This is a genomic window from Streptomyces sp. NPDC046900, assembly GCF_040644975.1.
Lineage (GTDB): Bacteria > Actinomycetota > Actinomycetes > Streptomycetales > Streptomycetaceae > Streptomyces.
Map to the genome: position 1 here is coordinate 1 of NZ_JBEYXD010000062.1, position 53,213 is coordinate 53,213.

A 53,213-nucleotide genomic window follows, 5' to 3' on the forward strand; every position below is an offset into this window, starting at 1 on the left:
GACGGCGTTCAGGCAGGCCCGTCGGTAGGCCAGCGTCGCGTCCATGTAGTAGTTGGTGTCCGTGTCGTGGCGACGGCACCGCTTGACGTTCCCCGCCACCGGCTGCCGCGGCTTTCCGACGTGATCGCGGCGCTCCGCCGGGTCCGGGAGCCGCCGCCCCGGCGGTGGACCAGCGCCTCGGCGCGGCCCCCCGGCCCGGCCCCTCCTCGGCAGCATCTGGAGCCGCCGCCCGGGTGGCTGTCCTCGTCATGAGCAAAGGGCGCCGTTCCGATGCTCGAATCTGTCCGTCTTCGAACACATCTGTAGCACTGTTCTCACTCATGACGACCCACTTCGGTAACTCGACGCTTATGGGTGTGCCCGGTCTGTCACTCTGTCCGCATTGTCAGACGCGTAATCGTCCGAACCGCTCGGGGAGCCGTCCATGCGGGGCATTCCCACGCAACGGGAGACCGTCTCCCGTGGCCCTGATGCGCCTGCGCAAGAAGGCGCGGGGCTGCACTCGGTGGTGCGTGCGACGCTGCCAGGGGGACCGCTCGCGGCCGGCTCGGCCCGCCGGCTGGTGCACGCCGCCCTGTCCGACTGGGCACGGGCCGCCGAGCCCGACACCTTCACGGAACGGCTGACCGACGACGCGCTGGTGGTCGTCAGCGAGCTCGTCACCAACGCCGTCGTGCACGCGGGCACGGACGTCGACGTGGCCTGCCGTCTCGAGAACACGGACGACGAGCCGACCGGACTCGTCGTCGAGGTCTCCGACCACCACCCCTCCCGCGCGGTACGGGACGACGGCGCCGAACGCACCTACGGCATACCGGAGTACGGGCGCGGGCTGCGGCTCGTGTCCACGCTGTCCACGGCCTGGGGGATCACCTACCGCACCGGAAGCAAGACGGTCTGGGCACTGCTGCCCCTCGACCACGTCCTCGAGGCCGACGACGAGCTCGAGGCCTACGCCGGTGACGGCGCCCTGGAACGCGGGCTGAGCGCGGCCGAGATACTCGGACCCGAACTCCACGCCTTCACCGAGCCGGCCCGCGCCGTGTACGACCGGGACTGGCGGGGCCGCGGCGCGCTCTCCTTCCTCGCCGAGGCCTCCGACCTGCTCGCCGGACAGCTCGACGAGGACCTGGTCGCCGCGCTCGCCGGACAGCTCCTGGTGCCGCGGCTCGCCGACTGGTGCGCGGTCTGGCTGGAGGACGAGGCGACCGGCTGGCACGGGCCCGAGGCAGCGATCGCCGCCGGGCCCCGGCTCGCGCGCGTCTGGCACGGCAGCGAGAACCGCATCGAGGAACTGCGCCTCGCCCTGGAGAAGGATCCGCCCCGGCTGCCCGAGGCGGTGCGCTCCAGGGCGGTGCCCGTGCCCTGGCCGGGCGAGGCGCTCGGCCGGCGGGGTGCGACCGGGGCGGCGCTCGCGTACCGGCTGATCGCGGGCGGCCGGCCGCTGGGCACGCTCGTCATCGGGCGGGCCGGGCTGCTGCGTTTCCCCGACGAGATCACCGGGCTCGTGGAGGACCTGAGCCGCCGGGTGGCGCTGGCCATCGGTGCGGCCCGGCAGTACGCACGCCAGGCCACCATCAGCCGGGTGCTGCAGCGCGGGCTGCTGCCGGGCGCGGTCGCCGAGATCCCCCGGGTGCGCAGCGCGCTCGTGTACGAGCCCTGCGACAAGGGCGGCGGACCGAGCGGCGACTTCTACGACATCTTCCCGGCCGGCGCCGGACGCTGGTGCTTCGCGCTCGGCGACGTCCAGGGCAAGGGTCCCGAGGCGGCCGTCGTGATCGGGCTGGCCCGGCCCTGGCTGCGGCTGCTGGCCCGCGAGGGCTACGCGGTCCCCGACGTGCTGGACCGCCTCAACCAGCTTCTGCTGGACGATGCGACGGAGGCCTCCGACGCGGCGGCGCGGGCTCTGGTGGCCGCGGGCGCGCCCGTGCCGGTCATCGACGACGGCCCGCACGCCCGCTTCCTCTCGCTCCTGTACGGCGAGCTGGTCCCCTTCGAGGGCGGAGTGCGCTGCACGCTGGCCGCCGCCGGGCACCCGCTGCCGCTGCTGCTGGGCCCGAGCGGCGGCGTACGGGCCATGGGGCGGTCGCAGACGCTGCTCGGGGTCGTCGAGGACGTGGCGTACACCTGCGAGACCTTCGAGCTGCATCCCGGCGACAGCCTGCTGTGCGTCACGGACGGGGTGACCGAGCGGCGCAGCGGCCCCCGCCAGTTCGACGACGGGGACGGGCTGGCCGCCGCGCTCGCGGGCTGCGCCGGGCTGAGCGCGGAGCTGATCGCGGAGCGGATCAGGAGGCTGGTGCACGAGTTCGGCGAGCAGCCGCCCGAGGACGACCTGGCGCTGCTGGTGCTGCAGGCGCAATGAGCGCCTCATCGGCACAGCCGGGTTGTCCCGGCGGTACGGGACAATGGAGGACATGCCTTCCGCACTCCCCGACGGCGAGCCCGTCCCCGACGACGGGGCGCTGCCCGCGCACGCCCTGGCCGGAGCCGCCGAGCGCCCCCTCGGGTTCTACCTCCACGTGCCGTACTGCGCCACGCGCTGCGGCTACTGCGACTTCAACACCTACACCGCGACGGAGCTGCGCGGCACGGGCGGAGTGCTGGCGTCCCGCGACAACTACGCCGAGACGCTGATCGACGAGATCCGCCTGTCCCGCAAGGTGCTGGGCGACGACCCGCGCGAGGTCCGCACGGTATTCGTCGGGGGCGGCACCCCGACGCTGCTCGCCGCGGAGGATCTCGTACGGATGCTGGGGTCGATCCGCGACGAGTTCGGGCTCGCGGACGACGCGGAGGTGACGACGGAGGCGAACCCGGAGTCGGTCGACGAGCGCTATCTGGCCACGCTCCGGGAGGGCGGCTTCAACCGGATCTCCTTCGGCATGCAGAGCGCGCGCCCGCACATCCTGAAGATCCTGGACCGCACGCACACCCCGGGCCGGCCCGAGGCCTGCGTGGCCGAGGCGCGAGCGGCGGGCTTCGAGCATGTGAACCTGGACCTGATCTACGGCACGCCGGGGGAGTCGGACGACGACTGGCGGGCATCGCTGGACGCGGCGCTGGGCGCGGGTCCCGACCACATATCGGCGTACGCGCTGATCGTCGAGGAGGGCACCCAGCTCGCGCGCCGCATCCGCCGGGGCGAGATCCCGATGACGGACGACGACGTCCACGCGGACCGCTATCTGATCGCGGACGAGGCGCTGGGGGCCGCGGGCTACGACTGGTACGAGGTCTCGAACTGGGCCACGTCCGAGGCGGGTCGCTGCCTCCACAACGAGCTGTACTGGCGCGGCGCCGACTGGTGGGGCGCCGGCCCCGGCGCGCACAGCCATGTGGGCGGCGTGCGCTGGTGGAACGTGAAGCATCCGGGGGCGTACGCGGCAGCACTGGCGGCGGGGCGGTCGCCGGGCGCCGGACGGGAGGTCCTGTCGGAGGAGGACCGCCGGGTGGAGCGCATCCTGCTGGAGCTGCGGCTGCGGGAGGGAGTGCCGCTGTCCCTGCTGCGGGAGGAGGGGCTGGCGGCGTCGCGCCGTGCCCTGGCGGACGGGCTCCTGGAGGAGGAGCCGTACGGGGAGGGACGAGCGGTGCTGACGCTGCGCGGACGGCTGCTGGCGGACGCGGTGGTACGGGACCTGGTGGACTGATCACCCAGCCGGGGGAACCAACGCGGAGCAGCGGTTCGAGCCCTCACCTGGTTCGTACGCTGCCGCCGCTCACGGTTTCGCCGTGACGAAGTCGATCAGCTCCTCCACGCGGCCCAGCAGCTCCGGCTCCAGGTCCTTGTAGGACCGCACCCGCGACAGGATCCGCTGCCACGCCTCGCCCGTGTTCTCCGGCCAGCCCAGGGCCCGGCACACGCCCTTCTTCCAGTCCTGTCCGTGCGGGATGCGCGGCCACTCCGGGATGCCCAGGGCGGCGGGCTTCACCGCCTGCCAGATGTCGATGTAGGGGTGGCCCACCACCAGTGCGTGCTCGCTCGTCACCGACTCGGCGATGCGCCACTCCTTGGTGCCGGGGACCAGATGGTCCACCAGCACGCCGAGGCGGGCGTCGGGGCCGGGCGCGAAGGACGACACGATGGACGGCAGGTCGTCGACGCCCTCCAGGTACTCGACCACCACGCCCTCGATGCGCAGGTCGTCGCCCCACACCTTCTCGACCAGTTCCGCGTCGTGGCGGCCCTCCACGTAGATACGGCCGGCGCGGGCCACTCGCGCGCGGGCCCCGGGGACGGCCACCGAGCCCGAGGCCGTATGCGTGGGACGCGCCGGAATCTTCGACGGGCGCACCAGCGTCACCACCCGGCCCTCCAGCAGGAAGCCCCCGGGTTCCAGCGGGAACACCCGGTGCTTGCCGAAGCGGTCCTCCAGGGTCACCGTGCCCGCCTCGCAGCGGATCACCGCACCGCAGAAGCCGGTACGCGGCTCCTCGACCACCAGACCGGGATCCGCCGGGACCTCTGGGACGGGCTTGGGCTTCTTCCACGGCGGAGTCAGGTCCGGCGAGTACTGGCGCATTCGGATGACGATAGGAGAAGCCGTACGCCAGGTTCTACGACACGCCGAAACGTGCCGCCAACTCGTCGCGCTGCGCCCGTACGAACCCCGCGTCCACCACCGCGCCGTGTCCGGGCACGTACACCGCGTCCTCCCCGCCCAGCTCCAGCAGCCGGTCCAGAGCCGCAGGCCAGTGGGAGGGCGCCGCGTCCGGGCCCGCCTGGGGTTCGCCCGACTCCTCCACGAGGTCGCCGCAGAAGACGACGTCCCGCTCCCCGGGGACGAGGACGACGAGGTCGTGGGCCGTGTGGGCGGGTCCCACGTTCGCCAGCAGCACCCGCAGCCCGCCGAGGTCCAGGGTCCACTCGCCCGAGACCTGATGGCGCGGAGGCACCAGGAGGTCCGCCGCCTCGGCCGCCACGTCCGCGTCCAGGCCGTTGCGCACCGCGTCCGCGACCAGTTCGCTGCGCTCGTGGACGAGCACCGTGTCGATGCCCGCCGCGCCGAACACCTCGGCGTCCGCGAAGGCCGCCGCACCGAAGACATGGTCGAAGTGGGGGTGGGTGAGCGCGAGATGGGTCACACGCCGGTCCCCGCCGAGGGTCGAGAGCAGCCGCAGCGCCTCGGTACGCAACCGCGCGCCCTCGCCCGGGCCGGAGCCCGCGTCGACCATCAGCGCCCCGTGCTCGCCGACCACCAGTCCCGCCGTGCAGTCCCAGCCCGGAAGCCGCGTGCGCCCCGCTCCCGGACCGAGCGCCTCCCACCCGGACCCTTCCCACAGCACCGTCATGCGCCGACGCTATCGGCAGGCGCCCGATCCGGGAGGACAGCCCAGGACAGGTCGGTACACGTCGGTACGACGGCGCCGCCCGGCCTTGCCGGGTGCGTACCCGACCGCCGTACACTTGCTCCGGGATGCTGGCACTCGTACACGCAGAGTGCCAGGGGAGCGTCAAGGGGACGAATCGCTGGAGGTGTGCGCGATGCTCAGTGAACGCAGGCTCGAAGTGCTGCGCGCCATCGTCCAGGACTACGTCGGTACCGAGGAGCCGGTGGGTTCCAAGGCGCTCACCGAGCGGCACCAGCTCGGTGTCTCCCCGGCCACCGTCCGCAACGACATGGCCGCGCTGGAGGAGGAGGGGTACATCGCCCAGCCGTACACCAGCGCCGGACGCATCCCCACGGACAAGGGCTACCGCCTCTTCGTGGACAAGCTCGCGGCCGTCAAGCCGATGAGCCCGCCCGAGCGGCGCGCGATCCAGAACTTCCTGGAGGGCGCGGTCGACCTCGACGACGTGGTGACGCGCACCGTGCGGCTGCTCGCACAGCTCACCCGGCAGGTCGCCGTCGTGCAGTACCCGTCCCTGACGCGCTCGACGGTGCGCCATGTGGAGCTGCTGTCGATGGCACCCGCGCGGCTGATGCTCGTGCTGATCACGGACACCGGCCGGGTCGAGCAGCGCATGATCGACTGCCCGGCGCCGTTCGGAGAGACGTCTCTCGCCGATCTGCGCGCGCGTCTCAACAGCAGGGTCGTGGGCCGCCGCTTCGCGGACGTTCCGCAGCTGGTCCAGGACCTGCCGGAGGCCTTCGACGAACCGGAGGACCGCGGCACGGTCTCGACGGTGCTCTCCACCCTTCTGGAGACGCTCGTGGAGGAGACCGAGGAGCGGCTGATCATCGGCGGCACCGCCAATCTCACCCGCTTCGCGCATGACTTCCCTCTCACCATCCGTCCCGTCCTCGAGGCACTCGAGGAACAGGTCGTGCTGCTCAAGTTGCTGGGAGAGGCGAAGGATTCGGCCATGCGCGTGCGTATCGGCCACGAGAACGCCCACGAGGGACTCAACTCCACGTCCATCGTCTCGGTGGGCTACGGTTCGGGCGGCGAAGCAGTAGCGAAACTCGGCGTGGTCGGACCGACCCGCATGGATTACCCGGGAACGATGGGAGCGGTACGAGCGGTGGCACGGTACGTCGGACAGATCCTGGCGGAGTCGTAAGTGGCCACGGACTACTACGCCGTACTCGGCGTGCGCCGCGACGCGTCGCAGGATGAGATCAAGAAGGCATTCCGTCGGCTCGCCCGCGAGCTGCACCCGGACGTCAATCCCGATCCCAAGACGCAGGAGCGGTTCAAGGAGATCAACGCCGCCTACGAGGTCCTCTCGGACCCGCAGAAGAAGCAGGTCTACGACCTCGGCGGCGACCCCCTGTCCCAGTCGGGCGCGGCCGGTGCGGGCGGCTTCGGTGCGGGCGGCTTCGGAAACTTCTCCGACATCATGGACGCGTTCTTCGGCACGGCGTCGCAGCGCGGACCGCGCTCGCGCACCCGCCGGGGGCAGGACGCCATGATCCGGCTCGACATCGAGCTCGACGAGGCCGCCTTCGGCACGACGAAGGACATCCAGGTCGACACGGCCGTCGTCTGCAACACCTGCAACGGTGAGGGCGCGGCGCCCGGCACATCCGCGCAGACCTGTGACATGTGCCGCGGCCGCGGTGAGGTCTCCCAGGTCACGCGGTCCTTCCTGGGCCAGGTCATGACCTCCCGGCCGTGCCCCCAGTGCCAGGGCTTCGGCACCATCGTCCCGAACCCGTGCCCGGAGTGCGCGGGCGACGGACGGGTGCGCTCGCGCCGGACGCTCACGGTCAAGATCCCCGCGGGTGTCGACAACGGCACGCGGATCCAGCTCGCGGGCGAGGGCGAGGTCGGCCCCGGTGGCGGTCCCGCCGGCGACCTGTACGTCGAGATCCACGAACTGCCGCATTCGGTCTTCCAGCGTCGCGGTGACGACCTGCACTGCACGGTCACCATCCCGATGACGGCGGCCGCCCTCGGCACCAAGGTCCCGCTGGAGACGCTGGACGGCCTGGAAGAGGTCGACATCCGTCCCGGCACCCAGTCCGGGCAGTCGATCCCGCTGCACAGCCGCGGTGTCACGCATCTGCGCGGCGGCGGCCGGGGCGACCTGGTCGTGCACGTCGAGGTGCAGACCCCGTCGAAGCTGGACCCCGAACAGGAGCGGCTCCTCAGGGAGTTGGCGCAGCTGCGCGGCGAGGAGCGCCCTCAGGGCCATTTCCAGCCGGGACAGCAGGGACTGTTCTCGCGGCTGAAGGACGCGTTCAACGGGCGCTGACCCGTGGAGTGGCCACCCGGCGTCGGTGACACACCCGGCGCCGGGGTGGCCGTACCGGAGGCTGCCGCCCCCAGGCTGTCGCGCCGAAGCTCGCGCTTCGGTCTGAACGGCCTCGTCCTCGATCCCCCACTCTCGACCCCGCTCGAGCGGGGGGACTCCATGACGGGCCGGTTGCGCCTGGACTGGGCTGAATCGTGCCGCTCGCGGACCGGATCGAGCCGCCCGCGGACGCCCGGCCACCACCTCTGACCCGCTGCCTCTTCCCCTGGCATATGCCAGAGGACGGCCGGATTCGGACTTGTTCCAAGGACGTGGCAACATGCCGTCATGTCCTCCGCGCTGACCGATCTTCTCCGCCATCCGATCGTGCAGGCCCCCATGGCGGGCGGCGTCTCCGTCCCCGCTCTCGCCGCGGCCGTGTCCGACGCCGGCGGCCTGGGGTTCCTCGCCGCCGGCTACAAGACCGCCGACGGGATGTACCAGGAGATCAAGCAGCTCAGGGGGCTGACGGGCAGCGCCTTCGGGGTGAACCTGTTCATGCCGCAGCCCGACCACTGCGACCGCGCCGCCGTCGAGGTCTACGCCGAGCAGCTAGCCGGCGAGGCCGCCTGGTACGAGACCGAACTGGGCGATCCCGACAGCAGCCGCGACGACGGCTACGACGCCAAGCTGGCCGTCCTCCTCGACAACCCGGTTCCCGCGGTCTCCTTCCACTTCGGGGTGCCCGAGCCTGCGGCCCTGGACTCCCTTCGGCGTGTGGGCACGTTCACGCTGGTCACCGCGACGACCGCGGACGAGGCCCTCGCGGTGCAGGAGGCGGGCGCCGACGCGGTGATCGTGCAGGGTGTCGAGGCCGGCGGCCACCAGGGCACCCACCGGGACATCCAGGAGAACGACGGGTCCGGCATCGGACTGCTCTCGCTCGTCGGGCAGGTGCGCGAGGCCGTACGGATCCCGATCGTGGCGGCCGGCGGCATCATGCGCGGCAGCCAGATCGCCGCGGTGCTCGCGGCGGGCGCGAGCGCGGCGCAGCTCGGCACCGCGTTCCTGGCCACGCCCGAATCCGGCGCGCACCCCCTGCACAAGCAGGCGCTGACCGACCCCCTCTTCGTCCGCACGGAGCTGACGCGGGCGTTCTCCGGACGCCCGGCACGCGGTCTGCTCAACCGGTTCATGCGCGAGCACGGGCCTTACGCGCCCGCCGCGTACCCCGAGATCAACCACCTCACCTCGACGCTGCGCAAGGCGGCCGCCAAGGCGGGTGACGCGCAGGGCATGGGGCTGTGGGCCGGGCAGGGGCACCGTCTGGCCCGCGAACTGCCCGCCGCGCAGCTGGTGGAGGTGCTCGCGGCGGAACTAGCGGCCGCGACAGCGTTGTCGAGGGGAGGTGCCGGGCGATGACGGCTCCCGTCTTCGTCGTGGACCAACTCGACGGAATCGGGCCGGAGTTCGTACTCGACGGGCCGGAGGGGCGGCATGCCGTCTCGGTGAAGCGGCTGCGGCCCGGTGAGGACGTGGTCCTCACCGACGGGCGCGGACGGTGGACCGAAGGGGTGGTGAAGGCGGCCGAGGGCAAGGACCGGCTGGTGGTCATGGACCTGGAGTCCCTGCACGAGGAGCCCCCGGCGCCCGTTCGTATCACCGTCGTTCAGGCCCTGCCCAAGGGCGACCGGGGCGAGTTGGCCGTGGAGACCATGACCGAGGTCGGGGTGGACGCGATCGTCCCGTGGGCGGCGTCCCGGTGCATCACGCAGTGGAAGGGCGACCGCGGGCTCAAGGCGCTCGGCAAATGGCGGGCGACCGCCCGGGAGGCGGGCAAGCAGTCCCGCCGCGTGCGCTTCCCCGAGGTCGCGGACGCGGCGACCACCAAGCAGGTCGCGGCACTCCTCGCCGAAGCCGATTTCGCCGCGGTCCTGCACGAGAGCGGCGACGAGCCCCTGGCGACCGTGGAGCTCCCCACCCGTGGTGAGATCGTGCTGGTCGTCGGACCCGAGGGAGGCGTCGCCCCGGAGGAGCTGGCGCAGTTCGGGGAGTCGGGGGCGCGGGCGTTCCGGCTGGGGCATACCGTCCTGCGGACATCGACCGCGGGGACCGTGGCGGCGGCGCTGCTGCTCGGCCGAACGGGCCGCTGGTCCTGACATCCGGGGAACACCGTGGAACTCGCCCAAGTACGGCTGCTGGTCACCGACTTCTCCCGCTGCTACCGGTTCTACGCCGAGGTCCTCGGCCTCGAACCCCAGTCGGGGGCGGTGAACGGGCCCTACGAGAAGTTCAGCCCCGCCACCGGCTCGGTGGGCATCGCGCTGCAGGACCGGGCGATGATGGCCGGGATCCTCGGCGAACTGGGTGAGGAGCCGGTGGGCCACCGCTCACTGGTGGTGCTGCGCGTGGACGGCCTGGACGCGTACTGCGAGCAGGCGACGTCCCGCGGCGCCGAACTGGTGCACGGTCCGGCCCCGATGACCGACCGCATGCGTGTCGCCCATCTCGGGGATCCCGAGGGGAACCTGATCGAGCTTCAGGAGTGGCTGCTGCTCCGCCCCTGACGGCGCGTCGGCAGAGGGCACGCAGCGATTCCGCCCCATCGGAACCGCTGCTCGCACCGGGGAACACGGGCCCCCGGGTGGCCGTATGCGCCCTACCGTCGACCGCGCGAGGGTGGCAATCTGCCGTCCATGGTGGCATTGAGACGTATTGGGCGGCGGCCGGCGAGGCGGCGGGCCGTGGTGGTCACCGGCGTCGTGGCGGCCGTCATGGGCGGAGTCGTGGCCTGCCAGCCCGGCGATCTCGGTTCCGTCTCGGTGGCGTACACGACCGACCGGACCGCCACCCAGGAGTTGGAGCGGCAGCATGTGAAGGTGCGCTGGCTCAGCTGTACGGGCACCTACGGCAACGGCGGCAGGAGCGCCGTGTCCGGGAGGACGCCCGCGCCCTCCGAGACCACCGTCGTCACCGTCGACTGTCAGGGGCGCACGGACGACGACAGGGACATCACCGTCAAGGGCCGCGTCACCCGTGCCGTCGACGGCGCGTGCGTGCGCGGGGACTTGAGGGCCACGGTGGGCGGCAGGCAGGTGTTCCACGTCCGGGGCCTCGGCGACTGCCACGCGGCCACACCGACGCCGCCCGTCTCCTTCCAGCCGACCGCGCCCGGGCAGCCCGGCCCCACTGTCACCGTGACGAGGACGATCTGGTGCCAGGGCGATCCCACCTGCTGGCCGGTGCGGGGCAAGTGACGGATGCACGGGACCGGATCATGTGAGGTAAACCCCTGTTCGAGAGCGGGATCGCTGCTTAGGGTGACCTGGTGACTCAGTCCGCATCGCGCGCGTATCTACGGTTCCCGCATCTGCACGGCGAGTTGGTCGCCTTCACCGCCGAGGACGACGTCTGGGTCGCTCCCCTCGACGGCGGCCGCGCCTGGCGGGTCAGCGCCGACAACGTCCCGGTCAACCATCCCCGGATATCCCCGGACGGTACGACCGTCGCGTGGACCTCGACCCGCGACGGCGCGCCCGAGGTCCATATCGCCCCGATCGACGGCGGCCCCGCCAAGCGCCTGACGCACTGGGGCAGTTCGAAGACCCAGGTGCGCGGCTGGACCCGTGAGGGCGAGGTGCTCGCCCTGAGCACGGTCGGCCAGGCCTCGCTGCGCCGCACCTGGGCGCGCACCGTACCGCTCGACGGCGGACCGGCCACCACACTGCCGTACGGCCCCGTCGGCGAGGTCGCCCACGGTCCGGCCACGGTACTGCTGTCGGCGCCCATGGGCCGTGAGGCCGCCCACTGGAAGCGGTACCGGGGCGGCACCGCGGGCAAGCTGTGGATCGACCGGGAGGGCGAGGGCGAGTTCGTACGGCTGCACGAGGACCTCGACGGGAACATCGAGTACCCGGCGTGGGTGGGCGAGCGCATAGCCTTCCTCTGCGACCACGAGGGCACCGGGGCGGTGTACTCGTCGCTCGCCGACGGGTCGGACCTGCGGCGGCACACCCCGCTCGACGGTTTCTTCGCCCGGCACGCCGCCACCGACGGCACCCGTGTCGTGTACGTGGCCGCCGGTGAACTCTGGCTCCTCGACGACCTGGAGGGGGCCGAGCCCCGGCGGCTGGACATCCGGCTCGGCGGCCAGCGCGTCGACGTCCAGCCCTACCCCGTGAGCGCCGCCCGCTGGTTCGGAGCCGCCTCGCCCGACCACACCGGGCGCGGCAGCGCGGTCTCCGTACGCGGTGCCGTCCACTGGGTCACCCACCGCTCGGGCCCCGCCCGCGCGCTCGCCGCCGAACCCGGCGTACGGGCCCGGCTGCCGCGCGCCTTCCGCGCCGACGGCGAGGAGTGGGTGGTGTGGGTGACGGACGCGGAGGGCGAGGACGCGCTGGAGTTCGCGCCCGCCACCGGCCTGCTGCCCGGTGCCGTCCCGCGCCGGCTCGCGGCCGGGCGGCTGGGACGGGTGCTGGGGCTCGCGGTGGCGCCCGACGGCAGCCGGGTCGCGGTCGCGGCACACGACGGACGGGTGCTGCTCGTCGAGCGGGACAGCGGTGAGGTGCGCGAGGTCGACCGCAGTGAGGACGGGGAGGTCACCGGGCTCGTCTTCTCGCCGGACTCGGCGTGGCTCGCCTGGTCGCACCCCGGTCCGCGCCCGCTGCGCCACCTCAAGCTCGCCAACACCGCCGACCTTTCGGTGACGGAGGCGACCCCGCTGCGCTTCCGGGACTATTCACCGGCGTTCACCCTGGACGGCAAGCACCTGGCGTTCCTCTCGGCACGCTCCTTCGACCCGGTCTACGACGAACACGTCTTCGACCTGGCGTTCGTGGGCGGCTCGCGGCCGCACCTGATCACCCTCGCCGCGACCACCCCGTCCCCCTTCGGGCCGCAGCGCCACGGCCGTCCCCTCGCGGCGCCCGAGAAGGACGAGACGCCTGACAGCGAGGGCGCACCCACGACCCGGATCGACCTGGACGGGCTGGCCGACCGGATCGTGCCCTTCCCGGTCGAGGCCGCGCGCTACTCCGGGCTGCGGGCCGCCAAGGACGGGGTGCTGTGGCTGCGGCACCCGGTGCGCGGGGTGCTCGGTGCCTCGCGCGCCACGCCCGACGATCCGGACCCCAAGACGGAACTGGAGCGCTACGACCTCGTCCAGCAGCGCATCGAGCACCTCGCCGCGGACGCCGACCAGTTCGCGGTCAGCGGTGACGGCAAGCGGGTGCTGCTGTGGACCGACGGCAAGCTCAAGGTCGTGCCGAGCGACCGGCGGGCCCCCAACGACGACGACAGCGACGCGAACGTCACCGTCGACCTGTCGCGGGTACGGCAGACGGTCGACCCCGCGGCCGAGTGGCGGCAGATGTACGACGAGACCGGCCGCCTGATGCGGGACAACTTCTGGCGGGCCGACCTGAACGGGGTCGACTGGCAGGGCGTACTGGACCGGTACCGGCCGGTGATCGCCCGGGTCGCCACGCACGACGACCTCGTGGACCTCCTCTGGGAGGTCCAGGGAGAGCTCGGCACCTCGCACGCGTACGTCACCCCGAACGGCCACGGGCCCGGCGGGGACCGGCGGCAGGGGCTCCTCGGGGCCGACATCTCCCGCCACGAGGACGGCGGCTGGCGGATCGACCGCGTGCTGCCCTCGGAGACCTCCGACCCGGCCGCCCACGCGCCACTGGCGGCGCCCGGCGTCGCCGTACGGGCCGGGGACGCGATCATCGCGGTCGGCGGTCAGCCGGTGGACCCGGTGACCGGGCCCGGGCCGCTGCTGGTCGGCACGGCGGGCACACCGGTGGAGCTGACGGTCTCACCGGCGGGCGGCGGCGATCCGCGGCACGTCGTCGTCGTGCCGATCGCGGACGAGGAACCGCTCAGGTACCACGCGTGGGTGGCGGACCGGCGGGCGTACGTGCACGAGCAGTCCGGTGGGCGGCTCGGCTATCTGCATGTGCCGGACATGCAGGCGCCCGGCTGGGCCCAGATCCACCGCGACCTGCGGATCGAGGTCGCCCGGGAGGGGCTGGTGGTGGACGTCCGCGAGAACCGGGGCGGGCACACCTCGCAGTTGGTCGTGGAGAAGCTCGCGCGGCGGATCGTCGGATGGGACCTCCCGCGTGGGCTGCGGGCGTACAGCTACCCCGAGGACGCCCCGCGCGGGCCCGTCGTCGCCGTCGCCAACGAGTTCTCCGGCTCGGACGGGGACATCGTGAACGCGGCGATCAAGGCGCTCGGGATCGGAACGGTCGTCGGGACCCGCACCTGGGGCGGCGTCATCGGCATCGACAGCAAGTACCGGCTCGTGGACGGCACGCTGGTGACCCAGCCGAAGTACGCGTTCTGGCTGGAGGGTTACGGGTGGGGCGTGGAGAACCACGGGGTCGATCCGGACGTCGAGGTGGTCCAGGCTCCGCAGGACTACGCGGCCGGACGGGACGCCCAGCTGGACGAGGCGGTGCGGAGGGCGCTGGCCGCACTGGAGGAACACCCGTCGAAGACCCCGCCGGAGCTGCCGCCGCTGTGATCCGTCGCCGGCCGCGGCACCGGCGTAGGGACGCGCCCGGTCCGCCGCACGGCGTCGGCCTTCCGTGCCCGCCCCTCTCCGGGCGGGCACGGAAGGCCGATACGATGCCGTCGTCATGATCAGTCTGCGCGAGGAGGCACCCATGGCGGGAGAGCCGCAGGACGACTGCCTGTTCTGCAAGATCATCGCGGGGCACATCCCGGCGACGATCGTCCGGGAGACCGACACCACCGTCGCCTTCCAGGACATCAACCCCCAGGCGCCGACCCACATACTGATCATTCCCCGGGTCCACTACCCGGACATCGCCTCCCTCGCCGCCGCCGAACCGGCCATCGCCGCCGACCTGCTGCACGAGGCCGGCGAGGTCGCCGCGCAGGAGAAGCTCGAGAGCTACCGCGTCGTCTTCAACACCGGCAGCGGCGCAGGACAGACCGTCTGGCACGCGCACGGCCACGTTCTCGGCGGCCGTGGCATGCAGTGGCCCCCCGGGTAAGGCGCCGTGTCCGCACGTGAACTGGTGGTCCTGGGCACCGCCAGCCAGGTCCCGACCCGGCAGCGCAACCACAACGGCTACCTGCTGCGGTGGGACGGGGAGGGCATCCTCTTCGATCCCGGTGAGGGCACCCAGCGGCAGATGCTCCGGGCCGGGGTCGCCGCTCACGACCTGCGCCGGATCTGCATCACCCACTTCCACGGAGACCATTCGCTGGGGCTGGCCGGGGTCATCCAGCGGATCAACCTGGACAGGGTGCCGCACAGGATCACCGCGCACTATCCGCGGTCCGGGCAGCTCTTCTTCGAGCGGCTGCGGTACGCGACGGCCTACCGGGAGACCGCGCAGCTGGCCGAGGAACCGGTCGCCGAGGACGGGGTGCTCGCGACGACCCCCGCGTACACGCTCGAAACCCGCCGGCTGTCCCACCCCGTGGAGTCGTTCGGGTACCGGCTCGTCGAGCCCGACGGGCGGCGGATACTGCCCGAGCGGCTCGCGGAGTACGGGATCAAGGGCCCTGACGTGGGCCGAATCCAGCGCGAGGGCTCCCTGGGCGGGGTCCCGCTGGAAGCCGTGAGTGAGCCACGGCGCGGTCAGCGGTTCGCGTTCGTCATGGACACCAGGCTGTGCGACGGGGTGCACGCCCTCGCCGAGGGCTGCGACATGCTCGTCATCGAGTCCACCTTTCTCGACGAGGACGAGGAACTCGCGGCCGAGCACGGTCATCTGACGACCGGTCAGGCGGCTCGGGTGGCCCAGGAGGCCGGCGTGCGGCATCTGGTCCTCACCCACTTCAGCCAGCGCTATTCGGAGCCCGAGGAGTTCGAGCGGCAGGCCCGGGCCGCCGGCTTCGAAGGGGAGCTGACCGTGGCGCACGACCTGCTCAGGGTGCCTGTCCCGAAACGCGCCTGACCGGGCCTTACGATGCTTTGATGCCCCTCCCCAAAGCTGAACTGCACCTCCACATCGAAGGCACCCTCGAACCCGGACTGGCCTTCGCGCTGGCCGCGCGCAACGGCGTGGCACTGCCCTACGCCGACGCGGACGCGCTGCGCGAGGCCTATGCCTTCGAGGACCTCCAGTCCTTTCTGAACCTGTACTACGAGCTCATGGCCGTGCTGCGGACCGAGCAGGACTTCGAGGACCTCGCGAACGCCTATCTGGAGCGGGCCGCCGCGCAGGGTGTGCGGCATGCCGAGATCTTCTTCGACCCGCAGGCCCACATCGTCCGGGGCGTCGACATGGGCACGGTCGTCGAGGGGCTGTGGCGGGCGCTCGGCCGCAGCGAGGAGAACCACGGCGTCTCCACTCAGCTGATCATGTGTTTCCTGCGGGACGAGTCGGCCGATTCGGCCCTCGAGACCCTCGAGGCCGCCAAGCCGTACCTCGACCGGATCGCCGGCGTCGGCCTCGACTCCGCCGAGGTCGGCCACCCCCCGGTCACGTTCCGCGAGGTCTACGAGGCCGCAGCCGCCCTCGGGCTGCGCCGGGTCGCGCACGCCGGTGAGGAGGGGCCGCCGGAGTACATCACCGAGGCCCTCGACGTCCTCGGGGTGGAGCGCATCGACCACGGACTGCGCTGCATGGAGGACCCCGCGCTCGTGGAGCGGCTGGTGCGCGAGCGCGTGCCGCTGACGCTGTGCCCGCTGTCCAACGTCCGGCTGCGGGCCGTGGACACCCTGGCGGACCACCCGCTGCCCGCGATGCTCGACGCCGGGCTGCTGTGCACCGTCAACTCCGACGATCCCGCGTACTTCGGCGGCTACATCGGGGACAACTTCCACGCCGTACGCGACACCCTCGGCCTGACCGAGGAGCGGATGCGCGAGCTGGCCCGCAACTCCTTCGCCGCCTCCTTCCTGGAGCACGACGAGGAGCGGCGGGCGCGCTATCTGGCCGAGGTGGACGCGTACGAGTTCGGCGGGCGCTAGACGGTTCCGGGCCCCGGTGCGGCGGTCGCCTGCCGGGGTCCCGCCGTGTCGTACTCCTCTCGCGCCGTCACCGCCGTCGCGTCGAGCGGGAACTCCACGACCGTCTGCTCCGGTGCGCCGGCCGCTGGTACCGCACCCGAGGGGGTGCCCGTGGTGACGGCCACCACGACCGCCGAGGTGCGCCGGCGTGCCGCACCGGGCAGCAGGGGACGGCCGCCGGTGTGCAGGGCGACCGCGGTCAGCGGGAGTGTGATGACCAGCAGGCCGACGGCGAGGATCGTGCCCATCGCCGGGAAGCCCGCCTGCGCGGACAGCAGGCTGCCGGCCAGAGGGCCCGCCGCGGTGCCCAGCGAGGACGCCGAGCCGACCAGGACCGCCCAGCGGCCGCGGCTGTCGAGGGAGGCGGCCAGACCGATCAGATACGACAGCACGATCGGGTAGAGCGTGTTCCAGGCGATCTCGCCGGCCGCGAAGGTGCCGAGGCCGTTGGCGGAGGCGCTGAGCGCGATGCAGCCGGCGATGAGCGCGGTACCCGCGCCGATGGGCACCGCGCGGCCGAGGCGCGGGCCGAGCACGCTCGCACCGATCACGCCGAGCAGCCCGGCGCCGAGCGCGACCGCGAAGACCGCGCCGACGGTGACCTCCGAGAGGTGCGCCTGGGTGAGCCCGATGCGCCCGCTGACGCCCCACAGGGAGTTCTGGGCGAGGGACCAGCACAGGATCCCGGCCGCGAGGACGAGCCCGGAGCGGGCACGGGGCAGGCGGCCCGTCGCGCCCGTCCCGCGGGGAGGCGTCGCCGACCGGGCCGGACCGGCGAGGCGGCCGGTCGCGGGCCACACCAGCAGCGCGGTGAGCGCGAGCGCGGCCAGCGGGAGACCGTGGCCCGGCCCGAGGTGGGGGACCGTCAGATAGACCACTCCGGCGAGCGCGGAGACGCCGAGCAGGCCCAGGGTGGAGGCACGGTGCGGGTCGCGGTGGGCGGCGATTCCGGTCGCGGCGACCGTGGTGGCCGTACCCGAGCCGAATCCGCCCGCGACCGCTCCCGCGACGACCACCGGGATGCTGTGGCTGAGTGCGGCCGTGCCGTACCCGGCGGCGGCGAGCAGCAGCCCCGCACGCGCGAGCCGGCGGGTACCGATGCGGTGGACGTGGGCGGCGAGCAGAAAGCCGGCGCAGGCCGAACTCAACAGCAGGGCGCTGCCGATGGAACCGGCCTGGGTCGGGGACAGCGGCAGGCCGGAATCGAGCCTGCCGACCGTGGTCGGCAGCAGATAGGCGGCGAGGTACCCGGCCGTGAAAAGGGCGACGAGGGGCCAGGGCGGGGCAGGGCGGGAGGACACGGGCGTTCCAGGGCGTGCGGGATGGGCGGCTGGAAAAAGCGGGGGTGGGCGCCGTCCGTCGACCGACAGGAACGTGCGGGAAATTTGTATCAAGCACGCGGTTCGAGAAGAAGCTCAGAGTGTGTGATCTGGATCACTTTTCAGTTTGAGGCTGGTGGCGGCGGGTAGACGCTCGATTTTTCGAATGATCGTCGCCGGATGTTCCCGTGTCAGCGCCAGTGCGGCGCCCCGGCGCGGGGAGCCGCGACCCCCTCGATCCGGTCCCGCACCTCGCGCATCACGGCGACGATGCGCTCCTCATGACCGGGCGTCAGCCGGGCCACCGGCACCGAGCAGCTGATGGCGTCCTGGGCCGGGGTGTCGTAGCGGAGCGCGAAGCCGAAGCCGACGATGCCGAGGACGCTCTCCTCGCGGTCGACCGAGTGACCGCGTTCGCGGATCGCGGCGAGGTCCGACAGCAGCTCCGCGCGCGTCGTGTGCGTCTGCGGGGTGAGCGCCTCGTACGGGCCGGCGGGCACCGCTTCGTCCGGCCGTTCCGCCAGCAGCGCCTTGCCGAGCGCGCCCGCGTGCGCGGGCAGCCGCCGGCCCACCCGGCTGATCGTGCGCAGGTATTCGTGCGACTCGCGTGTCGCCAGATAGGCCACGTCCGTGCCGTCGAGCCGTCCCATGTGGATCGTCTCGCCGAGCGACTCCGACGCCTCGTCGAGATACGGGCGCACCGACCGGACCCGCGGGTCGGAGTCCAGATAGCTCGTGCCCGTCAGCAGGGCGTGGATGCCGATGCCGTAGAGGGAGCCCGTGACGTCCGTGCGCACCCACCCCCGTGCGATGAGGGTCTGCAGCAGGGCGTACATCGAACTGCGCGGCACCGACAGCTGGTCGGCCAGCTCCTGCAGGCGCGCCGGACGGTCGCCGCGTGCGGCGAGCACCTCGAGCAGTTCCACCGTGCGCGCGGCCGACTTCACCTCGCGGACGCCCCCTGTCTCTGACATGCGCCGATGGTAATCCGGGCCGGCGGCGCCACCCGGTCCCCGGGCAGTCGTCGACGGGCCTGCATCCGCCTCTCTTGGTGCACACTGGCTGGATCCGCACCATGTCAGGGAGCCACCGTGACCTCGACCACCGGAGAGGGACCGCACCGCCATCCCCACATCGGGGAGGACCCGCACCACCATCCCGACTTCGATCCCCTGACCGCTCTGCGCGCGCCCGGGGACCCGCCCTGGGACGTCTACCTCACGGGAACGGTGTTCCTCGACATCATCTTCACCGGTCTGGACTCCGCCCCGGTGCGCGGAACCGAGTCCTGGGCGCGCGGGATGGGTTCGAGCCCCGGCGGCGTCGCCAACATGGCCGCCGCGCTGGCCCGTCTCGGCCTGCGGACCTGCCTGGCGGCCGCCTTCGGCGACGACCACTACGGCGAGTACTGCTGGGACGAGCTGGAGCAGGGCGAGGGCATCGATCTCTCCACCTCGCGCCGGGTCTCCGGCTGGCACTCGCCGGTCACCGTCTCCATGGCGTACGAGGGCGAGCGCACCATGGTCTCCCATGGCCACGAACCACCGCCGGAGGAGCCCGCCCCCGCCTGCCCGCCCCGCGCCCGCGCCGCCGTCGCCTCGCTGACGCCGGGCCGACCCGCCCCCTGGATCGCCGAGGCCGCCAAGAAGGGCACCCGTGTCTTCGCCGACGTCGGCTGGGACGGCACCGGCGCCTGGGACCTGGCCGGACTCGCCGATCTCGAGCACTGCGAGGCGTTCCTGCCGAACGCGGAGGAGGCCATGCGGTACACGGGCACGGACTGCCCGCGCGCCGCCGCCCGTGCGCTGACCGACCATGTGCCGCTGGCCGTCGTCACCCTCGGCGCCGAGGGCGCGTACGCCGTGGACGGGCGCACCGGGGAATCCGCCGGCGTGCCCGCCATCGCCGTGGAGGCACTCGACCCCACGGGCGCGGGCGACGTCTTCGTGGCCGGGTTCGTCACCGGCACCCTGGCCGAGTGGCCGCTGGCCGACCGCCTCGCCTTCGCGGGTCTGACCGCCGCTCTGTCCGTGCAGGAGTTCGGCGGCTCGCTCTCGGCGCCCGGCTGGTCCGAGATCGCGGCGTGGTGGCGCCGGGTGCAGTCGTACGAGGACCAGGACCCCGCGGCGCTCAGCCGCTACGCGTTCCTGGAAGGGCTCGTCCCGGAGGCGAGCGTCGAGCCGTGGCCGCGCCGCAGGGCCGTGCCGACCATCGGGTTCCGCCGCCCGGCGTGAGCGGTCGCGGAGTCCGGGGCGAGGCCCGTCAGAAGCCCAGCCGCCGCAGCTGCTTGGGGTCCCGCTGCCAGTCCTTGGCCACCTTCACATGGAGGTCGAGGAAGACCGGGGTCCCGAGGAGTGCCTCGATGTGCTTGCGGGACTTCATGCCGACTTCCTTCAGGCGCTTGCCCTTCGGCCCGATGATGATCCCCTTCTGGCTGGGCCGCTCGATGTAGAGGTTCGCGTGGATGTCGAGGAGCGGCCGGTCCGCCGGGCGGTCCTCGCGCGGCAGCATCTCCTCCACCACCACGGCGATCGAGTGCGGCAGTTCGTCACGCACGCCCTCGAGCGCCGCCTCGCGGATCAGCTCGGCCACCATGACCTGCTCCGGCTCGTCCGTCAGATCGCCCTCGGGGTAGAGCGCGGGGCCCTCGGGCAGCAGCGGGATCAGCAGGTCCGCCAGCAGGTCCACCTGCTTGGCCCCGACCGCCGACACGGGCACGATCTCCGCCCACTCTATGCCGAGCTCCTGGCCCAGCCGGTCGATCGCGATCAGCTGCTCGGCCAGGGTCTTGGAGTCCACGAGGTCGGTCTTCGTGACGATCGCGACCTTGGGGGTCTTCTTGATCCCCGCCAGTTCCTTGGCGATGAAGCGGTCACCGGGGCCGATCTTCTGGTCGGCGGGCAGGCAGAAACCGATCACGTCGACCTCGGCCCAGGTCGTGCGGACCACGTCGTTGAGCCGCTCGCCCAGCAGCGTGCGCGGCTTGTGCAGACCGGGGGTGTCGACCAGGATCAGCTGCGCGTCCGGGCGGTGCACGATGCCCCGCACCGTGTGCCGCGTCGTCTGCGGCCGGTTCGAGGTGATCGCCACCTTCTGCCCGACGAGAGCGTTCGTGAGGGTGGACTTGCCGGCATTGGGACGGCCCACGAAACAGGCGAATCCCGCCCGGTGGACGGCCTCGGTCGGCTCGGAGGACTGGGTGCGAACGCTCATGGCGCCCATTCTCCCTGATCCACGGAGCCCCGCCGCACGGCCGAGCGCCCCCGGGCCCGGTGAGGGCACGGGAAACCCGGGGCACCACGGAACGTCACCGGGACAACCCCGTACGGAACCGGAAAACGCGGCCATGCCCTGGGCTCTCCCGCGACCGGAGAGGAGGAGCCCACCCGCCGGGACCTTACGGCGCAGGCCGGGACCGCCTACGATCGCGGCGTCCCGGGCCACGGAGCCCGGGTCTCCCGCTTCGCCCCGCCCCCGCGCAGAAGGTCACGTGCCCGGCATGAAGCTCATCACCGCGATCGTCAAGCCGTTCCGCCTCGACACGGTCAAGACGGCCCTCCAGGAACTCGGTGTGCACGGACTGACCGTGACCGAGGCGAGCGGCTACGGACGCCAGCGGGGCCACACCGAGGTGTACCGGGGGGCCGAGTACCGGGTCGACGTCGTGCCCAAGGTCCGGATCGAGGTCGTGGTGGAGGACGCGGAGGCCGACGCCGTCATCGACGCGATCGTGCGGGCCGCCCGGACCGGGAAGATCGGGGACGGGAAGGTGTGGGCGCTGCCGGTGGAGACGGTCGTACGGGTACGGACCGGCGAGCGCGGCCCCGACGCCCTCTGACCGTCAGCCACCCCGCCACGGCCCCCGCCGCGGCCGCCACCGCCACCACCAGCCACGGGAGCGCGACGAAGGACGTGCCCGCCGACTCGCGGGTGTCCTTCGCGCTCGCCGTCACCGTGACCTCGCCCCAGTCGAACTGGGGGGCGCCCCGCCACGGTTCGGTGAGCCGCACACGCTGACCGGGCAGCAGCTCTGGGGGAACCTTGGCAAGGCGACGGGCAAGGAGCGTACGGCCGAAGAGGCCCGTCGCCCGCAGCTCCACCGCCGGGTCGAGGGTGACGTTGCCGGTGTTGTGCAGGGTGTAGGTGACGGTGGCCGTGCCGTTCCCGAGGCCGGGAACCAGGGGCTGGTGGTGGCTGAGGCGGACGTCCTCGACGGCGATGGCGGCGAGGGTGGGCCCGCCGACCCGGAGGTAGACGCGGGCGCCGACGGCCTGCTGCACACCGAGTGCGAGGGAGCCGTTCCCACGGTCGACCCGCTCGTCCAGCGCCACCAGGGCGCCCGGGTGGTCGCCCGGTTCGGCGTCCTCGGGCACCCGGAGCGTGAAGGGCACGGTGACCGCGCGGTGCGCCGGAACGGTCACCCGGTCCTTCGCGGGCTTCGCCCAGGCGCCCACCCCCCGCTGTCTCTCCGCGACCGTCCGCACGGCGAACCCGCCGTCGCGCACGGTGTTGTAGGCGTCGGCCGCGTACAGCCGGAAGGTGAGCGGCTTCCTGGTCTTGTTGGCGACGACCACCTTGTCGTCGATGGTCGTTCCCGGGTCGGCGGAGAGATAGAAGTACGGGCGTGCGGCGAGCTGCGAGGAGGCGGGGTAGACCGACCAGCCGCCGTTGTCGGCCGCGTGGGCGGGCACCGCCGGGGCGGCGAGGAGAAGGGACAGCAGGAGAGCCAGGAGCGGGGCGTTCGGCTTGCGCATGGGTGCGGACCCCCGGGAAGGAGGCGGACGGGCGGGTGCGGGCCCCGGTGCGAGGGCCGCCCGGCCGTTGGGCGAGATGAACCGGACTCAGGTGAGCGTGAGCGTCAGCACGCCGGAGTACGACCCGGGCGGGGTGAACGCGGGGACGTCCAGCGAGAGCCCGGCGTCGACGGTGAACTCACCGCCGGTGAGCGTGCCGTCGGGTGTGGACGCCAGGGTCGCGCCCGAAGCGCCCACCGCACCCGCCGAGCCGGCCCGGCAGGTGCTCGGGCTGCCCGCCTTCGTGGCGCAGGCGGGGGTCCAGCTCAGCCGTCCGGCGTCGATCCTGGCGCCGGGCCCGGTGAAGTCGGTGACCTTGCCGGTCAGGGACCAGCCCGCGGGTCCGCCGCGGAAGTCCTTGACGGTCACCGTCTGCAGGGCGCCCTGCGAGGCCCCACCCTTGCCGAAGTCGACCGAGGACAGTTGCACGCTGTCCCCGGCCTGCGACATCGACAGGGTGCCGGCCTTCACCGCGGCGGTGAGTTTCTGGCTGTTCGCCGGGACGGGTGTGTCGTCCACGACGGTGTACGCGGCGGGACCGGCCCCCTTGTCCTGGCTCCAGGCACCGCCCTCGTAGGCCACGACACCGGTCGTCGTCGTGTCGTTCACGACGAGCGAGCCGCTGAAGCCGCCCTGCGCGTCCGCGGTCACTGCCGCCGTGTCCGCGGTCTGCGTGGCGCCGGACCGGCCCGCCAGTGTCACGGTCGCGCCCGGGGTGAAGTCGCCGCCCGTGACGGTGACGCTGTCGCCGGGCTTCCCGGAGGACGAACCGAGGGTGATGGCACGATTGTTGACGGGCGCGGAGTCCGTCGCGGTGACCGTCTCGGAGACGGGCGCGGGCGGCTGGGTGACCGTGCAGGGGGTGTCCAGCTCGAGGATGTAGCCGGTGTGGATGTTGTAGTCGCCCGGCGAGAGCGTGATGGCACCGGGCGAGGTGACCGTGAAGGTGCCGGTCATGCTGAACGACGGGAAGACGCCCCTGCCCGGCACCGGATCGTTCTTCTTGGGTCCGGTGACGGTGACGTTGCCGGTCTGCGCCCCGCCGAGGGTGACCTTGCCGGTGGGCGTCATGATGTCGGCCGGCAGGGCGAGGTCGGTGGGGTTGCTCGCGGCGGGCGTGACCACGGTGTAGGTCACGGCGACCGTGTCACCGACCTTGGGAGCGGCGTTGTCCACCGTGATCTTCGCGGTGGTGGTGCCGTCGATCGGCGGGAGGCCCGCGATCGCGGGCGGGATGCAGTGGGTGGGGAAGTCCACCTGCTGCGGGGCGGCTCCGGCCGGGCAGGCCAGGGCGCCTGTGCCGACGACGGCCAGAGCGGATACCGCGAGCACCGAGGCCCAGCGGCGTCTTCGGGTTTGTAAAGCCATGATGGCCCCCTCGTGTGATTGCGGGCGCGGCGGCTCTTCCGCACCGACAGGGGGCATTGATGTGCGGGTCGTGTGAGAAGTCAATGGAGATGCGGCAAGTGGACTGACGATCCGTCAGTTCTCGTCCGGCGCAAGGGAGGTTGCCGCCCCGCGTCCGGACGGCAGGCCACGGCCGCCGTCCGGACGGACAGCGGCCGTGGCCGTACGGGGCCTCAGCCCGCCGTCACCGTCACCCGGACCGTCCCGTCGAGACCGGCCACCAGCACCGGCGTCTGCGGTCCACCGAGGTCCCGCACCGCCGCCCGGTCCTCCGCGGACGCGGACTCCGACTCGGTCACGACCGCCGCCGCCTCAAGGGACTTCGCCCCGGACGCCACCGCCATGGCCACCGCCGTCTGCAGCGCGCTCAGCTTCAGGGAGTCGAGGGCAACGGTCCCGGCGGCATACGTACGCCCGGTCTCGTCCCGCACGGCGGCACCCTCGGGCACTCCGTTGCGGGCCCGCGCGGAACGGGCCAGGGTGACGATCTTGCGGTCCTCGGGGTCGAGCGCGTTGCTGTCGGTCATGCCCCGAGCATACGAAGAACGGGCCGCTCGAGGCGGCCCGGGTCAGGGCCGGTCGAGGCGGAGGCGGTCGGCTCTCGGCAGTCCGGCGACCACCAGGTCGTACGAGTCCTCGACGAGCTCACGGACCAGGCGCTCCGGGAGACCGCCGTCCACGGTGACGGTGTTCCAGTGGCGCTTGTTCATGTGGTAGCCCGGGATGATGAGCCCGGGGTGCTCGGCCCGCAGCCGTACCGCGTCGTCCGGGTCGCACTTGAGGTTGACCGTCAGGGGCCGCGCGTCCAGGTGCGTCAGGGCGAAGAGCTTGCCGAGGACCTTGAAGACCGAGGTGTCCGGGTTGAACGGGAAGTCCTCGACGACCGCGTTGAAGGACAGGCAGAATGCGCGCAACTCCTGGGGGGTCATTCCGCTTTCGGCTCCTCCTCCGGGGGCTCGACCGGGCCCACCGGCTCCGCCAGCACAGTCACGATCTTGTTCCGGCGGCCCGCCGCGGCCTCCGCGGTCAGCCGGAGTTCCCGCCCGTCGGGCAGCTCCACCACCGACGAGGCACCGGCGATGGGCACCCGGCCCAGCGCCTTCGCGAGCAGTCCGCCGACCGTCTCCACGTCCTCGTCGTCGAACGCCTCGAGCCCGTACAGCTCGCCGAGGTCCCCGATGTCGAGACGGGCCGTGACCCGGTAGCGGTCCCCGCCCAGCTCCTCGACCGGCGGCAGCTCGCGGTCGTACTCGTCGGTGATCTCGCCGACGATCTCCTCGAGGATGTCCTCGATGGTGACGATCCCGGCCGTGCCGCCGTATTCGTCGATGACGACGGCGACGTGGTTGCGTTCCTTCTGCATCTCGCGCAGCAGGTCACCCGCGTTCTTGGTGTCGGGCACGAACGTGGCCGGCCGCATGGCGGTGGACACGAGCTCGGACTCGGCGTCCCGGCTGATGTGCGTCTTGCGGGCCAGGTCCTTCAGATAGACGATCCCGACGATGTCGTCCTCGCTCTCGCCGGTGACCGGGATGCGCGAGAAGCCGGACCTCAGGGCCAGGGTCAGCGCCTGGCGGATGGTCTTGTAGCGCTCGATGACCACCAGGTCCGTCCGCGGGACCATCAGCTCCCGCACGAGGGTGTCGCCCAGCTCGAACACCGAGTGCACCATGCGGCGCTCCTCGGCCTCGATGAGGGACTCCTTCTCGGCGAGGTCGACGAGTGCGCGCAGCTCCGCCTCGGAGGCGAAAGGGCCGCGCCGGAAGCCCTTGCCGGGGGTGAGGGCGTTGCCGATGAGGATGAGCAGGGGCGGGATGGGGCCCATGATCCGGGCCAGCGGCACCAGGACGTACGCGGCCGCCGTCGCCGTGTTCAGCGGGTGCTGGCGACCGATGGTGCGCGGGGAGACGCCGACGGCGACGTACGACACGAGGACCATGACCGCGATGGCGATCAGGAGCGCCTCGGCGGTGTCGGAGAACTCCTGGAGGCAGGCGTACGTCACCAGGGCGGCGGCGGCCATCTCGCAGGCCACGCGGACCAGCAGCGCCACATTGAGGTAGCGGGTCGGGTCCGCGGCGATCTGGGCGAGCTTGGCGCTGCCGCGCCGTCCGCTGCGTACGGCCTCCTCGGCGCGGAAGCTGGAGACGCGCGCCAGGCCCGCCTCCGCGCAGGCGGCGAGCCACGCGACGACGATCAGAGCGATCGCGCCGAGGACCAATTGCGGATTCATGAGACGGTCGGGGCCGGCGACGGGCCGGTCATACCCTTCTCCGCGCGCCAGCCGTCCACGATGGCGGCCTGGAGGCCGAACATCTCGGCCTTCTCGTCGGGCTCCTCGTGGTCGTAGCCGAGCAGGTGCAGCACGCCGTGCACGGTCAGGAGCTGGAGCTCCTCGTCCATGGAGTGCTGCGTCACCGCCTCGGCGCCCTGCTTGGCGGCGACCTCGGGGCACAGCACGATGTCGCCGAGCAGGCCCTGGGGCGGCTCCTCCTCGTCCTTGGCCGGCGGCCGCAGCTCGTCCATCGGGAAGGACATGACGTCCGTCGGCCCCGGCAGCTCCATCCACTGGACGTGCAGCTGCTCCATGGCGTCGGCGTCCACGACGATCACCGAGAGCTCGGAGAGCGGGTGGATGCGCATCCTCGCGAGCGCGTAGCGGGCGATGTCGAGGATCGCCTGCTCGTCGACCTCGGTACCGGACTCGTTGTTGACGTCGATCGACATGGTGCTGCTGGTCTACTTCCCCTTGTGCGCGTGTCCGGCTTTACCGCGTCCGGCCGGCTTGTGCGTGCCGTTCTCGGTGCCGTTCTCGCTGTCGTACTTCTCGTAGGCGTCGACGATACGGCCGACGAGCTTGTGCCGTACGACATCGCGGGACGACAGCCGGGAGAAGTGGACGTCCTCGACGCCCTCCAGGATCTCCTGGACCTGCCGCAGACCGCTCTTGGTCCCGTTCGGAAGGTCGACCTGGGTCACGTCACCCGTGATCACGATCTTCGAGTCGAAGCCGAGGCGGGTGAGGAACATCTTCATCTGTTCGGGGCTCGTGTTCTGGGCCTCGTCCAGGATGATGAAGGCGTCGTTGAGCGTCCGGCCACGCATGTAGGCCAGCGGCGCGACCTCGATCGTCCCGGCGGCCATGAGCCGCGGGATCGAGTCGGGGTCGAGCATGTCGTGCAGCGCGTCGTAGAGCGGGCGCAGATACGGGTCGATCTTCTCGTACAGCGTGCCGGGCAGGAAGCCGAGTCGCTCGCCCGCCTCGACCGCCGGGCGGGTCAGGATGATGCGGTTGACCTGCTTGGACTGCAGGGCCTGCACCGCCTTGGCCATCGCGAGGTAGGTCTTGCCGGTACCGGCCGGCCCGATGCCGAAGACGATCGTGTGCTTGTCGATCGCGTCCACGTAGCGCTTCTGGTTGAGCGTCTTGGGACGGATCGTGCGGCCGCGGGAGGAGAGGATGTTCTGTGTCAGCACCTCCGCCGGGGTCTCAGATCCGTCGCCCTCACCGTCGTCGCTCGCCCTCAGCATGGCGATCGAGCGTTCCACTGCGTCCTCCGTCATCGGCTGCCCGGTGCGGAGCACCAGCATCATCTCTGCGAACAGGCGCTGGATCAGGGCGACATCCGCCGGGTCGCCGACCGCGCTGATCTCATTGCCCCGGACATGGATGTCGACCCCCGGGAAGGCCGTCTCGATCACGCGCAGCAGGGAGTCACCGGAACCCAGCACCATCACCATGGGGTGCTGAGCAGGGACGGTGATCTGCGTTCTCGCCTGCCCCTGCGCGGGGGTGTGAGCTGTGGGTGTCTGAGTCATGGGCCGGCTCTGTAGGCCTGCGATTCCTCCTCCGTAGGGCCGCGCAGCTGCGGGCGGCCTCGCGGTTTCAAGAGTACGACGCGGCATGGACAGAGCCGTAGGACTTTTCCGTGTGCTTGTACGACAGCACCTGCGTCACCGGGCCGGCGCCGCCCGGGCCGGTCAGAGCGCGACGATCCTGACGCGGCTGCCGCACAGCTTCCGCATGTCGTCGGCGTCGGAGGTGAGGACCGCCACCGGGCCGGGCTGACGGAGGGCGGCCTCGGCGACCGTGGCGTCGATGGCGTACTTGTGGCCGTGCAGGCCGGCTTCCTTCAGGAGCTCGGCGGCGGCCCCGGCGGCCGTCTCGGTGACGGGTTCGACCTTGACGCGGGACAGTGCCCAGTTCAGGCGCGGCATACTGGTGCCTTCGTGAGTGACTTCGATGATGGTGTTGGCCGATACGACCAGGTTCGCCTCCGTGAGGGTCAGCGCCTTGAACAGGGCGACGGTCTTTCGGTCCTGTGCCATCCAGGCCGAGAGGCCTTCGCAGTCGAGGACGAGGGTGGCGATCGGTGTCACGCGGCTTCCTGGTTCGAGGGTGCGGTGCCGTTGAGGCGGGCGAAGGCCTCGGCCATCTCCTCCTCTGTGAACGCGCCGTGCTCCTCCTCGTAACGCCGCAGGTCCTCGGCCAGTAGTTCGCGTCTGATCTTGGCTGCCAAGGCCTCAGCCGCGAAGCCGGAGATGTTGTCGGTGAGCCCTCGCGCCGCCTCCAAGAGCTCTTCCGGAACGGTGATCGTGATCTTCTTCGTCGCCACAAGAAGACCATACCGCGGTATGGCGTCTTCTGTCCCGGCTTTCAGTCCACCCCTCTGATCCGCCCCACCAGCACCGCCCCGGCCAGCCCGATCACCGCCGCCACCAGGTACAGGACCCGGTAACCGCCCAGGTGGGTCACGATCGGCGCCGCCAGGGCCGGGGCCGCGACCTGGGGGAGGGCATTGGCGACGTTGATGATCCCGAGGTCCTTGCCGCGGTCCAGCGCCCTCGGCAGGACGTCGGTCATCAGCGCGAAGTCGACCGAGGTGAAGACCCCGAACCCGACGCCCAGGACCGCGGCCGCGACGACCGTGCCCGGCCAGGTCTGCCAGCCGGACAGGACGGCCGTGGCGATGGCCATCAGTACGCCCGACCAGATCACGAACGGCTTGCGGCGGCCCACCCGGTCCGACCAGACCCCGCCGACGACGACCGTGGCGAGGAGGGTCACGCCGTTGACCGCGGTGAGGACGAGCACGCCCTGGTCGGGGTCGGCGTGGTGGAGGCGGTCCCGCAGGTAGTAGAGCAGGTACAGCAGCACCAGCGCGTTGCTGAGGTTGATCAGGAAGCGGGTCAGCCAGGCCCAGCCCAGGTCGGGATGGCGGCGGGGACTGAGCCAGAACCCGGCCAGGAAGGCTCGCCAGGACCAGGGCGGCCGGTCCGCCGCCGGCAGTCTGAGATCCCTGTGGCGCAGCACGTACGGCAGCACGCCCGCCATCGTGAACACCGCGCACGCCGCGTAGCCCGCGGCGACGCCCCCGGCCACGGTCGCCAGGCCCGTGCCGCCGACCACGCCGAGGATCTGTGCCGCGCCCAGCCAGCCTCCCACCGAGCCCCGCTGGGACCGCGGCACCCGGTCGGGAACCGCCGCCGTCACGGCCGCGAAGGCGGCGTTGAGTGTCAGCTGGACCAGGCACCAGCCCAGCGCCATGGCCCACGGGCCACCCGCGTCGGCGAGCAGGAGCAGCGACAGCGCCCCGCCCGCCGTCCCGGCCACGATCCACGGCGTACGCCGGCCCCAGCGGGCCGTGGTGCGGTCCGAGAGCGCCCCGAAGAACGGGTTCGCGAACAGCGACACCACCGCGCCCGCGCCCGTGACCCAGGCCAGCATCGTCTCCTTGGACATGCCGGAGCCGGGCGCGAAGTCCTTCGCCTGGGAGGCGAGCAGGATCTGCAGCGGGCCGTACCAGCCGACCCAGATGGCCGCGTTGGCGAGGGACAGGGCCGCGGTCCAGCTCCGGCCGACCCGCTCGACGGGCTCGGCGAGCGCGTCCGCGAGCCGCTCGGCAGGCCGCTCGTCCGTCGTCATCTTCGCGCCCGCAGAGCGTCGCGCAGCCATGCGTACGACGCCTTGGGGGTCCGCGCGAGCGCCCCGTCCTCGAAGTCCACGTGCACCAGCCCGAAGCGCTGCGCGTACCCCTCGGCCCACTCGAAGTTGTCCAGGAGCGACCACACGAAGTAGCCGCGCACATCGACCCCCGCCTCCACCGCACGGTGCAGCGCCCGGATGTGGCCGTCCAGGTAGGCGATGCGCTCCTGGTCGTCGACGCCCTCGTACGAGCAGCCGTTCTCGGTGATGACGATGGGCGGGAGCCGGTCGCCGTAGCGCTCCCGGAAGCCGGTCAGCAGCTCGGTCAGCGCCTCGGGGACCACCGGCCAGCCGAAGTCCGTCACCGGGTGGCCCTCGATCTCCCGCACCGAGAAGGGCAGCCCGGCGGGGAGCGTGAGGCCGCCGAACTCGATCTCCGTGCCCTGCGGAGCGCCCACTTTCACCGGCGCGTAGTAGTTGATCCCGTACCAGTCGACCGGCTCCGCGATCACCTTCAGATCGGCCTCGACGTCGCCGGGCAGCAACGCGCCGATGCCCTCGGGGTAATGGCCGAGCAGGAGGGGGTCGGAGAAGAGCCGGTTGAGCAAGACGTCGTAGAACTCCGCCGCGTCCACGTCCTCCGGGCTCCTCGAGGCCGGCCACGTCGGCCCGTGCGAGTTGGCGATCCCGATGTCCGCCGCCCCGGCCGCGCGCAGCGCCCGGACGGCCAGGCCATGGGCGAGCAGCTGGTGGTGGGCCACCGGCAGCGCGCCGAACACCAGCCGCCTGCCCGGTGCGTGGGCGCCGAGCGCATGGCCCAGCAGGGTGTGCTCGGCGGGCTCGTTGAGGGTGATCCACTTGGTGACGCGGTCGCCGAGCCGTTCGGCGACGACCGACACGTACTCGGCGAACCGGGACGCCGTGTCCCGCTCCAGCCAGTCCAGTGAGGCCGGCAGGTCCCAGTGGAACAGGGTCGGCACCGGCCGCACTCCGGCCCCGCACAGCTCGTCCACCAGCCGGTCGTAGTAGTCGAGGCCGCCGGGTGAGTTCACCCGGGGCCAGGAGATGGAGAAGCGGTAGGCGTCCACGCCGAGGCCGGCCAGCAGCGCCACGTCCTCGCGGTAGCGGTGGTAGGAGTCGCAGGCCACCGCCGCGGTCGAGCCGTCCTTCACCCGTCCCGGCTCGGCGGTGAACGCGTCCCACACGGAGGGCTCGCGCTCGCCGGCCGCCCCCTCGATCTGGTGGGCCGAGGTCGACACGCCCCACAGGAAGCCGGCCGGGAACTGAGGTATCGGGTTCGTCACCATGCGCCGGATCATCCTTACCGTTGGTAACCGAAGTCAACGGCCAGGCGTGAACTGCCACTTGTATCCCGGGAGGCCGGATCGGACGCCTCCCGGGGACGGATCAGGCGCCTTCTTTGAGCACCCGGGAGATCAGCGTCCGCTGCTCCTCGGTCAGCCGGGGGTCCGCGCAGTACACGGTCCTGCCGTCCACGCTGATCTCGTAGCTGAAGCCGTCCGGCACGCCGGCCGGCGGCGCGCCCCGGCCGGCGGCCAGTGCCCGCTCGGCCAGGGCGTGCCACTCCTGGGCGTCGGCCCGTCCCGAGGTCTCCACCTCGGCCCGGCGCTCGATGCCCGCGAACCCGCCCGTACGCCTCACCCGAATACGCATGGGACCTGTCTAGTACGAGACGGGCGCCCGGGGCTACGAGGTCGGCACCCCGACCTGCTCCCAGGCCTTGAGGACGGCCTCCTGCTCCTCGCCGCCGTCGCTGTAGCGGGTCTTGGCCGCCGCCGCCGTCAGCTTCGCGAAGTCCGCGAAGTCGGCGTCCGGCTGCAACTCCCCGCCGGTCAGTACGTCGTACCAGATCTGCCCGGCCCGTTCCCAGGCGTGTCCGCCCAGCGCGTTGGCCGCCAGGTAGAAGGCGTGGTTGGGGATGCCGGAGTTGATGTGCACCCCGCCGTTGTCCTGGCTGGTCCGCACATAGCCGTCCATCGTCGCGGGCTGCGGGTCCTTGCCGAGGACGTCGTCGTCGTACGCGGTGCCCGGCTCCTTCATCGAGCGCAGCGCCTTGCCGGTGACGTGGGGGGCGAGCAGCCCGGCGCCGATCAGCCAGTCGGCGTCGGCGGCGGTCTGGCCGAGGGTGTACTGCTTGATCAGCGAGCCGAAGACGTCCGAGAGCGACTCGTTGAGGGCGCCCGACTGGCCGAAGTAGGTCAGGTTCGCGGAGTACTGGGTGACGCCGTGGGTGAGTTCGTGGCCGATGACGTCCACCGGGATGGTGAAGTCGAGGAAGATCTCGTTGTCGCCGTCGCCGAAGACCATCTGCTCGCCGTTCCAGAAGGCGTTGTCGTAGTCCTCGCCGAAGTGCACGGTCGCGTCCAGCGGCAGCCCCTTGCCGTCGATGGAGTCGCGGCCGTACGCCTGCCGGTACAGCTCGAAGGTGGCGCCGAGGCCCGCGTAGGCCCGGTTGACCGAGGCGTCCTGGCCGGGCTCGTCACCCTCGCCGCGGACCTTCCTGCCGGGCAGGTTCTGCTGGTGCCCGGCGTCGTAGACGGTGCGGTACGGCTGGCCGGCCGGGTGCTCGGCGGGGGTCGCGGCGGGCGCGCCGAGGACTGTGGTCAGCCGGCGGCGGGTGCGTTCCAGGGCGTCGCGCTCCAGGGTGCGGCGCGCGGGAGTGGCGACGGAGGAGTCCTCGTGCTGCGCGAGTCTGTCGAGGACGTGCGGCGGCACGATGGTGCAGAAGACGGGCTCAAAGCCCCCGTTGGTGGTCATGTCCGGCACCATTGCACTCCGTCACGACTCTGTCACCATCCGCAACCATGATTGGTGAAAAGCCGCGACTTCGAGCCGCCGGTTCCGCGGTGAGGTGCTATGACCCCCGATCCCGGCCGCTGTGAGCTGACGCACCTTTTGTCCGAATTGCCTCCCCGGTCCCGCATACTGATACAGGCCTTCGTATCCGGCACGGCTCGGCTAGCATGCGGAGCATCATGCGTTTCGGGCTGCTCCTCCTTAGCTGCCGCGGCGAGGGCCTGTAGTCGAGGCCGACCCCCTCCCCGCGGAGCTTGGCGTTGCGTAGTCGGCCGTCCTTCCCGGACCTTCTGAGGAGCCCGAGCATCATGGCGAACCGCCAGCAGCCGACGAGCATGCCGATCCACAAGTACCGACCGTACGACCAGGTCGAGATCCCCGACCGCACCTGGCCCGACCAGCGGATCACCTGGACCCCGCGCTGGCTCTCCACGGACCTGCGCGACGGCAATCAGGCCCTGATCGACCCGATGTCGCCGGCCCGCAAGCGCGCGATGTTCGACCTGCTGGTGAAGATGGGCTACAAGGAGATCGAGGTCGGCTTCCCGGCGTCCGGCCAGACCGACTTCGACTTCGTGCGCTCGATCATCGAGGAAGAGGGCGCGATCCCGGACGACGTGACGATCTCCGTACTGACCCAGGCCCGCGAGGACCTGATCGAGCGGACCGTCGAGTCCCTGAAGGGCGCGAAGCGGGCCAACGTCCACCTCTACAACGCGACCGCCCCCGTCTTCCGCCGGGTCGTCTTCCGCGGTTCCAAGGACGACATCAAGCAGATCGCCGTGGACGGCACGCGGCTGGTCATGGAGTACGCCGAGAAGCTGCTGGACACCGGGGCCGGTGGTACGGAGTTCGGCTACCAGTACAGCCCGGAGATCTTCACCGACACCGAGCTGGACTTCGCCCTGGAGGTCTGCGAGGCGGTCATGGACGTCTGGCAGCCCGGGCCGGACCGGGAGATCATCCTCAATCTGCCCGCCACCGTGGAGCGCTCGACACCGTCGACGCACGCGGACCGCTTCGAGTGGATGCACCGCAACCTCTCCCGCCGCGCGTACGTCTGTCTGTCGGCCCACCCGCACAACGACCGCGGCACCGCCGTCGCCGCCGCCGAGCTGGCCGTGATGGCCGGCGCCGACCGCGTCGAGGGCTGCCTGTTCGGCCAGGGCGAGCGCACCGGCAACGTCGACCTGGTCACCCTGGGCATGAACCTCTTCTCCCAGGGCGTCGACCCGCAGATCGACTTCTCCCACATCGACGACATCCGCCGCACGTGGGAGTACTGCAACCAGATGGAGGTCCACCCCCGCCACCCGTACATCGGGGACCTCGTCTACACCTCCTTCTCCGGCTCCCACCAGGACGCCATCAAGAAGGGCTTCGACGCCATGGAGGCCGACGCGGCCGCCCAGGGCAAGACCGTCGACGACATCGAGTGGGCCGTGCCGTACCTGCCCATCGACCCCAAGGACGTCGGCCGCTCCTACGAGGCGGTCATCCGCGTCAACTCGCAGTCCGGCAAGGGCGGTATCGCCTACGTCCTGAAGAACGACCACAAGCTGGACCTGCCGCGCCGGATGCAGATCGAGTTCTCGAAGATCATCCAGGCCAAGACGGACGCCGAGGGCGGCGAGGTCACGCCGGCGGAGATCTGGTCGGTCTTCCAGGACGAGTACCTGCCGAACCCGGGCAACCCCTGGGGCCGCATCCAGGTGCGGACGGGGCAGTCGACGACGGACACGGACGGCGTGGACACCCTCACGGTCGAGGCCACGGTCGACGGCGAGGACACGGTCCTGACCGGTTCCGGCAACGGCCCGATCTCGGCCTTCTTCGACGCCCTGCAGTCCATCGGCATCGACGTACGCCTGCTGGACTACCAGGAGCACACCATGAGCGAGGGCGCCTCGGCGCAGGCCGCCTCATACATCGAATGCGCGATCGACGGAAAGGTCCTCTGGGGGATCGGTATCGACGCGAACACGACACGTGCATCGCTGAAGGCCGTGGTCTCCGCGGTCAACCGCGCGGACCGCTGACCCTCTGACCGGCCCGTTCACGGCCCCGTCCGCCCTCGAGGGCGGACGGGGCCGCGTCATGGACCAGCCATTTCGGCCGGAGATCACGGCACGGTCTCGTCCGGGGTACTGACTTCGCCTCACCAATGTGGCTAACATCACGCCAGCGCGGCGACGTTGCCGTGGGGTTACGGAGGTGCGACGTGCTGCCAAGACGGGGACGCAACGGCCGAGGAGTCCGTAAGAGCCGTGCCGCGCACGTCCTCGGAATTCGCACCGCGTGGACCGCCCTCGGCGACGGTGAGTTCTTCTGCCCCGGCTGCGGGGGCGACCGCAACTACCAGCGGCTCGCCGGACGGCGCCGCTTCACCCTCGTCGGGCTCCCGGTCCTGCCGCGTGGCGAGACGGGCCCGGTCGTCGAGTGCGCGGCCTGCGGCCGCCACTACGGCATGGACGTCCTCGACCACCCCACCACGACCCGCTTCTCGGCGATGCTCCGCGACGCGGTCCACACGGTGGCTCTCGCCGTACTGGCCGCGGGCGGCGCCTGCTCCCGGACGTCCCTGGAGACGGCCGCCGCAGCCGTCCGCTCCGCCGGCTTCGACGACTGCACGGGGGACGGCCTCGGCGCCCTGGTCGAGGCCCTGGCCGCCGACACCGGCCGGGTCTGCGGCGAACCGGGCGGTACCAGCCTGGCCATAGAACTCCACGAGGCCCTGGACCCCCTCGCCCCCCATCTCGCCTCCGCGGGCCGCGAGACGATCCTTCTCCAGGGCGCCCGTATCGCCCTGGCGGACGGCCCCTACACCCCGGCGGAACGGGACGTCCTCGCCACCGTGGGCGCGGCCCTCACGATCCATTCGGACGACGTGACCCGCCTGCTGGCGGCGGCACGGACGCCGTCCTAGGTCACTCGCGCCAGTGAGCCGCGCACGGTTTGGGGATCACACGCGTTGAGGCTGGGGAGCATGTGACCGACAAGGTCACCGTCCCTTCGGGGACCACAGCCCCTGGGGAGAGGGATGACACCTCTGTGCCGCGCCGTCCTCGCTGCCACGCTGCTCACACCGCTCATGACCACCGCACCCGCCTCGCCCGCCTCCGCCGCCCCCGGCTGCACCTCCTCCGTGCCGTACACAGCCGGCCGGGGCGGATACAACACCTACCGGATCCCGGCGGTCGTCACGACCCGGAAGGGGACCGTGCTCGCCTTCGCCGAGGGGCGGCGCGACGGTGCGGGGGACAGCGGCGACATCGATGTCGTGCTCAAGCGCTCCTCCGACGGCGGCTGCACCTGGGGGCCCCTCGAGGTGGTCGCCGCCGGCAGGGGGGACACCCGGGGGAATCCGGCGCCGGTGGTGGACCCGCGCACCGGGCGGATCGTCCTGGTCACGTCCTACAACGGCGGCGCGATGACCGAGTCGCAGATCATGCGTGGCAAGGCGACGCCGGTGCGGAGCCGCCGGGTGTTCGTACAGACGAGCGGTGACGACGGGCGGCACTTCACGCCCCCACGGGACATCACCGCGGAGGTGAAACGGCCTCACTGGCGGTGGTACGCCACCGGTCCCGGCCATGCGATCGCCCTGACCCGCGGTCCGTACGCAGGACGTCTCGTCGTGCCCGCCAACCACTCCGCCGCGCCGCCCGCAGGCTCCCGGGACACCGGGCGGGAGGCCAGGTACTACGGCGCGCACGCGCTCTACAGCGACAACGGCGGGCTCAGCTGGCACATCGGCTTCGCCGACGAGTCCTACGACGGGCGGACCAACGCCAACGAGAGCAGCGCCGCCCAACTCCCCGACGGCAGGCTCTACTTCAGCGCACGTGACCAGGGCGGCAGGAGCGCGGGCAACCGCCTCGACAGCTACTCCGGCGACGGCGGGCAGAGCCTGGACCGCCCGTTCGCCGTGCAGCGCACCCTGGACGACGTCCCGCCCGTGCAGGGCAGCACGCTGCAACTCGGCGGTCGCGGTGCGCCGCTGCTGTTCTCGGGACCCTCCACCCCCACCGCGCGCCGCGCGATGGCGATCTGGCGCAGCACCGACGGCGGGGCGACCTTCAGCAAGGCGCTGACGCTGTCCCGGCACTGGGCCGCCTACAGCGACCTCGTACAGCTGCGCGGCGCCAGGGTCGGCATCCTGTACGAGACCGGGACGAGCGGTCCTTACAACTCGATCGAGTTCCGCCGGATCCCCGTCGCCCGGCTGGACTGACGGCTACAGCAGCCCCGCCGCCGCCAGGAACTTCCCCACCCGTTCCGTCTCCTCCGGGGACAGCGGCACCTGGGGCTCCGCCGTGGCCGGGCAGGCGATCACCCCCCGCAGGTGCAGTGCCGCCTTGAACGCCCCCAGGCCCGAGGAGCTGCCGCCCATCCGAACCGGATCCCCGACCCCGACCATGCCGTACAGCGCGCACAGCCGGTCCTGCTGGGCCCGGGCCGCGTCCCAGTCGCCCGCGCGGCACAGCCGGTCCAGCCGGACGTAGCCCTCGGGGTCCACGTTGGCCAGTCCGGGCACCGCCCCGTCCGCGCCCAGCGCCAGCGCCGAGTCCACGACCAGCTCGGACCCCGTGAGCACGCTGAAGTCCGTGCCGCCGGCCCACGTGCGGGCGCCACTGACGACGGCGCGGAAGCCGGCCAGGTCACCGCTGGAGTCCTTCAGTCCGGCCAGGACCCGGTCGGCGGCCAGCTCAAGCACCAGCTCCGGGCTCAGCTTGGTGTGGACGGCGACGGGGATGTCGTAGGCGAAAACCGGGACGGGGGAGCGGTCGGCGACCAGGCGGAAGTGGCGGGCGATCTCCGCCGGATGCGTCCGCGTGTAGAAGGGCGCGGTCACGACCACCGCGTCCGCGCCCGCCCCGGTCGTCGCCGCCACATGGTCCAGCACCCGGGGCGTGGTCATGTCGATCGCGCCGGCCAGCACCGGGACCTGGCCCCCCACATGGGACACCACGGTCTCCACCACCAGGCGCCGCTGGCGGTCGGTCAGGTACGCCGCCTCGGACGAGGACCCGAGCACGAACAGGGCGTCCACCCCGGCGCTCAGCAGATGGTCCACGAGCCTCGTCAGCGAGGCGACGTCCACCTCACGTTCCGGTGTCAGGGGGGTACAGACGGGCGGGACCACACCGGACACCGCCTTCCTGCCGTGCGGCTTCGGGGCGCCGGCGCGTCCGTGCGGCTCACTGGAGGTGGGGAAGGACATCAGGGCTCCCGCGCGTGTTTCCGGTCCGGCAGTGCCTCGGCCACGGCGGTGGCCGGCGAGGGCACCGCCGCCTGGCGCACGAGGTCGCCGGTCGGCTCGCCCTCCTCCACAGGATGGTGGCAGCGGAAGCGGTGCCCGGCGGCCGACGCGCCCGAGAACTCGGGCATCGCCGCTGCACATACCTCGTCCGCCTTCCAGCAGCGGGTGCGGAACGGGCACCCGCTCGGCGGCCGGGTCGCCGACGGCACCGGGCCGGCCAGCGGGATCGGGTCGATCGGATCCAGCAGCCCGGGCGTCGCGGAGAACAGGGCGCGGGTGTAGGGGTGCCGTGCGTGGCCGGTCACCCGGTCGGCCGGGGCCTCCTCGACGATCCGGCCGAGGTACATCGTGATCACCCGGTCGCTCATCCGCCGTACCGTCTGGATGTCGTGCGAGACGAAGACGAGGGCGAGGCCCAGGCTCTCCTTGAGATCCAGCAGGAGGTTCAGGATCTGCGCGCGGACCGACACGTCCAGTGCGCTCGTGGGTTCGTCCGCGACCACCAGGTCCGGCTCCAGTGCGAGGGCGCGGGCGATGGCGACACGCTGGCGCTGGCCCCCGGAGAGTCGCCCCGGAAGCCCCTCGGCGAGCGTGCGGGGCAGACCGACGAGGGCCATCAACTCCCTCACCCGTTCCTCGCGCCGGGCCCTGGTTCCCCAGTGGTGCACGTCCAGCGGGTCGCGCAGGATCCGCCGGACGGTCAGCCGGGGGTTCAGGGCGGTCGACGGGTCCTGGAAGACCATGCCGGTGCTGCCGCCGACCGCGGTCCGGCGTTCGGCGGGGGGCATCGACCACAGGTCGCGGCCGTGGAAGAGCACCGTGCCCGACGTCGGCCGTTCGGCTCCGACCAGCACCTTGGCCAGCGTCGACTTCCCGCAGCCCGACTCGCCGACCACACCGACCGTCTCGCCCGGCGCGATCGCGAAGTCGGCGCCCGTCAGCGCGTGCACCCGGTCCCGGGTGAACAGCCCGCCGCTGCGCGCCCGGTGGACGACATGGGCGTCGCGAAGCCGCACGATCGCGTTCATCCGACGGCCTCGCTCTCCTCCGCCGTCCCCAGGCGGACCGCCGGGTGGTGGCAGGCCGCCCGGTGCGCGGATGTCCCCGCCAATGCCGGCGCCGTCCGCCGGCACACCTCGTCGGCGGACGGGCAGCGGTCCGCGAAGCGGCACCCCGCCGGGAAGTCCGCCGGGGCGGGCACGACCCCCTTGATCTGCGTCATCCGCTCGGCCGCGGACTCCAGCGACAGCACGCTGCCGAGCAGTCCGCGCGTGTAGTGGTGGGTCGGTGCCTCCACCAGGTCCGCGGTCACCCCGGTCTCCACGATCCGTCCGCCGTACATCACCACCACCCGGTCCGTGACGTCCGCGACCAGCGCCAGGTCGTGCGAGACCAGGACCAGCGCGAAGCCCAGTTCCTCCCGCAGCCTCAGGAGCAGCTGGACGACCTGGGCCTGCACCGTCACATCGAGCGCGGTGGTCGGCTCGTCGGCGACGATCAGCCGCGGGTTACGGGAGAGCGCCATGGCGATCAGGACGCGCTGGCGCTGCCCGCCGGAGAGTTCGTGCGGGTAGCTGCGCAGCGTGCGCCCGGAGTCGAGGCCGACCAGCGTCAGCAGTTCGGCGGGGCTGCGCCGTCCGCCGCGCCGTACGACCTGTCCGAGCTGGGCCCGGATCGTCATGGCCGGGTTCAGCGACGACAGGGCGTCCTGGTAGATCATCGGCATCTCATGGCCCAGCAGCCTGCGGCGGGCGCGCATCGGCGTGCCCACCAACTGCCGCCCGTGGAAACGCACCTGTCCGCGCACCCGGGCGCCCCGGGGCGCAAGGCCCATCACCGCGAGCGCCGTCAGGGACTTGCCGCATCCCGACTCGCCGACCAGGCCGAGCACCTCACCGGGACGCACCTCGAAGCTCACACCGTCGACGACGTCAACGCCGTGGTGCCGGCCGGGAAAGTCGATGGCGAGGTCCTCCACGGCGAGCACCGGCTCCCCGCCGGGGAGCGGGCGGGCCCGGGAGCGCAGTCGCCGCGCGGCCTCGGCGAGCCCGGGCAACGGCACCACCTCGCCGCTGCCGGGCTCCGGCGTCTCCAGCCGGTCGCCGTCCCCCCGCACCTCCGCGTCCCGTGCCGCAGGAGCCGCCCACGCGTCCAGGACGCCCTCGGCCAGGACGTTCAACGAGAGGACCGTGACCAGCATCAGCAGGCCCGGGAAGACCGTGGCCCACCAGCCGCCGGTCAGCACCATGTTCTTGCCGTCCGCGATGACACCGCCCCACGACGGGTCCGGGGGCCGCACACCCGCGCCGATGAAGGACAGCGACGCCTCGAACACGATGGCCTCGGCGACCTGGACCGTGCAGAACACGAGGACCGGCGCGGCACAGTTGACGGCCACATGCCGGACGACGACATGAGGGGTGCAGGCGCCGATGACCCGTTCCGCCGTCACATAGTCCTCGCCGTACTGGTCCAGGACGTTGGCCCGTACGACCCTGGCGACCGGCGGGGTGAACAGGAACGCGATCGCGCACGTCAGCACCGTGATCCCGGCGCCGAACACGGAGATGAGGACCGCCGCGAGTGCGATGCCCGGGAACGCCATGACGATGTCCAGACCGCGCATCAGCGCCTCGTCCACCGCCTTGCGGGAGGTCGCCGCGACCGCCCCGAGCAGGGCCCCGGCGACCAGTGCCAGGGCGGTCGCCCCGAGTCCGATGGCGAGGGACCAGCGGGCGCCGTACATCAGCCGGCTGAGGATGTCCCGGCCGAGGCTGTCCTGGCCCATCCAGTGCGCGGCCGACGGGTGCCCGGTACCGTCGACCGGGTCCTGCTGGTCCAGGGGGTCGTGCGGGGCGATGAGGGGTGCGAGCAGCCCCACCAGCGCGACGAGGGCCAGGAAGCAGAGCGCGGCCTTCGGCAGCGCCGGCAGCCGGCCGCGCAGCCGGAGCGCCGGACGGGACAGGGCCTCGGTGAGGCTCTTGCGTGTGGCGATCACCGGGCCGTATCCCTCAGTCGCGGATTGACCAGCAGATACAGAATGTCGATGACGAGGTTGACGACCACGAAACCGGCCGCGGTCGTCAGCACGACGCCCTGGACGACCGCCGGATCTCCGTTCTTGACGGCGTCGATCATCAACTTGCCCATCCCGGGCAGGGAGAAGATCGTCTCGATGACGACCGCGCCCCCGAGCAGATAGCCGACCCGCAGGCCCAGCACGGTCAGGGGGTTGACGAGCGCGTTCCGCAGCACGTTCCGCCCGACCACCACCCGGGGCGGCAGCCCGCTGCCGATCGCCGTGCGCACGTAGTCCTTGTCCAGCTCCTCCACCACGGACGTGCGCACGATGCGGGTCAGCTGCGCCGCCACCGGTAGCGACAGCGCGAGCGCGGGCAGGGCCATCGTCCGCAGCCAGCCGGTGAAGGAGTCGGCCGGATTGATGTAGCCGCCGGTCGGGAACCAGCCCCGGTCCACGGCCAGATACTGGATCATCAGCAGGGCCAGCCAGAAACCGGGAGCGGCGACCCCGGTCAGGGAAACCACCCGGATGATCTGGTCCGGCGGCCGGTCCCGGTAGATCGCGGCGGTCACCCCGCCGAGCAGCGCCAGCACCACGGCGATCCCGAGCCCCAGGAAGGTGAGCTGGAGCGTGAGCGGCAGCGCGGTGGTGACCTGCTCGACCACCGGCGCCCGGGTCAGCACGCTGGTGCCCATGTCGCCGTGGAGCAGCGCGCCGACGAAGTGGACGTAGCGCACCGGCAGTGGGTCCAGCAGCCCGTTGCGCTCCCGGAAGTCATGCAGTTGCCGCGGTGTCGGATCGGTGCCCTGGAAGAACGCGGAGGCCGGGTCGGTGTCCGAGAACCGCATCAACAGGAACACGAACAGCACGATGCCGAGCATCAGCGGCACGAGCAGGAGGACCCGGCGGGTCAGAATCCTGGCGATGGCGACCACGGACTGTGCCCCCTGTCGCTAGGCCCACTTGGCCTGGAGAAGGTTGATCCCTGGGTAGGGCTGCGCCCTCACGCCGGTGAGTCGTGCGGGGTTCCACGCCGTCATCAGCTCGTTGTGGACCACGGGGTAGAGCACGGCCTGCTCGGCGACGACATCGATGCAGTCCTGGATCATCGTCCGCTTTCTGTCCGGGTCGGGCTCCCGGGTCGCCCGGTCCATGTCCGCGAAGAGCCTCTCGGCCACGGGGTGGTCCGCCCAGCGGGCGTAGCGCATCCACAGGTTCTGCGGGGCGTAGTTGTAACGCATGATCAGATCGGCGTCGGCGCCGAACTGGTTGGGGTTCGAGGCGGCGGCGACGACCTGGTAGTCCTGCTTCTGGTCGAGCTTCGTGAACACGGCCGTCGTCTCCTGCGGCGAGAGCGCCGTCCGCACACCGATCGCGTCCCAGGACGACTTGATGGTCGGCAGACAGTCGACGACCCAGCTCACGTTCACCGCCAGGAGCTCGATCCGCAGCCCGCTGACCCCGGCCTCCCTCAGGAGCCGTCTGGCCTTGCCGGGATCGTGGCCGTAGACCGTCCGGGCGCGCCGGTGGGCGGGGTTGGCCTCGTCGAGGAAGGAGGTCGACGGCCTGCCGTGGCCCCTCAGCGCGACCTTGACCATCTTCTCGCTGTCGATGGCGTACTGCAGAGCCTGCCGGACCCGGACGTCGTCGAAGGGCCGGTGCCCGGTGTTGAACATCAGGAACAAGTTGTTCATCCCGGCGCCGCCCGCGACCGTCAGCCCGTCCCGCCTCAGATGCCCGATGTCGGCGTACGGGATGTTGTCCGCGACCTGCGCCCCCGCGCCGGAACCGGAGATCCTGGCGACACGTGGCGCGGCGTCGACGATCGACAGCCAGTTCATCTTCTTGAAGGCGGGCGGGCGCGGCCCGTTGTAGCGGGCGTACGCCTCGAGGACCGTGTTCGACTTGGGCTGGTGCGCGCTCTGCCGGTACGGTCCCGAGCCGATCGCCGTGCCTCTGACGGCGTCGTCCCAGCCGCCCGGCCGGGAGAAGACATGCCTCGGCATGATCTTCGCCAGCGTCAGCCGGGAAAGCCCGTCGCGGAAGGGGAATTTGAGCACCAGCTCGACGTTCCGCGCGTCGATCTTGCGCACTTCCTTCAGCCAGCTCGTGAAGAAGCCCGTGACTAGGGTCGGTGCCCTCGGGTCGAGGATCCGGTCGAAGACGAACAGGACGTCGTCGGCCGTGACCGGATGCCCGTCGTGGAAGGTCGCACCGGACCGCAGCGTGAACGTCCAGGACGTACCGTGCAGGTCCTTCGGCACCTCGGTGGCGAGCGCCGCGTAGGGCTTGCGCGAGATCGGATCGGTGTCGAGCAGCCCCTCGTAGATGTGGTTGTTGGCGGCCATGCTGAAGGCCGACGCGGTCTGTGTCGGATCCCAGCTGCCGTCGTTCCCGTACCCGATGACCGCCGTCAGCGTGTGGTGGCCGCCGATGTCATTGGTGGACTCCGGGCCCCAGGAGCAGGCGGCCGGCGAGGAGGAGAGGGCTGCCGCGCCCAGCGCGCCGGAGTACCTCAGGAACGCCCGTCGGGCCGGCGCCGGTACGTCGCGGGTGGCGTCGTGCACGGTTCCTCCAGCAAACATGATCTGGGTGGAGTCTTCGCAGGGGACTCGCGGACGGGGGAGATATGACGTCCTATGTCTCCATCGGCAGCGCGACCCTAGGAGGGGGCGCCGGGGTGGTCAAGGGACGTTACCCGAATGGCGTAACCGCCAAAGGTGCGACCAATGGCGTCGTGAAATGCGGGTAGTTGGCAATATGTCCATACCGGGGAGACGACGCCGGGCGAACGCGCGCGTACGATTCGGCGCATGGCTCAGGAGCCCGGAAACAGGCACGAGGCCGAGCGGCGCGTGAGCGGCCGGATCCAGCGTGAGGTCATGCAACTCGTCCTCGATCGCAAACTCCGGCCCGGCGATCCGCTGCCCACCGAGTCGGAACTGATGGACGATCTCGAGGTCAGCCGCAACTCCGTGCGGGAGGCGCTCAAGGCGCTCCAGGCGCTCGACATCGTGGAGATCAGGCACGGCTACGGGACGTACGTCGGGCAGGCGTCGCTCACTCCGTTCGTCGACGGACTCACCTTCCGCGCGCTCGCCCGGCCCGACGACGAGATGGACGCCCTGAACGAGATCCTCCAGGTCCGCGAGGTGCTGGAGGAGGGGCTGATCCGCCGGGTGGCGACGACGGTGTCCGAGCCGGAGCTGGACCGGCTGGAGGCGGTGGTGGAGCGCATGGAGGCGGCGGGCCGCGAGGGCCGCCCCTTTCCCGAACTCGACCGGGAATTCCACGAGTTGCTGTACGGCACGCTGGGCAACGCGTTCGTGCCGCAGTTACTGGGCGCGTTCTGGACGGTGTTCCGGCGGGTCGCCCTCGCCCGGCAGTGGCCCGGTGGCCCGGCCCCCGAGCTGACGGCCCGCCGCCACCGCGACATCGTCAGGGCCCTGCGGTCCCGGGACGCGGAGGGCGCGGAGCGGGCGATGACGGACCACTTCAGCGGGATCGAGGCGGCGGTGACGGGCGCCCCGGCGAGGGGCCGGCCGGACGCGAGGGGTGTCTTCTAGGCTCCCCGGTGCGGTCCGCGCGGCTCACAGTCCGAGGGTCATGACGAGGCGGTCCTCCCCGGCACCGAAGTAGTCCTTGCGGACGCCTTCGTCGGACGAGAAGCCCAGTGACCGGTACAGCATGATGGCGGCGGCGTTCGCCGGCTCCACCGTCAGCCGGACCTCGCGGACGTCGTCGGCGCGCAGCCGGCGCAGCACCTCCAGCATCAGCCGTCGGCCCAGCCCCCGCCCCCGCTGGTCGCGCGTGACGCCGAGGCTGACGACCCAGCTCCGGTATCCGTCCCGCGTGGTCACGTACAGGACGTAGCCGTGCAGGCTCCGCCCGTCGTCGAGGACGAGAAGGCAGTCGCCGTGCAGATCGAACAACTGGCGCAGGACGAAGTGGGGGTACGGGTCGTCCGGGAAGGCCTCGTGGTCGACGCGGATGAGTTCGGGCAGGTCGTCCTCGGTCACCCCCCTCATCGTCAGGGGCCGGTCCACGAACGCCCGTTCACGGAAGAGGGACGGGCCGATACGGCCGCCGGGCGAAGGGAAACGTTCCTCTGGAAACGCGGTCATGCCGCCCCCTGCGAGATGGAGTCAAGGGTCCGTGCCACCCGCACGGGTGGTACGGGTGGGACGTACGCCGTCTGCCGTTCGGGTGTGTTCGACAGAGTTACGACCATCTTGCGCGGCAACGATCTGGCCGTTCAAGGCGGGATCAGGTCCAAGAGTGCATTCGCCCCGGTGCGCCCCCGATGCGCCCCGCGGGAGGTAATTGTTCCTGCGACATCGAGGCGAGGGGGATCCAGCGGGCCTTGGACATTGGTACCGTGGGGCGATGACCTTCAGATCGCCGGGGGACGCGCAGTTGAATGCGGATGTGTCCTGGGCCGCATTCGATCCGATCGCCTACGTTGATCACAATTACCGTGACTTACAGGCGGAGGACGCGGAGATCCTTCATATCGTACGCGATCATTTCGGCGATCATTTCAGAGACCATGCTGCCGGACCGGTTTCCGGTATCGACGTGGGGGCCGGCGCGAACCTCTACCCCGCACTGACCATGCTGCCCTGGTGCGACGAGATCACCCTCCTCGAACGCTCCTCCGCCAATGTGCGCTACCTGCGCGGCCAGACCGAGTCCTACGACGCCAACTGGGACCAGTTCTGGCGCGTCCTGTGCAAGAACGACGGCTACGCCGCCCTCGACATGGACCCGCGGGCCAAGTTCCGCAAGGCCGTCCGGGTCGAGTCGGGCGACCTCTTCGACCTCGTACGGCACCGGGGCCGCTGGTCCATGGGGACCATGTTCTTCGTCGCGGAGTCGATGACCACCTCGCACGAGGAGTTCACCAGGGGCGTCGAGTGCTTCCTGCGTGCCCTGGCCCCCGGCGCGCCCTTCGCCGCCGCGTTCATGGAACATTCGAAGGGTTATCATGCGGGCGAGCATTTCTTCCCCGCCTGCGACGTGGGAGAGTCGGAGATGTACGAGAGCCTCGAGCCTTTTGCGGGCGAGTTCAAGACCACCCGCCTCAAGGCCTCGGCCGCCGTACGCGAAGGTTATTCGGGAATGATCGTCGCCTACGGCCGGCGGAATTCGGACTCCGATATTCCGGCCGGTTGAGGACCGAATCTTCACAACAGAAGAGGGTTCATCTTCAATTGATGGCAGTGCGGCCTGTGTGAGGGGCATGGGATGCAGATCAAGCCACGCCAGCATCTGCTGGACATCTGGCAGGCGGTCGCCCGCAACTCGTTCGACGGGGGCGAGTGGACCTGGGGCAAGTGGGGTGGGGAGAGCAGTGTCGCCGACGCCGAGCACCTGTTGTGCCTCCTGTATCCGGCCACGGAGATCCCGGCCTTCCGGCTGGACGACCCGGACACCACGCAGGACGACGTCCAGAAGGTCCTGAGGAAGGCCGGCGGACGGCTGGAGATCCCGGCCAACCTCGTCACGGCCGCCAACCAGTTCATGCGCATGCACATCGGCGACGACAAGAGGCCCACGTTCGCCGGTGGCCACTACTTCCTCTCCATGGACGAGGACCGGGACCTCACCGAGGAACAGCGCGCACTCGGGGTGGTCGACTCCTACTCGATGTCGATCACCCTCTGCCTGGCCACGCTCGGCTTTCTCAAGGTGTACGAGTCCAAGACCCGCCGCAGCGACGTCCAGGAGACGATCCAGGAACTGCGGGCCGCCACCAGCAACCGGCTCACCGCCGCCATGGTGAGCCTGCTGCGCTCCTTCACCGTCAACGTCTTCGACACCGACTCCTCCCAGGGCCGCACCCTCTGCGAACTGCTCGGCCAGGGACGGCTGTCGCAGCGGCACGTCCTGCAGAAGTTCCAGCGCCGCTTCCGGCCGCTGCGCGCGGCCATCGTCGAGAGCTTCGTCCTCGGTGTCGACGTCGAGGAGGGCCTCAAGGACGAGAGTCAACTCTTCGAGTGCGGCTGGGGCTGGAGCATCGTCAAGGACGCCCCCGAGGTGGAGACCGACGAGGAGATCGGGCCCCAGCCCGTGGGCGTCGCCAACCCGGTGCCCTACCTGTACTTCACCGTGGTCGCACTCGACGGTATCCAGGACCTGTTCTCCGACCGCACCCTCACCCTGGGCCTGCTCAACTCCGAGCAGCAGAAGCTCGCCGAGGCGTTACGACTGCGCTGGGAGATCACCCAGCAGTTCTGGTCGGGCATCGCGCGCTTCGACGCCGACCGCTGGCCCCTGGAGGACATCCCCTGGCGCACCACCGGCCAGAAGCTGGAGTCCGAGTACTTCTCCCTCTCCGTCGCCGCCATCCTCGTCCACGACCTGATGCGGCGCCGGGCCACCGACGACGACCTGACCCGCACCGTCAGCGTGATGGAACGCCTCGCCGAGCGGGGCCGCATCACCAGCCGCATGATGCGCGACGACCCCATGGTCCAGCTGCACAACCCCGGCGTCACCCTGCCGTTGCAGGGCAGCGAACGCATCGGGCCGCAGATGCAGTGGACCATGACCGACTTCTCCGCACAGCTGCTCAAGCGCACCATCCAGCTGTGCACGCTCTCCCGCAACCTGAGCTCGCACGACCGGCTGCTCAGACTCGCCGAGGACATCTTCGGCCATGTGTGGATGCGCCGCATTCGCGACGGCGAGGGCGTCGGCCTGTGGGACAACGTCCACGCCGCCTACCCCGAATCGCCGGTCTCCGAAGGACCGGTGTCCTGGAACGTCACCGAGCGCGTCACCGAGGTGATGGTCCAGGTCCACCAGATGTACCGCCAGTCGCCGATCCGCAGCACCGAACTGACCCAACTGGCCAGGGCGTTGCTCAGCGAGTCCAGTCATCTCCTCGGCAATGAACAGATGGAGCCCGCACCCGCCTCCGAGGGCAACCGCGGAATGGAACTCAGGAGCATCGAGGTCAAGTTGCGCCGTGCCCGCACGCTCGTGGACGAACAGCCCGGAACCGCCTGCGCGCTGACGCTCGACGTGCTCGGGCAGCTCGACGCCCTCGCCCGGGCCCGCGAGGCCGCGGGCCAGGGGGTGTAGCCGTGCTCGTCTTCGCGGCCTCCGACAAGGGAGGCACGGGCCGCTCCGTCACCAGCGCCAACCTCGCCTACCACCGGGCGCTGGCCGGCGACGACGTGTGCTACCTCGACTTCGACTTCGGCTCGCCCACCGCGGCGGCCGTCTTCGACGTCCCGGACGCGCGCCAGGCCGCCGAGGACCGGGGCCTGCACTCGTATCTGAGCGGCACGGTGGGCGAGCCGCTCCGTATCGACGTGTGGGCGGACACCGAGCACCGGGTGCTGCGCAACCGGCCGCCCGGCTCCGGCCGTCTGGTACTGATGCCCGGCGACCTCAGCGGCGGCGAGTTCGCGACCGGCGAGGACAACCTGCGCCGCTGTGTCGATCTGCTGCTCCGGCTCAACAGCGAGTTCGACCTGATCGTCGTCGACCTCAGCGCCGGCCGCAGCTACGCCGTCGACATGGTCCTGGAGGCCACCTCGCAGCGGGAGATGCGGGGCGTCGAGTTCCGCTGGCTGGTCTTCCACCGCTGGACCCGTCAGCACGTGGCGGCCGCGGCGAGCCTGGTCTTCGGCAAACGTGGCATCGTCGCCGGAGGTGTGGCCCGCGGCCACGACGAGGACGCGCTGCGCAGCGTCATCCGCTTCGTGCGGGCCGCCGTACCCGACCCCGAGTCGTCGCTGTGGTCGCAGGTCTCCGCCACCCAGTCCGCCTGGATGCGGGAGTGCGACCGCGACCTCAAACAGATGTCCTCCACCCTCGGAATCGGATACACCCAGGTCCTCGGCTCCGTGCCCCTGGAGCCCGTCCTGCAGTGGCGAGAGCAGCTCATCACCGACGAGGACGTGCTCGACAGCCAGATCGCCAACCGGGAGACCTGGGAGGCGCTGAGCGAACTGGCCGGCCGGCTGACCGACGACAAGTACTGGGAGCAGGCGTGACGGAAGCCGTGTTCCAGGAGACCACCGCACAGCCCCGCACGCAGTCCTTACCGCTGTCCCATCTCTCGCTGGAGCTCGGCCACCTCTATATGGAGGACTTCGAGGCCGGCCCCGAGCGGCTGCGCGAGCACTTCGCCGAGGTGCGGATCTGGGTGGACGCCGCCCGCGCCTCCGCCGCACGCCGCGCCGGAGGCAAGCGGCCCCGCATCAGCACGTGCTTCCTCATCGACGACTACTTCACCCGTTTCTCCACCCCCGCCGAGCTCGTGCCCATGGTGCTGGCGGAGGCCGAACGGGCCGGACTGGTCATCGACTACCTGGCGCGTGAGTCGGGCTGCGCCGTAGCCGACAAGATCGAGCTCGCCGAGGCCGTGATGCACCGCCTCGTGGAGGCGCCGCCGCCCGGCAGCTACGGCTCCCGCCCGTCCGTCAGCCAGACCGGCTGGCTCGCCAACGGACAGCGCACCCCCTCCTCGCGCAGCGCCATGGGCGAGATCACCGGCTGGCAGCCGCCCCAGGAGACCGCGGCGCGCAACCACTCCGTGTTCATGGACGTCGAGCTGTGGTCGGAGAAGGACGGACAGCGTCTGTGGTCCTGCCCGTTCCTCGCCGCCGTCTGGCAGCTGGCCCGTCTCGGCCTGCTGCGTCACCTCGGCGAGCCCGTGCTGACCCCGCGCCCCTGGGACGGCGGCGACTTTCCCTACGACTGGGACCGGCTGCCGCCGCTGCTCCGGCTCAACGCCTCGGCGGCACCCTTCAGCGCGTACCGCACCTGCACCCTGATGCCCAACCGCTTTCTCGCCGTGGAGGACGCCGTACGGCTCGTTCTCGACCAGATCGACGTCGACTCCGCAGCCCTGCGGCAGGTCGCCGAGCGCTCCGCCCGCGAACGGGTCGCGGTTCCGGCCGCGGTGGCCCAGCGCGCCACATACGTCTTCTACGAGGAGCCCGCCGCCACCCTCTCCTACGGGGAGGGCTGAGATGGCAGCCCCCGGGCACTCGGCGGGTCCGGTGCTCGCCTGCGGTGAGACGCGCACGGGGCTGCTGCCGTCCTTCCAGGCGCTGGACGGCCGGGCCGCCGCCCAGCTGCTCAGACTGCGCGCCGACGAACACGTCCGCGTCTCCGAGCGGCCCAACCTCTACGCGCTCTCGCCGCAGGTCCTGACCGGCGTGGACTGCCGGCTGCCCACCTCCAACGGCGCCAAGGTGCGCGCCGTCGGCACGGTGGCCGCCCGGGCCGCGCTCACCGAGGGCCGCGTGCTGCAGGCCACCGCGTACTTCGGCGCCCCGGCCGGCGGCCCCGACTCGCGCCGCCCCTGGGGCCACTACCTGGTGCGGCCCGGGATCGTCGAACCCTTCGGGAAACTTCCCGAGCAGGCCACCGCGGCAGGCGTCCTGGGCGGCGCCGCGCGCGGCGAACTGGACCTCGGGATGATCGCCGAGGGCCTGCTCGCCCAGTTACTGCGGCACCCGCTGCTCGACCACAAGGCACCCTTCAAGTCGCGGCGCACCCATCTGCGGTGGGCCGCGCGCCGTGCTCCGGCGGGTGAGGGGGCGGCGCTGGAGCGTTTCACCCTGGCCGAGGACGGGCTGCGGACCGTCGAGCTGCGGCTGCCTGAGGGCACCCCGCCCGCCGCGGCGGCGGGCCTGTGCGAGGACCTCGCGCTGCACGACTGGCTGCTGACGACCGTCGTGCACATGCTCGACAACAGCAGGCTCGGCGCCGCGGACGGCCCCTCGGCCGTCCTCGCCCTGCGCCCGGCCGTCGATCACCTGCTGCATCTGTGGATGCCGCGCGCACACGTGGACCCGGCGCTGGGCCACCTGTGGGACGTGCTGGAACGGGAGCCGGGGTTCACTCGCCAATGGCAGACCCTGGTCCAGCGCATCCGGGATCAACTGGCCGTCCAGGCCATTCCGCTGCTGCACGAGGCACTGAGCACGCGCTGAGCGGAGGCACGAACCAGACACCCGACGGGGGAGGCCGAAATGAGCGGAGCATCGACAGGGGACGTGAGGGCCGTGCCGCAGCGGGAGGAGCAGCGCATACCCAAGCTGCTCCGCAAGACGCTGCTCACGGTCGCGGTCGCCGCAGCCACCTATGTGCTGACCAACGTCCTCGATCAGGACAAGAACCAGGTGTGGCAGCTGACCGTGTCCGTCGTCCTCGGCGGCTCGGCACTGATCATCCAGTACCTCGTGGAGTTCGAGCAACGCCTGGAGTCGATGGAGGAGAGCCAGAAGCGGCGCATCCGCGAGATGCGGGACAGCCTGACCAGCCATCACGAGCAGATGCGCCGGGCGGTCGACGAGAGCTTCGCCAAGATCAACGACGCGACCGAGCTGTTCAGCCAGGTGGACCGTTCAGTGCTGCGCTCCGACGGGGTGACCCGGCTGGCCCGTAAGTACACGCAGGTCGGCGAGCACGGATCGGAGCTCGTCAAGACCTTCGCCCAGGAGGAGATCGGCCGGCTCGCCTCACTCATGGAGAGCCTCAGCAACGGCAGCGCCGACTGCCCGGGTGAGAACCACGACTGGCTGATCGACCTCACCACCTGCGCCAAGAAGACGGTGTACGCCACCAGCACCTCGGTGGACCGCGACTTCTGGTTCAGCGAGCCGGCGAACCGGTACCTGAAGGCCCAGGAGAGGGCGATCAGCCAGCGCGGCGTGGTGGTGCGGCGACTGTTCCTCGTCAGCAAGCCCGAGGACCGCACCCCGAGCCTCGAGCGCCTGTGTGAGCGGCACCGGGAGTTCGGCATCGACGCCCGTATCGCGGTCCGTTCCCTGCTGCCACCGCCCGCGCAGGTGACCCCGCTCAACGACTTCATCGTCTTCGACGGCGAACTCTCCTACGAGACCGAGCCGGACGTCGAGGTCATGCCCGCCAAGACGACGCTGAAGATGACCCGGGAGCACGTGTCCGAGCGGATCAACCGCTTCAACGTGCTCTGGGAGGCCACGGAGCCGACCGGGCCGGACCCGGAGCCCGAACCGACCGCGGCGTCCGGCTGAGCGCACACCGCGGCCGACGCCGCGTCCTTCTCCGTTCTGGACGTGCTCTCTTTGCAAAGCTTTACAGCGAATTAACCATTTTGGGAAGCGGGAAAGACCGAGAGGGTGAGGGGTCACCCGGACATCTGTGATGAGTTGCGCACCATGCTGGCCGCGGGCAGCATGACACCGTCAGCGCGAAGTTGCTGTTCAAGGCACATGTGCGCTCGTATACGGTCCGGTGAGACGGATCCCGGGGAGTCCCGGCGAGCGACGCGAGTACCGAGCTCCAGTACGGGGACGGCCGTTCCCCGGATGGCCACTTGTGCGGAACTAGCCACAGGCACAGCTGAAACGACAGCAGCAAACGCGCAAATCCGTCCATCTGGAGGTGTGTTCGTGAGCAGCATCGCCGAGTGGCTCGAAGAAAACGTCACGACCGACAAACGCGCCCTCGACTGGTACCGGGAACCCGAATGCGAGCCCCGTATCGTCCGCGCCTACCGCCAGCTGCTGAGCGGCTATGAGATCGACACCTCGACGATCCTCAAGACGACGGTCGAGGTCCAGGGTGAACACGCAGGTGTGGTCCGCGTGCACGACATCAACTACTACTCGATCTGCGCGCACCACTTCCTGCCTTTCTACGGCAAGGTGGCGGTTTCGTACGTGCCCGGCGACCGGATCCTCGGCCTGGGCAAGTTCCCCCGGCTGGTGCAGGCGTTCAGCCGCAGGTTCCAGATCCAGGAGCACCTGGTGAAGGACATCGCCGAGGAGATCATGTCCTCGGGTGGCGCGCGTGCGGCACGTGTGGTGTCCACCGGCCGGCACATGTGCATGTGCAGCCGCGGTCCGTCCGACCAGACGGCGATCACCGACACCTCGTACGTCACGGGTGACAAGGAACTGTTCTCCCGGTTCGGGCTGGACGACTGACGGTCCGCCGGGCCCTGCACATCCGGCTTCGCGCCGGCGTGAACCGCCTGCTGAGCTACTACACCGGCGACGGGCCCTCCCGGCAGAAGCTGGAGGAGTTCATCC

The 53,213-nt window shown here is 71.3% G+C and carries 48 protein-coding genes and 1 pseudogene; 25 read left to right on the plus strand and 24 right to left on the minus strand.

Annotated elements, in window-relative coordinates; translation table 11 throughout:
- The first annotated feature begins 424 nt into the window (after positions 1-424).
- Entirely contained in the window at positions 425-2,365 is a 1,941-nt protein-coding gene (locus ABZ904_RS36890; protein ID WP_359391061.1) for a SpoIIE family protein phosphatase, read from the plus strand.
- Between the two features lie 52 nt (positions 2,366-2,417).
- The gene (hemW, locus tag ABZ904_RS36895; RefSeq protein WP_359391063.1) at positions 2,418-3,650 is read left to right on the plus strand and encodes a radical SAM family heme chaperone HemW; all 1,233 of its coding nucleotides are present in this window, start codon (positions 2,418-2,420) and stop codon (positions 3,648-3,650) included.
- Between the two features lie 69 nt (positions 3,651-3,719).
- Here hemW and ABZ904_RS36900 read toward each other — a convergent pair whose 3' ends face one another.
- On the minus strand, positions 3,720-4,523 hold the full coding sequence (locus tag ABZ904_RS36900) for a DUF3097 domain-containing protein (protein ID WP_359391065.1): 804 nt from the start codon (positions 4,521-4,523) through the stop codon (positions 3,720-3,722).
- 34 nt (positions 4,524-4,557) lie between these two features.
- On the minus strand, positions 4,558-5,292 hold the full coding sequence (locus ABZ904_RS36905; RefSeq protein WP_359391067.1) for an MBL fold metallo-hydrolase: 735 nt from the start codon (positions 5,290-5,292) through the stop codon (positions 4,558-4,560).
- Positions 5,293-5,485: 193 nt separating this feature from the next.
- Here ABZ904_RS36905 and hrcA point away from each other — a divergent pair, with 193 nt between their 5' ends.
- The 10 genes from hrcA (at position 5,486) to ABZ904_RS36955 (ending at position 16,583) form a co-directional block, all read left to right on the plus strand.
- Entirely contained in the window at positions 5,486-6,505 is a 1,020-nt protein-coding gene (gene hrcA, locus ABZ904_RS36910; protein WP_359391069.1) for a heat-inducible transcriptional repressor HrcA, read from the plus strand.
- Positions 6,506-7,642, plus strand: coding sequence for a molecular chaperone DnaJ (dnaJ, locus tag ABZ904_RS36915; RefSeq protein WP_360997639.1), 1,137 nt, complete (start codon positions 6,506-6,508; stop codon positions 7,640-7,642).
- A 327-nt stretch (positions 7,643-7,969) separates the two neighbouring features.
- Positions 7,970-9,043 (plus strand): nitronate monooxygenase, encoded by a 1,074-nt coding sequence (locus ABZ904_RS36920; protein WP_359391073.1) that lies wholly within the window; start codon positions 7,970-7,972, stop codon positions 9,041-9,043.
- Positions 9,040-9,780: a 16S rRNA (uracil(1498)-N(3))-methyltransferase gene (locus tag ABZ904_RS36925; RefSeq protein WP_359391075.1), complete on the plus strand. Its 741-nt coding sequence runs from the start codon at positions 9,040-9,042 to the stop codon at positions 9,778-9,780. Before ABZ904_RS36920 ends, ABZ904_RS36925 begins: the two co-directional genes overlap by 4 nt.
- Positions 9,781-9,795: 15 nt before the next feature.
- Positions 9,796-10,188: a VOC family protein gene (locus tag ABZ904_RS36930; protein WP_361828490.1), complete on the plus strand. Its 393-nt coding sequence runs from the start codon at positions 9,796-9,798 to the stop codon at positions 10,186-10,188.
- Positions 10,189-10,395: 207 nt separating this feature from the next.
- Positions 10,396-10,878 carry a hypothetical protein gene (locus ABZ904_RS36935; protein ID WP_360997736.1) on the plus strand — a complete coding sequence of 161 codons (483 nt, stop codon included), beginning with the start codon at positions 10,396-10,398 and terminating at the stop codon, positions 10,876-10,878.
- Positions 10,879-10,949: 71 nt separating this feature from the next.
- The gene (locus ABZ904_RS36940; RefSeq protein WP_361828493.1) at positions 10,950-14,156 is read left to right on the plus strand and encodes a S41 family peptidase; all 3,207 of its coding nucleotides are present in this window, start codon (positions 10,950-10,952) and stop codon (positions 14,154-14,156) included.
- 142 nt (positions 14,157-14,298) lie between these two features.
- A complete protein-coding gene (locus ABZ904_RS36945) occupies positions 14,299-14,652 on the plus strand; it encodes a histidine triad nucleotide-binding protein (protein ID WP_359391174.1) in 354 nt (117 codons plus the stop codon).
- Positions 14,653-14,658: 6 nt separating this feature from the next.
- Positions 14,659-15,564, plus strand: a complete 906-nt coding sequence (locus tag ABZ904_RS36950) for a ribonuclease Z (RefSeq protein WP_359391082.1) — start codon at positions 14,659-14,661, stop codon at positions 15,562-15,564.
- 20 nt (positions 15,565-15,584) lie between these two features.
- Positions 15,585-16,583: an adenosine deaminase gene (locus ABZ904_RS36955; RefSeq protein ID WP_361000173.1), complete on the plus strand. Its 999-nt coding sequence runs from the start codon at positions 15,585-15,587 to the stop codon at positions 16,581-16,583.
- On the opposite strand, the gene ABZ904_RS36960 is transcribed toward ABZ904_RS36955, so the two are convergent.
- Positions 16,580-17,923 (minus strand): MFS transporter, encoded by a 1,344-nt coding sequence (locus tag ABZ904_RS36960; protein WP_361828497.1) that lies wholly within the window; start codon positions 17,921-17,923, stop codon positions 16,580-16,582. The two genes, ABZ904_RS36955 and ABZ904_RS36960, sit on opposite strands and share 4 nt — an antisense overlap.
- A gap of 209 nt (positions 17,924-18,132) precedes the next feature.
- The gene (locus ABZ904_RS36965; protein WP_361000178.1) at positions 18,133-18,915 is read right to left on the minus strand and encodes an IclR family transcriptional regulator; all 783 of its coding nucleotides are present in this window, start codon (positions 18,913-18,915) and stop codon (positions 18,133-18,135) included.
- Between the two features lie 159 nt (positions 18,916-19,074).
- Between ABZ904_RS36965 and ABZ904_RS36970 the strand changes: the two genes are divergently transcribed.
- Positions 19,075-20,175 carry a PfkB family carbohydrate kinase gene (locus ABZ904_RS36970; RefSeq protein ID WP_361000244.1) on the plus strand — a complete coding sequence of 367 codons (1,101 nt, stop codon included), beginning with the start codon at positions 19,075-19,077 and terminating at the stop codon, positions 20,173-20,175.
- A gap of 28 nt (positions 20,176-20,203) precedes the next feature.
- Here ABZ904_RS36970 and era read toward each other — a convergent pair whose 3' ends face one another.
- Positions 20,204-21,163, minus strand: coding sequence for a GTPase Era (gene era / locus ABZ904_RS36975; RefSeq protein WP_359391091.1), 960 nt, complete (start codon positions 21,161-21,163; stop codon positions 20,204-20,206).
- A 277-nt stretch (positions 21,164-21,440) separates the two neighbouring features.
- Here era and ABZ904_RS36980 point away from each other — a divergent pair, with 277 nt between their 5' ends.
- Positions 21,441-21,779 carry a P-II family nitrogen regulator gene (locus ABZ904_RS36980; RefSeq protein WP_359391093.1) on the plus strand — a complete coding sequence of 113 codons (339 nt, stop codon included), beginning with the start codon at positions 21,441-21,443 and terminating at the stop codon, positions 21,777-21,779.
- 13 nt (positions 21,780-21,792) lie between these two features.
- On the opposite strand, the pseudogene ABZ904_RS36985 reads toward ABZ904_RS36980, so the two are convergent.
- The 13 genes and pseudogenes from ABZ904_RS36985 to ABZ904_RS37045 all read right to left on the minus strand — a co-directional run.
- Positions 21,793-22,695: pseudogene (locus ABZ904_RS36985) on the minus strand (DUF916 domain-containing protein); the annotation flags it as partial.
- An 87-nt stretch (positions 22,696-22,782) separates the two neighbouring features.
- The gene (locus tag ABZ904_RS36990; RefSeq protein WP_359391095.1) at positions 22,783-24,102 is read right to left on the minus strand and encodes a beta-xylosidase; all 1,320 of its coding nucleotides are present in this window, start codon (positions 24,100-24,102) and stop codon (positions 22,783-22,785) included.
- Between the two features lie 212 nt (positions 24,103-24,314).
- A complete protein-coding gene (locus ABZ904_RS36995) occupies positions 24,315-24,668 on the minus strand; it encodes a cytidine deaminase (protein WP_359391097.1) in 354 nt (117 codons plus the stop codon).
- A 42-nt stretch (positions 24,669-24,710) separates the two neighbouring features.
- Positions 24,711-25,070, minus strand: coding sequence for an MmcQ/YjbR family DNA-binding protein (locus ABZ904_RS37000; RefSeq protein WP_359391099.1), 360 nt, complete (start codon positions 25,068-25,070; stop codon positions 24,711-24,713).
- On the minus strand, positions 25,067-26,374 hold the full coding sequence (locus tag ABZ904_RS37005) for a hemolysin family protein (RefSeq protein ID WP_359391101.1): 1,308 nt from the start codon (positions 26,372-26,374) through the stop codon (positions 25,067-25,069). Before ABZ904_RS37005 ends, ABZ904_RS37000 begins: the two co-directional genes overlap by 4 nt.
- Positions 26,371-26,868, minus strand: coding sequence for an rRNA maturation RNase YbeY (ybeY, locus tag ABZ904_RS37010; protein ID WP_359391103.1), 498 nt, complete (start codon positions 26,866-26,868; stop codon positions 26,371-26,373). Before ybeY ends, ABZ904_RS37005 begins: the two co-directional genes overlap by 4 nt.
- Before the next feature lie 12 nt (positions 26,869-26,880).
- Positions 26,881-27,960, minus strand: coding sequence for a PhoH family protein (locus ABZ904_RS37015; RefSeq protein ID WP_359391105.1), 1,080 nt, complete (start codon positions 27,958-27,960; stop codon positions 26,881-26,883).
- Between the two features lie 162 nt (positions 27,961-28,122).
- Positions 28,123-28,470 (minus strand): DNA-binding protein, encoded by a 348-nt coding sequence (locus tag ABZ904_RS37020; RefSeq protein WP_359391180.1) that lies wholly within the window; start codon positions 28,468-28,470, stop codon positions 28,123-28,125.
- Between the two features lie 47 nt (positions 28,471-28,517).
- Positions 28,518-28,757, minus strand: coding sequence for a type II toxin-antitoxin system CcdA family antitoxin (locus ABZ904_RS37025; RefSeq protein ID WP_359391107.1), 240 nt, complete (start codon positions 28,755-28,757; stop codon positions 28,518-28,520).
- A gap of 41 nt (positions 28,758-28,798) precedes the next feature.
- Positions 28,799-30,067 carry an MFS transporter gene (locus tag ABZ904_RS37030; RefSeq protein ID WP_359391182.1) on the minus strand — a complete coding sequence of 423 codons (1,269 nt, stop codon included), beginning with the start codon at positions 30,065-30,067 and terminating at the stop codon, positions 28,799-28,801.
- The gene (locus ABZ904_RS37035; RefSeq protein ID WP_361828505.1) at positions 30,064-31,386 is read right to left on the minus strand and encodes a GH1 family beta-glucosidase; all 1,323 of its coding nucleotides are present in this window, start codon (positions 31,384-31,386) and stop codon (positions 30,064-30,066) included. The genes ABZ904_RS37030 and ABZ904_RS37035 overlap by 4 nt, the downstream gene beginning before the upstream one ends.
- An 88-nt stretch (positions 31,387-31,474) precedes the next feature.
- The gene (locus ABZ904_RS37040; RefSeq protein ID WP_359391111.1) at positions 31,475-31,741 is read right to left on the minus strand and encodes a protealysin inhibitor emfourin; all 267 of its coding nucleotides are present in this window, start codon (positions 31,739-31,741) and stop codon (positions 31,475-31,477) included.
- A 33-nt stretch (positions 31,742-31,774) separates the two neighbouring features.
- On the minus strand, positions 31,775-32,845 hold the full coding sequence (locus ABZ904_RS37045) for a M4 family metallopeptidase (RefSeq protein WP_359391113.1): 1,071 nt from the start codon (positions 32,843-32,845) through the stop codon (positions 31,775-31,777).
- A gap of 347 nt (positions 32,846-33,192) precedes the next feature.
- Here ABZ904_RS37045 and leuA point away from each other — a divergent pair, with 347 nt between their 5' ends.
- The 3 genes from leuA to ABZ904_RS37060 all read left to right on the plus strand — a co-directional run bounded on the left by leuA (position 33,193) and on the right by ABZ904_RS37060 (position 37,118).
- A complete protein-coding gene (gene leuA, locus ABZ904_RS37050) occupies positions 33,193-34,923 on the plus strand; it encodes a 2-isopropylmalate synthase (protein ID WP_361828510.1) in 1,731 nt (576 codons plus the stop codon).
- Between the two features lie 182 nt (positions 34,924-35,105).
- A complete protein-coding gene (locus ABZ904_RS37055) occupies positions 35,106-35,810 on the plus strand; it encodes a TerB family tellurite resistance protein (RefSeq protein WP_361828513.1) in 705 nt (234 codons plus the stop codon).
- A 114-nt stretch (positions 35,811-35,924) separates the two neighbouring features.
- Positions 35,925-37,118: a sialidase family protein gene (locus ABZ904_RS37060; RefSeq protein ID WP_361828516.1), complete on the plus strand. Its 1,194-nt coding sequence runs from the start codon at positions 35,925-35,927 to the stop codon at positions 37,116-37,118.
- 3 nt (positions 37,119-37,121) lie between these two features.
- Here ABZ904_RS37060 and ABZ904_RS37065 read toward each other — a convergent pair whose 3' ends face one another.
- From ABZ904_RS37065 to ABZ904_RS37085, 5 genes are read right to left on the minus strand one after another with little or no spacing between them, the layout of a single operon-like run.
- A complete protein-coding gene (locus ABZ904_RS37065) occupies positions 37,122-38,108 on the minus strand; it encodes a dihydrodipicolinate synthase family protein (RefSeq protein WP_359391123.1) in 987 nt (328 codons plus the stop codon).
- Entirely contained in the window at positions 38,108-39,175 is a 1,068-nt protein-coding gene (locus ABZ904_RS37070) for an ABC transporter ATP-binding protein (protein WP_359391125.1), read from the minus strand. The genes ABZ904_RS37065 and ABZ904_RS37070 overlap by 1 nt, the downstream gene beginning before the upstream one ends.
- Entirely contained in the window at positions 39,172-41,145 is a 1,974-nt protein-coding gene (locus ABZ904_RS37075) for a dipeptide/oligopeptide/nickel ABC transporter permease/ATP-binding protein (RefSeq protein WP_361828520.1), read from the minus strand. The genes ABZ904_RS37070 and ABZ904_RS37075 overlap by 4 nt, the downstream gene beginning before the upstream one ends.
- Positions 41,142-42,104, minus strand: a complete 963-nt coding sequence (locus ABZ904_RS37080) for an ABC transporter permease (protein ID WP_361000209.1) — start codon at positions 42,102-42,104, stop codon at positions 41,142-41,144. Before ABZ904_RS37080 ends, ABZ904_RS37075 begins: the two co-directional genes overlap by 4 nt.
- Positions 42,105-42,122: 18 nt before the next feature.
- Positions 42,123-43,736 (minus strand): ABC transporter substrate-binding protein, encoded by a 1,614-nt coding sequence (locus ABZ904_RS37085; RefSeq protein WP_361828523.1) that lies wholly within the window; start codon positions 43,734-43,736, stop codon positions 42,123-42,125.
- A 246-nt stretch (positions 43,737-43,982) separates the two neighbouring features.
- On the opposite strand from ABZ904_RS37085, the gene ABZ904_RS37090 reads away from it, so the two are divergent.
- Entirely contained in the window at positions 43,983-44,735 is a 753-nt protein-coding gene (locus ABZ904_RS37090) for a FadR/GntR family transcriptional regulator (RefSeq protein ID WP_361828526.1), read from the plus strand.
- A 24-nt stretch (positions 44,736-44,759) separates the two neighbouring features.
- On the opposite strand, the gene ABZ904_RS37095 is transcribed toward ABZ904_RS37090, so the two are convergent.
- Positions 44,760-45,293: a GNAT family N-acetyltransferase gene (locus ABZ904_RS37095; RefSeq protein WP_359391134.1), complete on the minus strand. Its 534-nt coding sequence runs from the start codon at positions 45,291-45,293 to the stop codon at positions 44,760-44,762.
- Positions 45,294-45,555: 262 nt separating this feature from the next.
- Here ABZ904_RS37095 and ABZ904_RS37100 point away from each other — a divergent pair, with 262 nt between their 5' ends.
- From ABZ904_RS37100 to ABZ904_RS37130, 7 genes are all read left to right on the plus strand, one after another.
- Positions 45,556-46,344, plus strand: a complete 789-nt coding sequence (locus tag ABZ904_RS37100; protein WP_361828529.1) for an SCO2525 family SAM-dependent methyltransferase — start codon at positions 45,556-45,558, stop codon at positions 46,342-46,344.
- A gap of 72 nt (positions 46,345-46,416) precedes the next feature.
- Positions 46,417-48,258, plus strand: coding sequence for an SCO2524 family protein (locus ABZ904_RS37105; protein ID WP_359391138.1), 1,842 nt, complete (start codon positions 46,417-46,419; stop codon positions 48,256-48,258).
- A 2-nt stretch (positions 48,259-48,260) separates the two neighbouring features.
- Positions 48,261-49,178 (plus strand): SCO2523 family variant P-loop protein, encoded by a 918-nt coding sequence (locus ABZ904_RS37110; protein ID WP_359391140.1) that lies wholly within the window; start codon positions 48,261-48,263, stop codon positions 49,176-49,178.
- On the plus strand, positions 49,175-50,158 hold the full coding sequence (locus ABZ904_RS37115; RefSeq protein ID WP_359391142.1) for an SCO2522 family protein: 984 nt from the start codon (positions 49,175-49,177) through the stop codon (positions 50,156-50,158). Before ABZ904_RS37110 ends, ABZ904_RS37115 begins: the two co-directional genes overlap by 4 nt.
- Position 50,159: 1 nt before the next feature.
- Positions 50,160-51,128 (plus strand): SCO2521 family protein, encoded by a 969-nt coding sequence (locus ABZ904_RS37120; protein ID WP_359391144.1) that lies wholly within the window; start codon positions 50,160-50,162, stop codon positions 51,126-51,128.
- Between the two features lie 39 nt (positions 51,129-51,167).
- On the plus strand, positions 51,168-52,193 hold the full coding sequence (locus ABZ904_RS37125; protein WP_359391146.1) for a hypothetical protein: 1,026 nt from the start codon (positions 51,168-51,170) through the stop codon (positions 52,191-52,193).
- A gap of 378 nt (positions 52,194-52,571) precedes the next feature.
- Entirely contained in the window at positions 52,572-53,108 is a 537-nt protein-coding gene (locus tag ABZ904_RS37130; protein WP_359391148.1) for a GTP cyclohydrolase I, read from the plus strand.
- Positions 53,109-53,213: the final 105 nt, after the last annotated feature.

What these genes read in the sequence shown, in the direction of transcription:
- ABZ904_RS36890 (WP_359391061.1), top strand. Translation starts at nt 425, where the DNA reads ATGCGGGGCATTCCCACGCAACGGGAGACCGTCTCCCGTGGCCCTGAT.
- hemW (WP_359391063.1), top strand. Translation starts at nt 2,418, where the DNA reads ATGCCTTCCGCACTCCCCGACGGCGAGCCCGTCCCCGACGACGGGGCG.
- ABZ904_RS36900 (WP_359391065.1), bottom strand. Translation starts at nt 4,523, where the DNA reads ATGCGCCAGTACTCGCCGGACCTGACTCCGCCGTGGAAGAAGCCCAAG.
- ABZ904_RS36905 (WP_359391067.1), bottom strand. Translation starts at nt 5,292, where the DNA reads ATGACGGTGCTGTGGGAAGGGTCCGGGTGGGAGGCGCTCGGTCCGGGA.
- hrcA (WP_359391069.1), top strand. Translation starts at nt 5,486, where the DNA reads ATGCTCAGTGAACGCAGGCTCGAAGTGCTGCGCGCCATCGTCCAGGAC.
- ABZ904_RS36920 (WP_359391073.1), top strand. Translation starts at nt 7,970, where the DNA reads ATGTCCTCCGCGCTGACCGATCTTCTCCGCCATCCGATCGTGCAGGCC.
- ABZ904_RS36925 (WP_359391075.1), top strand. Translation starts at nt 9,040, where the DNA reads ATGACGGCTCCCGTCTTCGTCGTGGACCAACTCGACGGAATCGGGCCG.
- ABZ904_RS36935 (WP_360997736.1), top strand. Translation starts at nt 10,396, where the DNA reads ATGGGCGGAGTCGTGGCCTGCCAGCCCGGCGATCTCGGTTCCGTCTCG.
- ABZ904_RS36945 (WP_359391174.1), top strand. Translation starts at nt 14,299, where the DNA reads ATGGCGGGAGAGCCGCAGGACGACTGCCTGTTCTGCAAGATCATCGCG.
- ABZ904_RS36955 (WP_361000173.1), top strand. Translation starts at nt 15,585, where the DNA reads ATGCCCCTCCCCAAAGCTGAACTGCACCTCCACATCGAAGGCACCCTC.
- ABZ904_RS36965 (WP_361000178.1), bottom strand. Translation starts at nt 18,915, where the DNA reads ATGTCAGAGACAGGGGGCGTCCGCGAGGTGAAGTCGGCCGCGCGCACG.
- era (WP_359391091.1), bottom strand. Translation starts at nt 21,163, where the DNA reads ATGGGCGCCATGAGCGTTCGCACCCAGTCCTCCGAGCCGACCGAGGCC.
- ABZ904_RS36980 (WP_359391093.1), top strand. Translation starts at nt 21,441, where the DNA reads ATGAAGCTCATCACCGCGATCGTCAAGCCGTTCCGCCTCGACACGGTC.
- ABZ904_RS36990 (WP_359391095.1), bottom strand. Translation starts at nt 24,102, where the DNA reads ATGGCTTTACAAACCCGAAGACGCCGCTGGGCCTCGGTGCTCGCGGTA.
- ABZ904_RS36995 (WP_359391097.1), bottom strand. Translation starts at nt 24,668, where the DNA reads ATGACCGACAGCAACGCGCTCGACCCCGAGGACCGCAAGATCGTCACC.
- ABZ904_RS37000 (WP_359391099.1), bottom strand. Translation starts at nt 25,070, where the DNA reads ATGACCCCCCAGGAGTTGCGCGCATTCTGCCTGTCCTTCAACGCGGTC.
- ABZ904_RS37005 (WP_359391101.1), bottom strand. Translation starts at nt 26,374, where the DNA reads ATGAATCCGCAATTGGTCCTCGGCGCGATCGCTCTGATCGTCGTCGCG.
- ybeY (WP_359391103.1), bottom strand. Translation starts at nt 26,868, where the DNA reads ATGTCGATCGACGTCAACAACGAGTCCGGTACCGAGGTCGACGAGCAG.
- ABZ904_RS37015 (WP_359391105.1), bottom strand. Translation starts at nt 27,960, where the DNA reads ATGACTCAGACACCCACAGCTCACACCCCCGCGCAGGGGCAGGCGAGA.
- ABZ904_RS37020 (WP_359391180.1), bottom strand. Translation starts at nt 28,470, where the DNA reads ATGGCACAGGACCGAAAGACCGTCGCCCTGTTCAAGGCGCTGACCCTC.
- ABZ904_RS37030 (WP_359391182.1), bottom strand. Translation starts at nt 30,067, where the DNA reads ATGACGACGGACGAGCGGCCTGCCGAGCGGCTCGCGGACGCGCTCGCC.
- ABZ904_RS37035 (WP_361828505.1), bottom strand. Translation starts at nt 31,386, where the DNA reads ATGATCCGGCGCATGGTGACGAACCCGATACCTCAGTTCCCGGCCGGC.
- ABZ904_RS37040 (WP_359391111.1), bottom strand. Translation starts at nt 31,741, where the DNA reads ATGCGTATTCGGGTGAGGCGTACGGGCGGGTTCGCGGGCATCGAGCGC.
- ABZ904_RS37045 (WP_359391113.1), bottom strand. Translation starts at nt 32,845, where the DNA reads ATGACCACCAACGGGGGCTTTGAGCCCGTCTTCTGCACCATCGTGCCG.
- leuA (WP_361828510.1), top strand. Translation starts at nt 33,193, where the DNA reads ATGGCGAACCGCCAGCAGCCGACGAGCATGCCGATCCACAAGTACCGA.
- ABZ904_RS37060 (WP_361828516.1), top strand. Translation starts at nt 35,925, where the DNA reads ATGACACCTCTGTGCCGCGCCGTCCTCGCTGCCACGCTGCTCACACCG.
- ABZ904_RS37065 (WP_359391123.1), bottom strand. Translation starts at nt 38,108, where the DNA reads ATGTCCTTCCCCACCTCCAGTGAGCCGCACGGACGCGCCGGCGCCCCG.
- ABZ904_RS37070 (WP_359391125.1), bottom strand. Translation starts at nt 39,175, where the DNA reads ATGAACGCGATCGTGCGGCTTCGCGACGCCCATGTCGTCCACCGGGCG.
- ABZ904_RS37090 (WP_361828526.1), top strand. Translation starts at nt 43,983, where the DNA reads ATGGCTCAGGAGCCCGGAAACAGGCACGAGGCCGAGCGGCGCGTGAGC.
- ABZ904_RS37095 (WP_359391134.1), bottom strand. Translation starts at nt 45,293, where the DNA reads ATGACCGCGTTTCCAGAGGAACGTTTCCCTTCGCCCGGCGGCCGTATC.
- ABZ904_RS37100 (WP_361828529.1), top strand. Translation starts at nt 45,556, where the DNA reads ATGACCTTCAGATCGCCGGGGGACGCGCAGTTGAATGCGGATGTGTCC.
- ABZ904_RS37105 (WP_359391138.1), top strand. Translation starts at nt 46,417, where the DNA reads ATGCAGATCAAGCCACGCCAGCATCTGCTGGACATCTGGCAGGCGGTC.
- ABZ904_RS37120 (WP_359391144.1), top strand. Translation starts at nt 50,160, where the DNA reads ATGGCAGCCCCCGGGCACTCGGCGGGTCCGGTGCTCGCCTGCGGTGAG.
- ABZ904_RS37125 (WP_359391146.1), top strand. Translation starts at nt 51,168, where the DNA reads ATGAGCGGAGCATCGACAGGGGACGTGAGGGCCGTGCCGCAGCGGGAG.